This window comes from Bradyrhizobium sp. 87 (genome assembly GCF_023073015.1).
GTDB classification, from domain to species: domain Bacteria; phylum Pseudomonadota; class Alphaproteobacteria; order Rhizobiales; family Xanthobacteraceae; genus Bradyrhizobium; species Bradyrhizobium canariense_D.
Map to the genome: position 1 here is coordinate 1 of NZ_JADPIQ010000002.1, position 56280 is coordinate 56280.

51 protein-coding genes and 11 pseudogenes (1 of these 62 only partly in view) are annotated in these 56280 nt (G+C 61.3%); 46 read left to right on the forward strand and 16 right to left on the reverse strand.

What is annotated here, in order from left to right; translation table 11 throughout:
- Positions 1–612: 612 nt before the first annotated feature.
- From IVB50_RS00010 to IVB50_RS00025, 4 genes are read right to left on the reverse strand one after another with little or no spacing between them, the layout of a single operon-like run.
- On the reverse strand, positions 613–2094 hold the full coding sequence (locus IVB50_RS00010; protein ID WP_018457258.1) for a class I SAM-dependent DNA methyltransferase: 1482 nt from the start codon (positions 2092–2094) through the stop codon (positions 613–615).
- Positions 2091–2939, reverse strand: coding sequence for a hypothetical protein (locus tag IVB50_RS00015; RefSeq protein ID WP_245288461.1), 849 nt, complete (start codon positions 2937–2939; stop codon positions 2091–2093). Before IVB50_RS00015 ends, IVB50_RS00010 begins: the two co-directional genes overlap by 4 nt.
- 5 nt (positions 2940–2944) lie before the next feature.
- Positions 2945–4555, reverse strand: coding sequence for an AAA family ATPase (locus IVB50_RS00020; RefSeq protein WP_018457256.1), 1611 nt, complete (start codon positions 4553–4555; stop codon positions 2945–2947).
- Complete coding sequence (locus IVB50_RS00025; RefSeq protein WP_157643006.1) at positions 4545–6287, reverse strand: restriction endonuclease subunit S; 1743 nt, start codon at positions 6285–6287, stop codon at positions 4545–4547. The genes IVB50_RS00020 and IVB50_RS00025 overlap by 11 nt, the downstream gene beginning before the upstream one ends.
- 154 nt (positions 6288–6441) lie before the next feature.
- Between IVB50_RS00025 and IVB50_RS00030 the strand changes: the two genes are divergently transcribed.
- The 4 genes and pseudogenes from IVB50_RS00030 to IVB50_RS00045 all read left to right on the forward strand — a co-directional run bounded on the left by IVB50_RS00030 (position 6442) and on the right by IVB50_RS00045 (position 8985).
- Positions 6442–6747, forward strand: a complete 306-nt coding sequence (locus IVB50_RS00030; RefSeq protein ID WP_157643005.1) for a DUF1778 domain-containing protein — start codon at positions 6442–6444, stop codon at positions 6745–6747.
- Positions 6662–7252 (forward strand): GNAT family N-acetyltransferase, encoded by a 591-nt coding sequence (locus tag IVB50_RS42120; protein WP_083926471.1) that lies wholly within the window; start codon positions 6662–6664, stop codon positions 7250–7252. The genes IVB50_RS00030 and IVB50_RS42120 overlap by 86 nt, the downstream gene beginning before the upstream one ends.
- 17 nt (positions 7253–7269) lie before the next feature.
- A pseudogene (locus IVB50_RS00040) lies at positions 7270–7447 on the forward strand (integrase); the annotation flags it as partial.
- A gap of 459 nt (positions 7448–7906) precedes the next feature.
- Positions 7907–8985 (forward strand): annotated as a pseudogene (locus IVB50_RS00045) (IS630 family transposase).
- 225 nt (positions 8986–9210) lie between these two features.
- Here IVB50_RS00045 and IVB50_RS00050 read toward each other — a convergent pair.
- Together IVB50_RS00050 and IVB50_RS00055 are read right to left on the reverse strand one after the other, a co-directional pair.
- Positions 9211–9425: pseudogene (locus IVB50_RS00050) on the reverse strand (DNA-binding protein).
- 449 nt (positions 9426–9874) lie between these two features.
- Positions 9875–10465, reverse strand: a complete 591-nt coding sequence (locus tag IVB50_RS00055; protein ID WP_018457251.1) for a hypothetical protein — start codon at positions 10463–10465, stop codon at positions 9875–9877.
- A gap of 385 nt (positions 10466–10850) precedes the next feature.
- Here IVB50_RS00055 and IVB50_RS00060 point away from each other — a divergent pair.
- The 5 genes and pseudogenes from IVB50_RS00060 to IVB50_RS00080 form a co-directional block, all read left to right on the forward strand.
- Positions 10851–11117, forward strand: a pseudogene (locus IVB50_RS00060) (DUF932 domain-containing protein); the annotation flags it as partial.
- 20 nt (positions 11118–11137) lie between these two features.
- Positions 11138–14464 (forward strand): annotated as a pseudogene (locus IVB50_RS00065) (strawberry notch family protein); the annotation flags it as partial.
- Positions 14464–15525, forward strand: a complete 1062-nt coding sequence (locus tag IVB50_RS00070; protein WP_018457249.1) for a toprim domain-containing protein — start codon at positions 14464–14466, stop codon at positions 15523–15525. The pseudogene IVB50_RS00065 and the gene IVB50_RS00070, both read left to right, overlap by 1 nt.
- Before the next feature lie 328 nt (positions 15526–15853).
- On the forward strand, positions 15854–16798 hold the full coding sequence (locus IVB50_RS00075; protein WP_018457247.1) for a DUF2493 domain-containing protein: 945 nt from the start codon (positions 15854–15856) through the stop codon (positions 16796–16798).
- Between the two features lie 826 nt (positions 16799–17624).
- Positions 17625–17963 (forward strand): annotated as a pseudogene (locus IVB50_RS00080) (integrase core domain-containing protein); the annotation flags it as partial.
- Positions 17964–18074: 111 nt separating this feature from the next.
- Here IVB50_RS00080 and IVB50_RS00085 read toward each other — a convergent pair.
- A complete protein-coding gene (locus tag IVB50_RS00085) occupies positions 18075–19784 on the reverse strand; it encodes an outer membrane beta-barrel protein (protein WP_018457246.1) in 1710 nt (569 codons plus the stop codon).
- A 299-nt stretch (positions 19785–20083) separates the two neighbouring features.
- On the reverse strand, positions 20084–20524 hold the full coding sequence (locus IVB50_RS00090) for a hypothetical protein (protein ID WP_157643004.1): 441 nt from the start codon (positions 20522–20524) through the stop codon (positions 20084–20086).
- 821 nt (positions 20525–21345) lie between these two features.
- On the opposite strand from IVB50_RS00090, the gene IVB50_RS00095 reads away from it, so the two are divergent.
- The 3 genes from IVB50_RS00095 to IVB50_RS00105 all read left to right on the forward strand — a co-directional run bounded on the left by IVB50_RS00095 (position 21346) and on the right by IVB50_RS00105 (position 22315).
- Positions 21346–21516, forward strand: coding sequence for a transposase (locus IVB50_RS00095; RefSeq protein ID WP_245288460.1), 171 nt, complete (start codon positions 21346–21348; stop codon positions 21514–21516).
- A complete protein-coding gene (locus IVB50_RS00100) occupies positions 21488–21700 on the forward strand; it encodes a hypothetical protein (protein WP_245288459.1) in 213 nt (70 codons plus the stop codon). Before IVB50_RS00095 ends, IVB50_RS00100 begins: the two co-directional genes overlap by 29 nt.
- 330 nt (positions 21701–22030) lie before the next feature.
- Positions 22031–22315, forward strand: a complete 285-nt coding sequence (locus tag IVB50_RS00105) for a hypothetical protein (RefSeq protein WP_157643003.1) — start codon at positions 22031–22033, stop codon at positions 22313–22315.
- Positions 22316–22876: 561 nt separating this feature from the next.
- Here the strand turns inward: IVB50_RS00105 and IVB50_RS00110 are convergent.
- Positions 22877–23068, reverse strand: a complete 192-nt coding sequence (locus tag IVB50_RS00110) for a hypothetical protein (RefSeq protein WP_157643002.1) — start codon at positions 23066–23068, stop codon at positions 22877–22879.
- Between IVB50_RS00110 and IVB50_RS00115 the strand changes: the two are divergent.
- From IVB50_RS00115 to IVB50_RS00125, 3 genes and pseudogenes are all read left to right on the forward strand, one after another.
- Positions 23043–23248: pseudogene (locus IVB50_RS00115) on the forward strand (IS110 family transposase); the annotation flags it as partial. The gene IVB50_RS00110 and the pseudogene IVB50_RS00115 overlap by 26 nt on opposite strands.
- An 87-nt stretch (positions 23249–23335) precedes the next feature.
- A pseudogene (locus IVB50_RS00120) lies at positions 23336–23698 on the forward strand (HU family DNA-binding protein).
- A gap of 190 nt (positions 23699–23888) precedes the next feature.
- Positions 23889–24080: a hypothetical protein gene (locus IVB50_RS00125; protein WP_026233331.1), complete on the forward strand. Its 192-nt coding sequence runs from the start codon at positions 23889–23891 to the stop codon at positions 24078–24080.
- 164 nt (positions 24081–24244) lie between these two features.
- Here IVB50_RS00125 and IVB50_RS00130 read toward each other — a convergent pair whose 3' ends face one another.
- Positions 24245–24664, reverse strand: a complete 420-nt coding sequence (locus tag IVB50_RS00130) for a hypothetical protein (RefSeq protein ID WP_018457241.1) — start codon at positions 24662–24664, stop codon at positions 24245–24247.
- A gap of 414 nt (positions 24665–25078) precedes the next feature.
- Between IVB50_RS00130 and IVB50_RS00135 the strand changes: the two genes are divergently transcribed.
- Both IVB50_RS00135 and IVB50_RS00140 read left to right on the forward strand, forming a co-directional pair.
- The gene (locus IVB50_RS00135; RefSeq protein WP_018457240.1) at positions 25079–25498 is read left to right on the forward strand and encodes a hypothetical protein; all 420 of its coding nucleotides are present in this window, start codon (positions 25079–25081) and stop codon (positions 25496–25498) included.
- Between the two features lie 595 nt (positions 25499–26093).
- Positions 26094–26420: a DUF736 domain-containing protein gene (locus IVB50_RS00140; protein WP_018457239.1), complete on the forward strand. Its 327-nt coding sequence runs from the start codon at positions 26094–26096 to the stop codon at positions 26418–26420.
- Positions 26421–26624: 204 nt separating this feature from the next.
- Here IVB50_RS00140 and IVB50_RS00145 read toward each other — a convergent pair whose 3' ends face one another.
- Entirely contained in the window at positions 26625–26867 is a 243-nt protein-coding gene (locus IVB50_RS00145; RefSeq protein WP_247293522.1) for a helix-turn-helix transcriptional regulator, read from the reverse strand.
- 408 nt (positions 26868–27275) lie between these two features.
- Here IVB50_RS00145 and IVB50_RS00150 point away from each other — a divergent pair, with 408 nt between their 5' ends.
- The 14 genes from IVB50_RS00150 to IVB50_RS00215 all read left to right on the forward strand — a co-directional run bounded on the left by IVB50_RS00150 (position 27276) and on the right by IVB50_RS00215 (position 38117).
- Complete coding sequence (locus tag IVB50_RS00150) at positions 27276–27539, forward strand: DUF2285 domain-containing protein (protein WP_026233330.1); 264 nt, start codon at positions 27276–27278, stop codon at positions 27537–27539.
- A gap of 130 nt (positions 27540–27669) precedes the next feature.
- Entirely contained in the window at positions 27670–27879 is a 210-nt protein-coding gene (locus tag IVB50_RS00155) for a DUF6499 domain-containing protein (protein ID WP_083926468.1), read from the forward strand.
- Complete coding sequence (locus IVB50_RS00160; RefSeq protein ID WP_247293524.1) at positions 27809–28456, forward strand: DUF2285 domain-containing protein; 648 nt, start codon at positions 27809–27811, stop codon at positions 28454–28456. Before IVB50_RS00155 ends, IVB50_RS00160 begins: the two co-directional genes overlap by 71 nt.
- Positions 28457–28667: 211 nt before the next feature.
- Complete coding sequence (locus IVB50_RS00165) at positions 28668–28919, forward strand: helix-turn-helix domain-containing protein (protein WP_018457235.1); 252 nt, start codon at positions 28668–28670, stop codon at positions 28917–28919.
- 15 nt (positions 28920–28934) lie between these two features.
- The gene (locus IVB50_RS00170) at positions 28935–30050 is read left to right on the forward strand and encodes a replication initiator protein A (RefSeq protein ID WP_018457234.1); all 1116 of its coding nucleotides are present in this window, start codon (positions 28935–28937) and stop codon (positions 30048–30050) included.
- Positions 30047–30685 carry a ParA family partition ATPase gene (gene parA / locus IVB50_RS00175; RefSeq protein ID WP_018457233.1) on the forward strand — a complete coding sequence of 213 codons (639 nt, stop codon included), beginning with the start codon at positions 30047–30049 and terminating at the stop codon, positions 30683–30685. Before IVB50_RS00170 ends, parA begins: the two co-directional genes overlap by 4 nt.
- Positions 30682–30945, forward strand: a complete 264-nt coding sequence (locus IVB50_RS00180) for a hypothetical protein (RefSeq protein ID WP_018457232.1) — start codon at positions 30682–30684, stop codon at positions 30943–30945. The genes parA and IVB50_RS00180 overlap by 4 nt, the downstream gene beginning before the upstream one ends.
- A complete protein-coding gene (locus IVB50_RS00185; RefSeq protein ID WP_018457231.1) occupies positions 30932–31450 on the forward strand; it encodes a DUF2840 domain-containing protein in 519 nt (172 codons plus the stop codon). Before IVB50_RS00180 ends, IVB50_RS00185 begins: the two co-directional genes overlap by 14 nt.
- A complete protein-coding gene (locus IVB50_RS00190; protein ID WP_018457230.1) occupies positions 31447–31992 on the forward strand; it encodes a S26 family signal peptidase in 546 nt (181 codons plus the stop codon). Before IVB50_RS00185 ends, IVB50_RS00190 begins: the two co-directional genes overlap by 4 nt.
- A 35-nt stretch (positions 31993–32027) precedes the next feature.
- Positions 32028–32363 (forward strand): DUF736 domain-containing protein, encoded by a 336-nt coding sequence (locus tag IVB50_RS00195; RefSeq protein ID WP_018457229.1) that lies wholly within the window; start codon positions 32028–32030, stop codon positions 32361–32363.
- Between the two features lie 4 nt (positions 32364–32367).
- Complete coding sequence (locus IVB50_RS00200; RefSeq protein WP_018457228.1) at positions 32368–33279, forward strand: transglycosylase SLT domain-containing protein; 912 nt, start codon at positions 32368–32370, stop codon at positions 33277–33279.
- A gap of 626 nt (positions 33280–33905) precedes the next feature.
- Complete coding sequence (locus tag IVB50_RS00205) at positions 33906–35645, forward strand: VirD2 family relaxase/mobilization nuclease (protein WP_018457227.1); 1740 nt, start codon at positions 33906–33908, stop codon at positions 35643–35645.
- A 41-nt stretch (positions 35646–35686) separates the two neighbouring features.
- The gene (locus tag IVB50_RS00210; protein ID WP_018457226.1) at positions 35687–37669 is read left to right on the forward strand and encodes a conjugal transfer protein TraG; all 1983 of its coding nucleotides are present in this window, start codon (positions 35687–35689) and stop codon (positions 37667–37669) included.
- A 7-nt stretch (positions 37670–37676) separates the two neighbouring features.
- A complete protein-coding gene (locus tag IVB50_RS00215; RefSeq protein ID WP_018457225.1) occupies positions 37677–38117 on the forward strand; it encodes a CopG family transcriptional regulator in 441 nt (146 codons plus the stop codon).
- A gap of 214 nt (positions 38118–38331) precedes the next feature.
- On the opposite strand, the gene IVB50_RS00220 is transcribed toward IVB50_RS00215, so the two are convergent.
- Positions 38332–39540: an MFS transporter gene (locus IVB50_RS00220; protein WP_247293527.1), complete on the reverse strand. Its 1209-nt coding sequence runs from the start codon at positions 39538–39540 to the stop codon at positions 38332–38334.
- A 342-nt stretch (positions 39541–39882) separates the two neighbouring features.
- Between IVB50_RS00220 and IVB50_RS00225 the strand changes: the two genes are divergently transcribed.
- The 12 genes from IVB50_RS00225 (at position 39883) to IVB50_RS00280 (ending at position 50267) form a co-directional block, all read left to right on the forward strand.
- Positions 39883–40353 carry a GNAT family N-acetyltransferase gene (locus IVB50_RS00225; RefSeq protein WP_018457222.1) on the forward strand — a complete coding sequence of 157 codons (471 nt, stop codon included), beginning with the start codon at positions 39883–39885 and terminating at the stop codon, positions 40351–40353.
- A 188-nt stretch (positions 40354–40541) separates the two neighbouring features.
- On the forward strand, positions 40542–41540 hold the full coding sequence (trbB, locus tag IVB50_RS00230; protein WP_018457221.1) for a P-type conjugative transfer ATPase TrbB: 999 nt from the start codon (positions 40542–40544) through the stop codon (positions 41538–41540).
- Positions 41537–41878, forward strand: a complete 342-nt coding sequence (locus tag IVB50_RS00235) for a TrbC/VirB2 family protein (protein ID WP_018457220.1) — start codon at positions 41537–41539, stop codon at positions 41876–41878. The genes trbB and IVB50_RS00235 overlap by 4 nt, the downstream gene beginning before the upstream one ends.
- Positions 41878–42153 (forward strand): VirB3 family type IV secretion system protein, encoded by a 276-nt coding sequence (locus IVB50_RS00240; protein ID WP_247293529.1) that lies wholly within the window; start codon positions 41878–41880, stop codon positions 42151–42153. Before IVB50_RS00235 ends, IVB50_RS00240 begins: the two co-directional genes overlap by 1 nt.
- A gap of 7 nt (positions 42154–42160) precedes the next feature.
- Positions 42161–44599 carry a conjugal transfer protein TrbE gene (gene trbE / locus IVB50_RS00245; RefSeq protein WP_018457218.1) on the forward strand — a complete coding sequence of 813 codons (2439 nt, stop codon included), beginning with the start codon at positions 42161–42163 and terminating at the stop codon, positions 44597–44599.
- Complete coding sequence (gene trbJ, locus IVB50_RS00250) at positions 44596–45354, forward strand: P-type conjugative transfer protein TrbJ (RefSeq protein WP_026233328.1); 759 nt, start codon at positions 44596–44598, stop codon at positions 45352–45354. Before trbE ends, trbJ begins: the two co-directional genes overlap by 4 nt.
- Positions 45355–45366: 12 nt before the next feature.
- On the forward strand, positions 45367–45687 hold the full coding sequence (gene trbK-alt, locus IVB50_RS00255) for a putative entry exclusion protein TrbK-alt (protein WP_018457216.1): 321 nt from the start codon (positions 45367–45369) through the stop codon (positions 45685–45687).
- Entirely contained in the window at positions 45684–47045 is a 1362-nt protein-coding gene (trbL, locus tag IVB50_RS00260; RefSeq protein ID WP_247293531.1) for a P-type conjugative transfer protein TrbL, read from the forward strand. The genes trbK-alt and trbL overlap by 4 nt, the downstream gene beginning before the upstream one ends.
- A 3-nt stretch (positions 47046–47048) precedes the next feature.
- Positions 47049–47738: a conjugal transfer protein TrbF gene (gene trbF / locus IVB50_RS00265; protein WP_018457215.1), complete on the forward strand. Its 690-nt coding sequence runs from the start codon at positions 47049–47051 to the stop codon at positions 47736–47738.
- Positions 47735–48814, forward strand: coding sequence for a P-type conjugative transfer protein TrbG (gene trbG, locus IVB50_RS00270; RefSeq protein ID WP_018457214.1), 1080 nt, complete (start codon positions 47735–47737; stop codon positions 48812–48814). Before trbF ends, trbG begins: the two co-directional genes overlap by 4 nt.
- Entirely contained in the window at positions 48805–50013 is a 1209-nt protein-coding gene (locus tag IVB50_RS00275) for a TrbI/VirB10 family protein (protein WP_018457213.1), read from the forward strand. The genes trbG and IVB50_RS00275 overlap by 10 nt, the downstream gene beginning before the upstream one ends.
- Complete coding sequence (locus IVB50_RS00280; RefSeq protein ID WP_083926467.1) at positions 50010–50267, forward strand: DUF2274 domain-containing protein; 258 nt, start codon at positions 50010–50012, stop codon at positions 50265–50267. Before IVB50_RS00275 ends, IVB50_RS00280 begins: the two co-directional genes overlap by 4 nt.
- Here the strand turns inward: IVB50_RS00280 and IVB50_RS00285 are convergent.
- Positions 50231–51142, reverse strand: a complete 912-nt coding sequence (locus IVB50_RS00285) for a LysR family transcriptional regulator (protein ID WP_198293376.1) — start codon at positions 51140–51142, stop codon at positions 50231–50233. The genes IVB50_RS00280 and IVB50_RS00285 overlap by 37 nt on opposite strands.
- A gap of 626 nt (positions 51143–51768) precedes the next feature.
- Between IVB50_RS00285 and istA the strand changes: the two genes are divergently transcribed.
- Positions 51769–53079 carry an IS21 family transposase gene (istA, locus tag IVB50_RS00290; protein ID WP_051113019.1) on the forward strand — a complete coding sequence of 437 codons (1311 nt, stop codon included), beginning with the start codon at positions 51769–51771 and terminating at the stop codon, positions 53077–53079.
- Positions 53079–53929 (forward strand): annotated as a pseudogene (gene istB, locus IVB50_RS00295) (IS21-like element helper ATPase IstB). Before istA ends, istB begins: the two are co-directional and overlap by 1 nt.
- Positions 53930–54113: 184 nt before the next feature.
- On the opposite strand, the pseudogene IVB50_RS00300 reads toward istB, so the two are convergent.
- Positions 54114–54767: pseudogene (locus IVB50_RS00300) on the reverse strand (transposase); the annotation flags it as partial.
- Between the two features lie 278 nt (positions 54768–55045).
- On the opposite strand from IVB50_RS00300, the gene IVB50_RS00305 reads away from it, so the two are divergent.
- The gene (locus IVB50_RS00305; RefSeq protein WP_026233326.1) at positions 55046–55291 is read left to right on the forward strand and encodes a helix-turn-helix transcriptional regulator; all 246 of its coding nucleotides are present in this window, start codon (positions 55046–55048) and stop codon (positions 55289–55291) included.
- A 51-nt stretch (positions 55292–55342) separates the two neighbouring features.
- Here the strand turns inward: IVB50_RS00305 and IVB50_RS42335 are convergent.
- Positions 55343–55471 (reverse strand): annotated as a pseudogene (locus IVB50_RS42335) (LysR family transcriptional regulator); the annotation flags it as partial.
- Positions 55472–55753: 282 nt separating this feature from the next.
- Positions 55754–56280: the final stretch of a D-amino acid dehydrogenase gene (locus tag IVB50_RS00315; RefSeq protein ID WP_018457204.1), read on the reverse strand. Its footprint extends 724 nt past the window's final position; the window shows 527 of its 1251 coding nt (coding positions 725–1251); its start codon lies off the right edge, out of view; it ends in the stop codon at positions 55754–55756.

Sequence of the window (56280 nt, forward strand, 5' to 3'; positions counted from 1 at the left end):
CGTCAACGCATTGTCGGAAATATGGAAGCCGCGCCGGCGCACCACGCGTTCAAAATAGACGTCAAGCACCAATCAAATGGGCCTCAGAGCGACGCTTACCGCCGATTCAAAGCGCTGCTGCCCTCCGGAGAAATCAAGCCCTGCAGCTGCGGGAATCCCATTTGCCCAACCTTCATGCTTACCGAGGCAGCAACTCGCGAATGGACCAGGCACGCGATAGAGTGCTTGCAGCTTTCCGACGACCGTATCCCGCCTTCAAGGTCGTCCTAGAATGACGCCGCTCAGCGCAAAGATAGCCCGTCGCGACCAGATACCAACCTCGCGGAAGCGACCGCGGAACGGATTGCTGAGCAGCGCCAGGCCATCAGAAACAGGGCATACCGATAATCGGCCGCGTCGTGACTCACCGTGAGGCCCTCACTGTACGGAAGGCCGAACCCCATCGGTTGAAAGGTCGGTAGTTGAAGCCTTGGCGGTATTGCGCGCTCACCGCCACGAATGATTCCGGTGAGCGCACTCAGGAATTCGGTGCTGGCCCCATCGCTACTATCCCGGCAAGCAGCGTTGAGGAAGAATTGTCCGTCCCCGCGATATCGCCGTGGAAGGACTGTATCAACTGGCCGGCGGTTTAGAAATCAGAGCAAGGGCTCTCTGGAGATCATCAGCAACGAGCCGCGAAATTTCCTCCAGTCGCGCAAGGCCCGGCGTACGCTGCTGTATGGAAGGATCGTCCCATGCTAAGTCCAAACGGCAGTCCGGGGTCGATAGGATTTGGTCCATGCCGAAGCTTCGGAGGCGCGCCGCAGCCTGTGCGTCAGCTACTTGAGTGTCGGATTGGAATCCTGCCCTGAACAGTGTTACGAATTCTCGTAAATCGTCTCGTTGTAGGGGCTTCGTCTTTAAGGAGAAGCGCTTATCCGAGCGAAGGTTGTAAACCCAGATCCGTTCGACAGGACGATCCGATTTCAAGTTGCGCGGCTTGTCAAAGAATATGACGTTTGACTTGACGCCCTGAGCATAAAACAGCCCCGACGGGAGGCGAAGCAAGGCGTGAACTCGGCAGGATTCTAGAAGACGTCGCCGAACTGCAGATGCGGCTCCGGTTTCAAAGAGGACATTGTCAGGAACAACAACAGCCGCTCGACCACCCGGCTTCAGTAGTGCGAAGATGTGCTGCAAGAAATTCAGTTGCTTGTTGGCCGTCTGCACCCAAAAATCGGGACGGACAATCGTCAGTGTATCGTCATTCCGCGGTCCGCGGTGCTCTTGGGCGTAGGTTACACTCCCCTTGGTACCGAAGGGCGGATTGGTTAGGACGACATTGGCCTGGACTTTCGGCGGTTCTTTTAAACTGTCCTCGCACGCGATCGGCAGTTCGTCGTCGTCGTTGCCACCTACACCGTGAAGCAGAAGGTTCATCGTCGCGAGCCGCGCAACCTCCTCGACGAGTTCGACACCACGAATGGATTTGGTAGCTAGTTTGGTTCGCTGGTTGCGCGTCATTCGTGGATTTGTGCGATGCAGATAATCGTGCGCAGCTAGGAGGAAACCCGCGGTTCCACATGCTGGGTCGCAGACAATTTCACCGAGTTGTGGGTTGACGCATTCCACAATCGCTTCGATCAGCGGGCGTGGCGTGAAATATTGGCCCGCACCGCTTTTGGTGTCACGCGCGTTCTTCTCGAGAAGTCCCTCATAAGCATCGCCCTTCACATCGGTTGATAAGCCGGTCCACTCCGTCTGCCCGATGAGGTCCACGATTAGAAGGCGAAGCTTTGCTGGATCGCGAATTTTGTTTTTCGCGTTTCCAAAGATGAGGCCGAGCATGCCGCCATGCTTGCCTAGAGCGGCCAAAATGCGGGCGTATTGGTGATGCATCGCCTCCGCGTCGAGGCCGTCCAACGAGCGCCACCCATATTTCTTCGGAACAAGGCCACCTTCTTGCTCGTCTGCCATTTTCAGAAACAGCAGATACGTCAGTTGCTCAACGTAATCAGGGTACGAGAGGCCATCGTCTCGCAGAACGTTGCAGTACTGCCAGAGTTTTCGGATGAGAGCAGTTGCTCCCTCAGAACTTGCGCGGCTGTCTGTCATTGGGGCAATCTCAGTACAACGTCACGTACCCACCAGACATGTCTGAAGGATTCGACGTATACCCGCGCAGCAGACGAGTATTCTTCACGCTGATCCATGAAACTATGCAGGTCCCGAATGGAATCCTTAAAAGCCTCACTGGCCACAGGCATACCGTTGAAATCGGGTGGAGCCTCACGCTGGCCCCTTTCAACAGTGCGCTCGACGAGGTTGTACAGCGTCACGCGGGCATCTACGAACTTCGGCCAATTTAGATGCAGACCTAAACGGCTCGCGTCGATCTTGGCTTCGGCGATTGGATTGTTTCGATATTCTGGAGAAAGATCGATTTCACCATTCGGTTTGAACGATAGCAAGATCGGATCACCGGGATGGGTAGGATCGAGCAGCGCTGGGCATTCTAGGTTGATATTGTCTGTAGGGGCAGACGCTCGAACTCCCGCCGGAAGAAGTGGAAAGTGATCAGCTTTGCCGCCAACTATCCTCGTGCCTGGCGTACGCCGAGGTCGGTTCGCACGTTGGCAGCTGAGGCGCATGTTTCGCCAGTCGAAAGCAAGCCAATAGTAGCCGGGATGACCCCGATCCTCCTTCACCGCGAGTTTCGGCCGAAAGTGATCGATATCGTTGTCCGCACCCGGGGTCTTGCATTCGGTGTACCAACATTTGCCGAACGAGACCGTTTCGAATGCCTCCCGGAGCGCTGTCCAGCGCGCCTGATGGTTGTTGATTAGCGCGGCTCGGCGCTTCGGATCGGCCTCAGCCACGACTGCCTGCTGCGCGGCATTTAAGTCCGCCAACAGGTCACGGATATGGGGAACAATCGCCTCGAGGTTGATGAAACGCATCTCGCTCAATGCGCCCCACTCTCACGTCGAAGTTCGGCGACGATCCGCGCTGCGAGCTGCGCGCGTTGCTCACGTTGCTCCGGAGTTAATTCTACGGCTTGTCGCCACGCTGGATCTTCGTGTTCAGTCCATGCTTTCAGGAATTGGTGGTAGAGAGGATCTCTGATCGTTTGGTCAAAGCCGCGTCCCCGCAAGTCCTCCTTTAGGAGCCGCATTTCCTCCTCTTCCGCAGGCGTGAGTGCGGACTTCATCGCAAGGATACGTTGACGGTCGAGGTCTGCCTGTGTCTTTGGATCAAGCGTCGATCGCAGACGAAAGAGGTCGCTGGTCAGAATGGCCGCGACTCCCATTCCGCGCGGATCCTGATCGGGAAGCTCGGCAATGGCACGCCCGTGATCGTCTCGCCGAAATATTTGCACCTGTGCCCTCTCCAGGCCGGCGAAGACTAGCGGGTCATGTGTCGACATGACGATATGGCAGCTGTCCCGGCCGCGAATGAAGCGGTCCAAGAAAGTTAGATACTGGGTGCTCCAAGCCGGGTTGAGGTGGGTGTCGGGCTCGTCGAGTAGAAAGAGAGCTTCGTCGCGCGCGGTGAATTTCAGTAGACCGAGGACAAGGAGAAGTTGCTGCTCACCTTCGCTAAGATCGCGATAAGTAACCTCGCCACCGCCGGCGGCGGGCGTCATGCGAACGCGCGTTCGCACCTCACCTAATACCTTAGAGAGGTGTGTACTTTCAAGCGCGGTAAAAAATGCATACTGATTGCCGTAGGATTTATAGACCTCGGTCAGTGCTTCGGGTTGGGCTAGGAATAGGTACAGGTTCTCGACAGTGGGGTTTTTGGTGAGGTCAACGGCGATGCGCCGACCCATCCGGATCGGCAACATAGCCCTTTCGTAAAGACGGCTAAGAAATTCCTGAACCTCGCCGACGGCGTTCCAGAAACGTGGATCGCCGCCCTTGCGGTTCCATGGGGGGCGCTTGAGGGCGAACAGAACGCTATCGAGACCGTCAATCTGAAGCTGGTCGCGCAAAAAAGAACGGTCGTCATCCGATGCGATCGTCATTTCCATGAAGAACGCGATGAGTGCGAACTGACCGTGAAGAGTTTGCGCGTAAAATAGGCGTCGTAGACTGTTTGGATCAGCTAATTTCCTGCCTCGTTGAGCCGGGGCTTTGATAATCCAGCTATAATACCGCTCCCGGTGCTTCTCGAATATCGAGGCAAGCCTGTCACTCGGTCCGGAATAGTAGCCGAACACGAAAGCCGGCCGATAGATAGGGCGACCATCGGCATCTTCCGCCATGAAACGCTTGCGCGGTAGCTCGCTGTATTCTTGTTCTGAATGGTCCTTAGACCAGAACAGCGGATGTTGATCTGCCTGAGCGCGCACTTCGACGTCGTGATCGCGGCATCGGTATTTGATATGGTATGTGAACGGGGCTTCCTGATCCAGATCGAGATTGCGGAAGATCAGCGACAAGGCCTCGATCAAATTCGATTTACCCGCGCCGTTCTCGCCAACCAGCACGGTGTAAGAAGAGCTCTCGTCAAAATCAACCCGCAAGTCTCGGAGATTCTTGAATTCTCCGATGGTGACCTCGTCAAGGCGCATTAATCGCCTCCAACTCGGCATTTTCTATATCATGACCTATCTTGCGAATGGTCTGGCCAAGCTGCGTCCTCAGTGCGAGATAGAAGACTTCAACGTGCTCAGGCTGATCCCTATCGAAGCCTGCTTGGCTAAAAAGCTCAGGCAACGATAGAGGCCGACCGGCTTCGCGTAAGACCGCAGCCAGGTCCGAAGTTAAGGGAAGTTTCTGGCTCGGCGATGCTCGTTTGGTGGACATGGGAGTCTCTCCGCTTTCAACATCGGCTGGTCGGTATGTGGCCATGTCTCGCTGCGGTGGCCCAAGCCGCTCCAAGAGAGCTGTCGCTGGCTCGTCGGTGGGATCTTGGGGTGTAAGTTCTCCACCCACTGCTGCGGCGAGCAGCTCCTTCTCCATCTCGGGTAAGCGACTGAGCGATGTGTTGACCGCTTCAATCTGAAGCGCTGCACCGTCCAATCGGCTTCGGGCTTCATCTACAATACGCGCTTGCTCTTCGAGGGGCGGTAACGGGAACGGAAGAGCTGCGAAGCGCGAGGCTCCGAGGTGTTGAATACCGACTCCGCGAGCCGCCTGAGCGAAAATGCCAGATGCGCCGTAGTGCTGAAACACCAATAAAGCATACTCCGGCGTCACCGAGTGCGGCCTGAAGCGGATGACCGTATTTTGGAAGCAGCAGTTGTCAACTTCTCCCTTCCATAGTGCTGCCCGGCCAACCTGCGCTCCGCTTCCTGAGGCTTCGGTCAGGAGCACATCGTTGACCTGCAGCGCAAAAATTTCACGTTCCGCTGGGGTGAAATCCATTTCGAGCAGGTCGGTGAGATCTAGGCCGTGAGGCGTGATATTCGCGGCACGTACGTATTTTGTCGCGTGCCGGCCGGTGTGCTTGCCAGGCGAGCGTTGACGGCCGACCGTGACGTTGCCCACGTCGCCAACGTTCGCCCACCTCCAGTTGGACGGCAGCGGTCCCGCGGCCACTTCAATATCGTTCCCATCGCGTTCGGCATAGTTGAACAGGCTGGGTGGCTCTGCCTTCCGTCGGGGCTGCCGAGATGAAGTGCGCGATCGCTCCGGGCTCGCTTGCTCGTGGCTGCCAACCACCGATCTCTGCGGTGCGAGTTCGCCGGCAATAGCTGCCGCCATAGTCTCACGAACCTGCTCGTTGAGGTGGGCAAGAGCAGATTGCAGTCGATTTCTAGCCTCGCGGATCTCCGCGCGCCGCCGTTTAGTCACCTCTGCAATTCGGCGCTGCTCATTGAGAGGAGGCAGTGGGAACGCAAGCTCGGCGAAGCGAGAGGCACCCAAATGTTGTATTCCCACGCCACGTGCGACGCGTGCGAATACGCCTGACACACTAAAATGCTGGAATGCCACCATTGCATATTCGGGCAGAGCAAGGTGTGGTCTGAACCTAATGACCGTGTTTTGATAACAACAGTTTTCGATTTCGCCCCGCCAGAGGCCGGCTCGTCCGACCTGTGCAGCGCTTCCCGACGCCTCAGTCAGAAGAACGTCGCCGACGCGCAGCGCAAAGGTCGCACGTTCCGCAGCGGTGAAATCCATCTCTAGCAGATCTTTGAGATCGATGCCTTCGGGCGTGATGTTCGCGGCGCGCAAATATTTGGTTGCGTTCCGACCAGTGTGCTTGTCGGGTGAGCGCTGACGGCCAAGACGGACGGACCCCGCTTGATCGACGCGGACCATCAGCCATCCATTTGGCACTTCGCTGGCTTTCGGCACTAATCCTCGTCCACTCTTCCCAACGGGGTTCTATTCCGGCCTCGCTGGTGACCTCGCCGCGGGTTATAGCCAGACCCACAGGTGTCACCGGGGGAGCCTCCTTGCTACGTCCGGCTCCTAGCCGTACATTAATCGCTCTACAAGGATGAAGGCAATGGCTCGCCGGACTGCAGGAGTGAAAAGGCTGTCCCCCACACGAAGTGAGCGGCTGGAGGCCCGGATTTCTGCCGAGCAGAAGGACCTGTTCCTACGTGCGGCCGAGTTGCAAGGTCGCACGCTGACGGACTTTGTGATCGGCAGCGTCCACGATGCCGCTGTCCGTACTATTGAAGACATGCGGATGATTCGACTTACGGCGGAGGAAAGCCGCGCATTTGCCGAGGCTATCCTGCGGCCGCGAGAGCCATCGGCGCGTTTCAAAGCGGCTGCGCAACGCCACATTCGAAATCTGGATCACTAAGCTGTCCGACCGCAACCTCCGTGTCGATCCACTCAGCACCATCCATGATCGCTCGCGGTTTGATAGTCGCGTTGAATCGCTTGATCGATATCTTAAGGCTCACTCTGGTCACGGTGATCGGACACACTTAGCTTCCTGCTTCGTGCTATCCCGAGAGAGGCAGAAAGTTATTGGGTTTTATACCCTCGAGGCGACCTCTGTTTCTCTGGTGGATCTGCCCTTACCGATGGCCAAAAAGATTCCGGGCCATCCCTTGGTGCCTGCAATCTTGATGGCGCGTCTTGCCGTAGACTACAGCGTGCGTGGATGCGGCTTGGGAAGATTCATGTTGATAGATGCGCTCAGCCGAGCGCTGCTCAGCCAAAAATGCACTTATGCTTTGATAGTTGAGGCCAACAAAGATGCCTCAAGGAACTTTTACGAGGTGCATAATTTTCGGCGACTAGTGTCGTCTGGACGACAGCTTTTCCTGCCCCTGGCGGAGATCGCTAAACTGTTCACTTAGGCTGTGCAGCAGCGCCATCGTACGTGGGGGGCGGGAACGGTACGCAAACAGTCGCGTTGCTCGGCGTCATTCTCACCTACGCCGTCGAAGCCGGGATCATCGTGTCAAATCCAGCGCACTAGATTAGCAAACCGCAACCGCCGTTTGACCGAAGTCGAGTATCGCATTCTGGGTAGAATCTTACGTAAGGCCGCCTGGATGAGAGATACGGCGCCATGGCCGACGACGATTGCGATACTTGTCCACAGCACTCGGCAACGGGCCAGCTCGATTTCGCTGCGTGAGAGTGGCCATTCTCTAACCCTCTCCACCAGCTTCTGTCGGAACAGGCCCGATGGCCGGATCAACAAGAGCAGCAGCGCCACGACGTAGGCCGCCAGATCCTCAATAATCTCTTCGAACGTTCTCTCCTGAGTGGCCCAGTACGCTTTCCTCTTCCAGCGAAGCAAGATAGGCCTGCCCCTCTTCCGTTATGATCCACTCGCCGGACTCACGCGCGACCAGCTTCTGTCCGGAAATATCGAGATCTCGCGCCCCGCTTTGCCAATCGCCTCATACGAGCCGTCCACTCCGGACCGCTGGTGTAGAGCACCGCTAGTGGTCTGATTCATTCGGACGATTCCCAAATCGACCGAAGCAGTTCAAGCTCTGGGCATGAGAGCAGGAACTGTCGTAAAGGTCACCCGGGCGGACCGCCATCGGCTTGAGGCGATCGTCTCGGATCGCAGCGCACCTCAGAAGCATGTGTGGCGGGCCAACATCATTCTTGCCACTGCCGACGGCTGTGGCACCGCCGAGATCATGCGCCGCTCGGGCAAATCCAAGCCCGTGGTGTGGAGATGGCAGGCCCGGTTCATGGCGGAGGGTGTCGAAGGGCTAACGCGCGACAAGACGCGAAAGCCCGTCAAACCACCGCTGCCGACGGGCACCGTGCAGAGAGTGGTCGACCTGGCGCTCGGGCCGCCGCCGGGAGAAACAACCCACTGGACCGGCCGGATGCTGGCGAAAGCCGCAGGGGTGAGCCTGCGTTCGGTGCAGCGTATCCTCGAAGCCCACCAACTCGCGCCGCATCGCATCCGTACGTTCAAGCTGTCGAACGACCCGAAGTTCGCCGAGAAACTCAAGGACGTCGTCGGCCTCTATGTCGATCCTCCCGCCCATGCGGTCGTCCTCTCAGTCGACGAAAAGAGCCAGATTCAGACGCTCGACCGCACCCAGCCAGGGTTGCCGATGAAGCCGGGCCGTGCCGGCACGATGACCCACGACTACAAACGTCACGGCACCACCACGCTGTTCGCTGCCCTCAACATCCTCGACGGCACCGTCATCGGCCGCAAATGCAGCGTCATCGCCACCAGGAGTTCATTCGCTTCCTCAACACGATCGAGGAGCAGGTCCCGGCAGGGAAAGTAATCCACGCCATCGTCGACAACTATGCGACCCACAAGCATCCGAGGGTACGCCAATGGCTGGCTCGGCATCCCCGCTGGACGTTCCACTTCACCCCGACCTCTGCATCCTGGCTCAATGCGGTCGAAGGCTTCTTCGCCAAGCTCACGCGCCGTCGCCTCAAGCGAGGCGTGTTCCGATCCGTCGTTGACCTGCAAGTCGCCATCAACCGCTTCGTCGCCGAGACAAACGCCGATCCCAAACCCTTCGTATGGACCGCCGATCCAAAGCGCGTCCTCGCCGCTGTCAAACGCGGGAAACAAGCGTTAGAGTCGCTCCACTAGGTAATCCTTCAGGACACCGAGAGTGGCTCGACCATCCGGTTGGCCGGCGAGAATTTTAAGTATTGAGAGCTGAAAACGAAATAACATGAACGTCGCACATCGGCACAAGCCGGACCCCGCGCTCGGCTTTCAAAACAAAAAACCCGATTAATGCTATTGTGCGGATCGTCCCGCAATTCGGCGCAAGCTTATCCCGAATCGCATGCTGGGGAAGTGCCCCAAACGCTAGCTCACGTCCAGTCCTTTCGACGCACTACAAACTACAAATTTTGTTCTATCCCACGCGTCTAGTTCACCCACTGGGTATAAGACGGCTTTGCCGATCTTGACGCATGCGGTCCGATTCGCATTGCGCGTCAATTCCGCAGCGTGCCCACTGTGACCTCGCCACGGTACCGTGCAAACACTTCCTCGGGGGTAAGGGATTTGGCGTCCGACATTTGCATTCTCCATCACTCCGGCGCCGGAGACGTCACGGTCGAGATGGCTGAGATGTTGACAGCCAGAATGACGGAAGAGAACGGGATCCTCGATGGCCCCGCGTAGCTCGCGTCAAACGCGGACGAGTTAGCGCGCCGACTTTCGTTGATAGTCGCAGGATGGCGTGACGGATCGTAGTAAAAATACTTGCGCCTCTAGGCCGCAGGTACACGAGGTATCGATGGCTGCGGGCAGCCTCCATGCCGGACCTGAAAACAAAAAGAAATCCGAATGCTATCGAGCCAGCCGCTCCAAATCTGGTCGGCGTTCACGATTTTGCCCGGAGAAAAACACTCCTACTACCTACCTTAACTTCGGGTCCGTCTCATCTAGATTCAGCTTGAGCTTGTCTTGGTATGCGCCAATCCGCTTTTTTGCTCGCTTAATGACATCGCCGAAGTGAAGCAGCTCAAAATAGGTCTCGCCCAATGGCTGCCGAGTACGAGGGTCCAAAAGGGGGCTCGATTGAAACCATCCCAGGCCGACTGAAAACGGAGTCCGAGTTCCGCTCAATCGCAACGAATTGACAGTGTCGCCGATGAGATATCCGTAAAATTTCCTTAGCCGCCCCTGACTTGGCCGCAAGTAAATGCGCGTACTCTGAAAGGTCGCCGACATGTTCGTCCATCGATACTCCCGGCGCCTTGAACTCGACGATAATGGCGGAGCCCTCTTTACTGAATAGAGCAATGTCTGGCCGCTTGCCGCCATTGTCGTCTGCGCGCTTGGCAAGCAGCTTTTGAAATTCCTGATCGATGTCATTTTCGAAAACACTTTCGCTGTCATTCCAACGGATGCTCGCTAACGGAACGTCTGACGCGATGTAATCGTAGTAATGGTATTCCTCACTCAGAAGCCAAATGTCGTGATCAGCGACCTCATCCTCGTGCTTGCGGATCAGGAACGAGTCGATCGCGTTTGAGATCAGTTCCTCGAAAACAACATACGGGTTCGAGCTAATCTTCGTATTCTTGATGCTGCCCCTGATATCGAGCGTCATTCTCGTTTCAATCGCTGACGTGGTGATTTCTGAAGGATCGTTCTGACGGTGTGCGGGACATCAAGTCAAGCTGCCGTATGGAAATGGTGGTAGTACCCGCAAGCTGAGACCCAATTTTCCGTTCGCCTCGTTTGCGGTGCACTAAACTTTCCGAGCAGATCCATCGGGTTACGCGACCTGGTGCTCCGAAGACATTCTGGATGCCGGGGGGGGGAAGACCCTTGAGGGGAAAGCCTTCCCCTGCGCCCGAGCCTTTGGTCTCGGCCGACCCCTTCTGCGGGGAGACCCCGCAATGCCCCCATTAGAGTGAGAGGGCGGCCGGGCTTCGCTGTGACGGGTTGAAGAACGGAGGAGAGGCCTCCGGCGCCTGTCATGGAGATGACCCATGACCCAAGTCGAAGTTCTGAGCGCTGGCCGCGACCGCATCGGCGGCTATAAGGTGGACGTGACCCGCGGCGAGCGCGTCGGCCGAGTATCGTCGGAATGGTTCTCGCGGCCAGCGGACGAGCGCTATCTCTCCCTGTCGGACCTTTATGCCGCGGTGCGTAGACGGACCGAGCGTAGCCGGACCCGAACGGTCGAGAGCGCTGCGATACGGGTTGAGGCCGGCCGCGACGATGCCGAGCGCCTGGCTCTGCTGCTGCCCGGCTCCGTTGGATCGGCGAGCACGCTCCAGCTCGCTTGCCAGTCGCATCAACCAGCGCGCTTCCCGTTTCAGCCTCGCCGGCGCCTCGCACCGTGCGCGGCTATCTCGCCCGGCCGGCCGCCCAGCCGGCCAAGGCGTCGGTTGCCGACCCCGAAGCGGTTGATCTTGTCTACGAGACGATCGATTGGACGCCGCCCGAGGGCGCGCGCCTCAGCGATGCCATCTACGAAGAATACCGGCTCCAATCGATCTGGATCCCCGGCGCGCAGGCGCACCCGACCAAGCTGGTGCAGTCGGCCGCGATGGCCTCGGTCGCGCCGCCGAAGCCGAGCTACAGGCCCCGGCTGCCGGCCAACCTCGTCAGCGGCGGCGTCCTCTCAGATGCCCAGCTTGAGACGGTCATCTATGCCGGCGAGGCGCATGGTAACTATCTCGCCGGCGCCTGGACGGTTGACGAGACCTTCGATCTCGTCACGGCCGCCCGCGACGACGCACCGAACGCCGTCCATTTCCGTCGAGGCTTCATGCTCGGCGATGGGACCGGCGCCGGCAAGGGGCGTCAGTCCGCCGGCATCATTCTCGACAACTGGCTGCAGGGCCGGCGCAAGGCGGTCTGGATATCGAAGTCCGACAAGCTGCTCGAGGACGCGCAGCGCGACTGGTCGGCGCTCGGCATGGAGCGCCTGCTCGTCACGCCGCTCTCGCGCTTCCCTCAAGGGCGCGAGATCCGGTTGGCCGAAGGCGTCCTATTTTTAACCTACGCTACGCTGCGGTCCGACGACCGCGGCGAGAAGCTTTCGCGCGTCCGGCAGATTGTTCAATGGTTGGGCTCCGACTTCAACGGCGTCATCATTTTCGACGAGAGCCATGCCATGCAGAATGCCGGTGGCGGCAAGGGCGAGCGGGGCGATGCCGCGCCCTCGCAGCAGGGGCGTGCGGGCTTGCGCCTTCAGCATGCGTTGCCCAATGCCCGCGTCGTTTATGTCTCGGCGACCGGCGCCACCACGGTCCATAATCTCGCCTACGCCCAGCGCCTTGGGCTCTGGGGCGGCGAGGATTTTCCGTTCGCCACGCGCGCCGAGTTCGTCGAGGCGATCGAGGAGGGCGGCGTCGCGGCGATGGAGGTGCTCTCCCGCGACCTTCGCTCACTCGGCCTCTACACCGCCCGCTCGCTTTCCTACGACGGCGTCGAATACGAGCTCGTCGAGCACCAGCTCACCGACGAGCAGCGGCGCATCTACGACGCCTACGCCGGTGCCTTCAGCGTCATCCACAATCACCTCGACGCGGCGATGCAGGCCACCAACATCACCGGCGAGACTGGCACGCTCAATCGTCAGGCGAAGTCGGCCGCGCGCTCAGCCTTCGAGTCCGCCAAGCAGCGCTTCTTCGGCCATCTGCTCACCAGCATGAAGACGCCGACCCTGGTCCGCTCGATCGAGCGGGATCTGGCCGAGGGCCATGCCGCCGTCATCCAGATCGTGTCGACTGGCGAGGCGCTGATGGAGCGGCGGCTCGCCGAAATCCCGACCGAGGAATGGAACGACGTGCGCGTGGACATCACGCCGCGCGAGTACGTGCTGGACTACCTCGCCCATTCCTTCCCGGTGCAGCTCTATGAGCCCTTTACCGACGCCGACGGCAATCTCTCGTCCCGGCCCGTCTTCCGCGACGGCCAGCCGGTCGAGAGCCGCGATGCCGTCGCCCGCCGCAATGAGCTGATCGAGCGGCTCGCTTCGCTTCCGCCTGTTCCCGGCGCGCTCGACCAGATCGTGCAGCGTTTCGGCACGGACCTCGTGGCGGAAGTGACCGGCCGATCGCGGCGCGTGGTGCGCAAGGGTGGCCGCCTTGCCGTCGAGAACCGTGCCGCCTCCGCCAATCTCGCAGAGACCGCCGCCTTTATGGATGACAAAAAGCGCGTGCTTGTCTTCTCGGACGCCGGCGGCACCGGGCGCAGCTATCACGCCGAGTTGTCGGCGCGGAATCGGCGGCTGCGCGTACACTATCTGCTCGAACCCGGCTGGAAGGCCGACGCCGCCATCCAGGGTCTCGGTCGAACGAACCGCACCAACCAGGCGCAGCCACCGCTCTTCCGCCCGATCGCGACCGACGTGAAGGCCGAAAAGCGCTTCCTCTCGACCATCGCTCGCCGCCTCGACACGCTGGGGGCGATCACGCGCGGCCAGCGCCAGACCGGCGGCCAGGGTCTGTTCCGACCTGAGGACAATCTGGAAAGCCACTATGCCCGAGACGCGCTGCGCCAGCTCTATCTGCTGCTCGTGCGCGGCAAGGTCGATGGCTGCTCGCTCCAGATGTTCGAGGACGCCACGGGCTTGAAGCTCATGGACGCGAACGGCATCAGGGACGACCTGCCGCCAATCACGACGTTCCTGAACCGCCTGCTCGCGCTCACCATCGACCTGCAAGGTGTGCTGTTCACGACCTTCGAGCAGTTGCTCAACGCCAGGGTCGAGGGCGCCATCGCCAGTGGCGTCTACGATGTTGGCCTCGAGACACTGCAGGCCGAGAGCTTCGTCGTCACCGACCGCCGTTCGATCTACACGCATCCTGCGACCGGCGCGGAAACCCGGCTGCTCACGATCACCGAACGCCGGCACAATCGCCCCGTGACGCTGGATCAAGCGCTCGATTATCTCGCCGACCCGCGCGCGGTGCTGCTGGTCAACGAGCGCTCGGGCCGCGCCGCGGTGCAAATTCCGGCGCCGAGCCTTATGCTCGATCACGGCGAGATCGAACGCCGCGTGCGGCTGGTCCGGCCCATGGAACACCATCATGCTTCGCTGAAGATGATGGACGAGAGCCACTGGCAGCCGGTGGAGCGCGAGGTTTTCGCCGCAGCATGGAACGGCGAAGTCGCCGACGTGCCAGAGTTCGCCGAGAGCACCCTCAACATCGTCGCCGGCCTGCTGTTGCCGATCTGGAAGCGGCTTCCAAACGAGTCGACCCGGGTTTATCGGCTTCAGACCGACGATGGCGAACGGATCATCGGCCGCAGGGTCTCGCCGGCGTGGGCGGCGAATGCGTCGGTGACCGGGGCCACCAACTTGACTCCGGACGCGGCCTTTGCGGCGCTGATGGAGCGGCGGACCGTCCTCGATTTGGCCGAGAGCCTGCAGCTCCGTCGCGTCCGCGTGATGGGCGCCCACCGCATCGAGCTATCCGGTTTCACGGACACGATGCGTGACCGGCTGCGCGCCTACGGCTTCTTCAGCGAGATCATCTCGTGGAAGCTGCGCATGTTCGTGCCATCAGATGCGACCGGCGCCGCCGTGTTGGCGAAGGTGCTCGACCGCTATCCGATCGCGCACATCGGCGAGCGGGAGGCCGCCTGATGGGCCGTTACGACGCTGCCGAGCTGGCCCGCCGTCTCGCGCGTGACGCCGAGGCGGTGTGCCGCCACTATCTCTCCGCAGGACGACGACAAGGCGGCTACTGGCTTGTCGGCGATGTGCGCAACAGCCCCGGCCGCTCGATGTTCGTGCGGCTCAAGGAGTCTGCAAAGGGACGAGCTGGCAAGTTTACTGACGCCGCGACCGGCGAGCATGGTGATCTGCTCGACGTGATCCGAGAAAGCTGCGGCCTGGTCGACTTCAAGGACGTCGCCGACGAAGCCCGCTCCTTCCTCAGCATGCCGCGTCCCGAACCGGAGCCCGAGGTGAACCGCGCCCGGTCCCCGAAATCGACCGTACCAACGGGATCGCCCGAGGCCGCACGACGACTCGTCGCCATGTCGAATCCGATCGGGCGCACACTCGTGGAAACGTACCTCCGCAATCGCGGCATTACGGCTTTGCACGACACGGCAAGCCTGCGCTTTCACCCGCGCTGCTACTATCGACCCGACGACCATAGCCTGACCGAGACCTGGCCGGCGATGATCGCCGCCGTCACCGATCTCTCCGGCCATCTGACCGGCGCGCATCGCACCTGGCTCGACCCGGACGGCTTCAGCGAGACAACGCTTGGCAAGGCGCCGATCGACACGCCGAGACGGGCGATGGGCAATCTCCTCGGTCACGCTGTTCGATTTGGCGTAGCAGGCGAGGTTATGGCGGCCGGCGAGGGCATCGAGACGATGCTCTCGCTCAGGTGCGTCTTGCCGACCATGCCAATGCTCGCGGCGCTCTCGGCCGCGCATCTTGCCGCCATGCTCTTCCCGAACACGCTCCGCCGGCTCTACATCGCCCGCGACGACGATCCTGCCGGTGACGGCGCCATGGCGACCTTGATCGACCGTACGCAGGAGGCCGGGATCGAGGCGATCGTGATCTCGCCACGGCTTGGCGATTTCAATGAGGATCTACGACTGCTCGGGATCGATGCGCTTCGGGCTGCAAGCCGCGTGCAGATCGCGGCCCAGGATGTCGCCCGCTTCATGAAGCTGGCGGCATAGCCGGAAACGGGATGAGAGCGCGGTGCAGCCCGTCCTCACCGCGAGTCCGGTTGTTCTGGTCCCCTCAGCATCGGAGAGGGCCACACCCACGGCCCTTCAAGAGGGCGATCGGGCGGCAAACGGCCCGGACCGGCAACCTCGGGATCCGACTATTTTCCGTCGGCGGCGGAGCCGCCTTTACATCGCGAGGCAAAATAGTCGGCCTCCTTCGGTCCTCCGCTCCGCTTCGGCCCTTCGCTTCGCTGCGGGTGCAAGTCCGTTCCGCCCGCCGCCTTCGTCGCCATGAAGGCCGCGATGGGCGCGGCCAATCCGACGAAGGAAAGCCGCAATGACCACCGACCACGACGACGATTTCGAGCCGCAGCAAAACTCATCCCCAACCGACCAGGTTCTCCAGGAACTCCAACTCCATGGCTACCGGCCTTTCCAGGACGAGCCCGATCCCCGGCCGCTTCCCGAAGCACAAATCCTCGTCGGCAGCATCTCCGATATCTTCGACGCCCTCTTGCTGGCGTTGTCCGACACCCGCCTTGAACCCGACCTCGAGGACCTGCTCTGGTCGACGGTGAACGTCTTCCACCGTGCCATCGACCGGATCGAGCGCGAACTCGACGACAACGAGCTGGCGCAGCAGCGGTCGCAGCGCGAGCAGGACGGCAGCGAGATCAAATCCGTCGAGCTGGAGCGACTGACGGCAGAAGGGCAGACGCTGATCGAGCGACGAGGCGCCTTCGAGCTGATGCGCGACCAGGCCGCCGACGAGTTCGAATGCCACACCCACTCGAGCTGGCGGCCGCGCAACGGGTCGAAGGTCAACCACCGTAATCTGACATCCGCAATGATTGACAGCCGCGATTTCCTGGCTGCAAAGAAGCGCGCCGACAGCCAGGTGCTTATGCCCGCAGGGCCAAAGGTGGCACTCACCGGTGGACTGGACTTCAACGACCACCGGCTGATCTGGGCCAAGCTCGACCAAGCGCACGCCAAACATCCGGATATGGCCCTGCTGCACGGCGGATCGCCCAAGGGCGCCGAACTGATCGCCGCCAAGTGGGCCGACAACCGCAAGGTCCCGCAGATCGCCTTCAAGCCCGACTGGACGAAGCACGCCAAGGCCGCGCCGTTCAAGCGCAACGATGCAATGCTGCTTGAACTGCCGATCGGGGTCATGCACTTCCCGGGCACGGGCATTCAGGACAATCTTGCCGACAAAGCGAAGACACTTGGAATCCCGGTTTGGAAGTTCGGGCGAAGCGGGCAGGGCTCAAGTTGAGCGCCACAGGGCATTGCGCCGTTCAAACCTGCTCCTGCGACCAGAGTTCCGTGCCGTCGCATATCTGCTCTGCTCGTCACACGCCGGACGTCGCAGGACGAGGCGTTGTGTTCGTGATATCCGAGCGGCGCCTCGGCGATGGGACAGGTGGACATGGAACGGGAACTACGAGCGGCTGTCGAGCGAGCTATTTCCGCCTACGTTGCCGCCCGCGCTCGACGTCTCTCGGCCTCGTAGTGACCGTGAGGGGCTGAATTGCCTGACGGCACCAAGCGCCTTCTTGGCGCCTTCGCCCCTGCCGTCGGGCGTGAGCTGGCTACAACACCGGCCGATTGTACCGCGCCGGTGTTGCCCTGTCCCATTTGCACCGACAGACCGGGCTTACGAATCTTGCGCCGAACAGGGAGTTTCTGAGCGAGGCAAGAGACAAGGAAACACTCGCGATGATCGCCGAGAGATGCCCACGTGTTGCAGACGAAATCAGCAAATCACTGGATGCTTGGGTGCAAACGAGTCGATTGGCCCAACGGGCTTGTCATGGCGATGTCAGGCCGATGTACATGCGGATCGAGGACGAGCGTGTCACATTTTTCGATTTCGATGATTGTGGCCGCGGCCCTCAATGGCTCGACGTGGCGGCCAGCTGGTCAGGAAGACGGGAAGGACCTTGGCCTTAACCTTTTTCGAAGCTCTGATCGCGGCCGTGCCCTGCAAGATCCACACACGGTGCTCACCGACAATGGGATCCAGGTTCGCCTTCCCGCCACGCTGTGCGGACGGCCAGACGGCAAGCTATGTGACGCATAAGTTCGATATGCGATTCCAGGAAAACGCGATCGAAGATCGCCTGACCAAGGTTAAGCATCCCTGGACCAATGCCCAGGTCGAGCGCATGAACCGCACGATCAAGGGACGCGGCCGTCCAACGCTACCATTACGATGACACGTTCAGCTCGAAACTCATCTTGCCGACTTCATCACCGCCGACAACCACGATCGACGGCTGAAGACCCTGAAGGGCCTCACACCCTACGAATACATCTGCAAATGGACTTCCCAGCCACAACGATTCAAGCTCGACCCGCTCCAGCAAATGCCGGGACTAAACACCTCGGTCCAACCAAAATGGCGCAATCGTAAATTGCGCGCGCAGATTCCATGCTGAACGGGATGATCCAGGATGCCGTTGTAGGCAGCCATAGCAATTATCGGATCTTCGCACGCTCGACGTTTGATTCTAGATCAACGTCGAGCGGACGGAGCTGGAGCGAACAGTTCAGTCAAATTTGTAGGAGGCCTGGAAGAACGTGCCCCACCGCTCCATGCGATAGTCCCCGGGAAAGGAGCCGTGAGTAACAGGATAGCGGCCGGCTTCCTCGGCTATGGTTATGAGTTGCTTTCGCTGGTTAGGAGTCCACATGGCCCAATAACGACCACCGACGCCGACGCTGAAGTTCTTGGTGATGAAGTAGGATAAAACTGCCTCGACCTGCACGCCACCGCCACCACTCCCGCGTTGATCGAAGAAGGTCGTGAACGGGCGCAGCAGATGGTTGTCGCGCCCCTGGAAATCCGTCCACGGCAGGTAAGCAACATCGGCACTCATGCGCCAACGATCAAGCAACATGGTCTCAGCACTAAGGCCGATGCGCAGCGCATTCCAATCAGTGTCTTGGCTGCCCACAATCCTTTTATCGCCTCGCGCCAGACATGGAACGTAGGGCGAGGCGATCTGAACGCAGCCTATCGTGTCAGACTTCTGGCCGTAGTAGCTCCAGCCCATAAACCCACCAACCTTGTAGGTGCTGCCGCGCAGAAAATCGTAGCCGGCATCGGCGGTGTAGTACGTGAACCTTCCGTTGGCCTGACCCGATATTGTGTTTTGATAAGCGACGTCCACGCCCCAATCTTCATCGTTCACTTTTCCGTTGTTGAAGCGCCCAACTCCGATATTGCCCTTCAGAAAGATTCCCCAAGGGCTGTCCAGCCGCTCGAACAACTCACCGGAAATCCCGTCCAGCCCATGATAGGTGAGCCTTGATATAAGATCAGTACTCCCGACATCCCATTGAAACCTCCCCCGGCTCAACCACAGCCGTGTGCCGCCTTCCAGCGACCACCCGTCAGCAAGGCCACTGGGCGAGGCGCTGACGGTCGGCTTCGTTGCGTATGGCGGCGTATCTCGCCATCCTGGCGTCTGTGCGAGTGCGTCAAAATGGTAGTTCAGTCCAAGTTTTCCGATGTGATAGCTGCTGGACAGGCCGGTGGTGTTGGCGGGGACGGTTGCCGGCGGCGGATATTGCAGGGTCGGAGGAGTCGCAACACTTGATCCGTTGAACTTCAGATATTCGTACTCAAGGCTCAAGGACCATGCATTCGTGAGTGCTTGCTCGACGCCTACGCCGATGGTGCCACCGACACGACCATCGTCGAAACGGGTGGAGGTCTGTGGCGCCAGGCCAGATGGGTTAGTGCGGCTAGCGAATTCGTTGTTGTTGGCGACAACGCCGATATTGCGCTGCCAGGCCAAGCCCCCCTTGAGATAAACAAGTGTTTGGCCATGCGGGCCGAACGCATACCCAAGGCGACCCGTTCCGGTAGCAAACACACTTGGACCGGCGCTGCAGTTTGCGCTGATGATAGAGCTGGAGGCTGCAAGACAGGTGTTTGTACCGTCTGAGGCAGCGCGACTAGCATCCAGTTCAACGCCGAAAACCCAGCGTTCGCTCTGCCAGTTGTAGCCGATCTGACCTCCCGCCAGGAACACAGGGGTTTGGACAACGTCCCCATAGAGCGACTTGCCATAGGAATCGCTGAATGATGTTTGCCCGTAGCCCCCGCCGACGTGCCCACCGATATATCCTCCGGTCCACCTCCAGACGGCGGGTGGGGCCTTTACTGCCGGCTTAAGATCGGCCGAATTGACGGCACCGCCTGCAACGAGCGCAGCTGTTGTGACGCAGCAAAAAAGAAGTTGGGGTCGCATTTCACCTCACATACACAAAACGCGCGCCAAAACTTGCAACGGCAACTCAATGGCTGGCGTTGGTGGCTCGCTTCCGCGGCGATTGTGGTTTGCAGGATCTAAGCCAACTGATGCAATGCGCATTCGCTGCGGCTTTCGATCGCCATGTTGTCTCAGCAACAAGATCGGTTAGTTTTGTAACAGGCGGCGTGTCCAGGACCGGACACGAAACGCATGCTGCACGGCTTCGACCGATTGAATAGATGGATGCTCTCGAAGAGCCTTTCTCCTGCTCCACGCCCCCTGGGCTGTCGTACTTCTCAGTCGTTTCGGAGGACGCCCGCGAAGCCGATGAGGACACACGCAGGCGACGAGTTCGTAGACGGCGTCGCTCCGTCAACGAACGCAGCAGTGTTCGCAAAGCAGCTCGGCAATGAAGTGCATCTTGGGGAGCAGGGCGTCCTCCATCGGCTCATGCGCAAGCCATACAAAAAGCGGATGAGAATGCCATCGATGCTCGATCGCACCTCGCCGACATCGAGCGCCGGCTCACGGGCGAACCTCGCCTGACCGCGCGGGCGCTTCTCGGTCGCCTCCCTGAACAACGTCCTGATCAGTTCCATCCGCCGCAGCACACCATCGTGCAGCGTTTGTTGCGATCGCTCAGACGCAAAGCAGCCGAGACGATCATCCAGCGCACGGCTGGTGCGCCACTGGCCGGTGATCCCGGGACTGAAGCCGCCGCTGCGTGTGACGGGCACTTCGCGAGGGTCCCAGTCCCTTCGATCCTGCCAGTCCGAGCTACGTCTGCCAAGCGAAAGTAGGATCCTCAGGTGAGGCACTACAGGGTCAAATTTGCAAACGATGACGTTATTGCGTCAGCACTCGCGGCCACGAAAGCTCCGTTCTTGTCGAGCTCTCGTAACCAAGATTCGGAGGAGCTGTCATGAGGCAATACGGCCTGGATGTCTCGCAAAGAGAGACTTCTGTTTGCGTGTCAACGAGACTGGTCGAGTGATCTTTGAAGGAAAGGCCAAGTCTGATCCCGGCGATCTGTCCAAGCTGCTTCCCAACCTGCGCCATTGGCGGATGGTACTGGCTTCGAGACGGGCGCGATGGCAAGCTGGCTTTCTCACGAGCTTCGTAGGGTTGAAGTCCCCATCGTTTGCATCGAGCAAGGCATGCACACGCAGCACTGTCGGTCGCATGAACAAGAGCGATCGGAATGATGCTCGGGGCCTTGCCGAACTGGGGGCGGGTTGGGTGGTATCGAGAATTCAAAATCCAGAGCGAGGAGAGCCACAATGTTCGAGCGATACTTGTCGCGCAATTCGCCTTGTGTCCATGCGCCGGATATCGAGAACCAGGACCCCAGTCTGATGAAGAAATGTGGGTTGCTATTCCCTTGCGCGATTGGCCAACAGTTCTTAACCAGCTCGGGGAGTTATCGGGCGAAGATCATCGACTCCTCAACATGATCGAGCCACTCCTGTCAATTCATGAGCATATCTGCCAGCAGCAGATCAAATTCGACGAGGAGGTCCGCCGATCTGGGAAGTCTGACGAGACGACGCCTCGCCTAATGACGGTTCCTGGTGTTGGCCTGGTGACTGCCGTGACCTTCCGCCATACGATCGATGACCCGCCCCTGCGATCGGCCTCGACAGTCAGTGCCTATCTCGGCCTCACACCTCTGCGCAACCAATCTGGTGAAACTGACACTAGTGGCAAGATATCTCGATGGGGCGATTGAGTTCTCCAAATCTACCCTGTTTAAGGCAGCGACCGTCCTTCTCTATCGGACCAAGCAATGGTGTTCCCTCAAGGCCTGGGGAATCGCGAAGCGGGTCGGTATGAAAAAAGCAAAGGTCGCCATTGCGCGCAAGATCGCTGTGATCCTCCACGGCATTTGGGTCTATGGCACGCCGTTCCACTGAGGCCACGCGCCGGCCTGACATTATTTTGCAAGTTCCTGACCCGGTTCGCCGGGCCCGGCGATGTCCCGCTGGGCGGTGGTCGTGGTGACCTCGGTCAATCGGCTGTGGGGGCTCGCCCGCACGCCATTGCAAACGATGAGGCACCCGATCCGGACATCATCATGAGGCGCTTGCGACCTTCGGAAAGGACCATGACCCCAGCGGCGCGCAGCTGAGGCGAGTAGGTAATGGCTAATCGGTCCAGGACTACGAGCTGGCTATCGATCTACCAGTCGCGCTCGCCCCGTCTCCGCAACCTCAACCCGCTCCAAGGGGTCGAGCGCTATCGTCTTGCCGAATGGCTTCAAAAAGAGAATTGGCATCAATCCGCAATTAAAAGGCCGATTGACACAACCATCGCCGACATGGACGCGACTCGCGTTGCTGCTGCGCAGGGGAGCACTTGGCGGTACTGGAGGGGAGCCTGGACGGCCTGACCACGCGCCAGATTGCGGCGGCGAACGGGTGGACGACGGCAAGTCCAGCGAGCGCAAGGCCTTGGTAGCGCAGGATTTTCACTTTGAGGCGTTGGTTGGCGATGGAGCAAAAGCTCGCGGCCTGACAATGAAATCATGATCCAGCCAAATTGAGACCGAAATCGCCAATCACATCTCCCGCGCCCTCGAGCGGGAGAGATGAGAGACGTGACGAAAGAGCGCCGAAACAGGGGTATTCGCATAGCCGAGATCGTTATTGATGGTTCTCCGATGCGCTGTAAGGTGCGCCATCTCACGGCTTCCTCCGCAATCGTTCAGACCTTGGATGCGCCTTTTATGCCAGCCGCTTTCGGTCTGCGCATTCCGAGCGTTGGACGTAATTTTTATTGTTCCGTCATCTGGCGTGACGGGCGACGGTTGGGCGTGACATTTCTCAACTAACCGCCAATTTCTTTTGTAGAAAGACGTTCCTACGCTGAACTCGGACGGTATTCAATTGTAGGCAGATTTCTTTCTCGACGCGACGATGCATCACTCGCGCGGGTTCGATCCCCGCGTAATTGGCCGGACTGAGGGCCTTGCGGACCTCTGTGCGGCTCTCATTTTTACCACACCCATCGACATTGTTGATTGAGGAGAAGGATACATGACGAGGCTCGCCGACGTGCTCGAGCTATCGAGTCACTGGGCTTCGATCCTGCTAGAGCCAAACATGAGCAGATCGTCCTTCCATGTCCCATCCGAAGGCATTGATCGTCAGAACGGCAACAAGAAATGGACCTCGCTGATGAGAATGCCAAGAACGAGCGTGGGCCAGCGTCATCTTACCCAACTCCTCATCGGCGAAGCCGACCAAGTTTCCTTTAACAACGCTGCGACTGGCGCCGATCAACAAGGTCTCCGGCGGCCGAATGCTCTCGTCCCGAACGCGCCGATCAGGCGGCCGGGGGGCGGCGCTTCTCCACGCGTGCCGCCGTGACCGTCGGTCGTACAGACACCGCTCGGCGGGTTTTATGGACGGCTCTCTGGGCGCATCGGCAAGGAGAAGGCCGTGACCGCCACGGCCCGCAAAGGCAAGTGGCCATGGATCGCATCCTGCGCTGTTTCGACGAAGGTGTCGAGGAATGATCACCCGCAAATTCCGTGGACGCCATTGCCAATGATAAGGTCGGAACTCGTTGAGCGTATCGCCGGTCGAAATCCGCGCCTTTATCAGCGTGACGTCGAGAACATTGTAAATGCAATCCTGGGCGAGATCGTCGCTGCGCTCGCGCCGTGATCGGGTTGAGCTTCGAGGATTCGGAGTGTTTTCTGCCAAGCAACGGCCGGCGCGCATCAGCAGAAATCCGCGAACGGACGCGCTCGTGCAAGTCGACAAGAAGCGCTTCCGCTCTTCAAGGCCAGCAAGGAAATGCACGACCGACTAAACAGTGAAGCCAGACCGAAAGACAGCAACTTTGCCGTCCAAGGCGGTCTGAGGGCGTCCGGTAGTCTAAGTGGCCGGGCTGAGCTGGTGTGGTGAATAAGCAACGTTAATATTGCTTTCGCAACCGCAAGCGTCGTTGATGCTCCACAAATCTCAATAGAGGAGGCAATCTGGCGTCGGTACCGGGGCTGGACTACATTGGGTCTTATTAAGTTATTTCCCGGGGGAGCCGCGGATCAGATCTGCGACTCCATTTTACTCCATGAATGTCTTTGAGAAGATATCGATGGCCATCCAGGATTTAAGTGACGCAAGCGTCCATAAACTCTACGAAAATATTCGGCAGCAAGTTGCGGCCGATCTGCGCCTAGGCAGCAAACATCGTCTGTTGGGCGAGACTGCGAAACGAGAAGCGCTGCGCCTTGAGGAAGAACTGAAGCGCCGTCGAATTCCGTATACCCCCATCAGTTGGGGCTGACGCTCGATCCAAATGAAGCCGGCGCGAGCCGCCGCGACACGTGATCAATCTGATGAGGATTGAAGCCGTCCTGCCCGGTCCTCGATGGTGGGAATACCTTGGCGCTGCTAGGTATCAAACGCAGCCCAGATTCTCCGCCCATTCAGCGCTCCCGCGCCTCCGTTTCATCGCCTGCGCCGCGCAATCTCGTCAGCGACTGCGCTCGTGGCGCGCACCAGCCGCTCATGCAGAGTCTCGAACATGTCGAGAATCTCATCATTGGATTCATTCCTGCCTTCTTCGATAGCCTCGGCAACCAGTTCGTCGAGAGGCGTCTCCTTCAATTGACCTTTCTCGAGCAGGTGTTCAAATAGTCCGTCGCTGTCGGGCTGCGGCTGGATGCGGCCGTCGGAGTTGCACCAAACCCCGATTGTCTGATGCCTCATAACGGCTTGCTCAACCATCTCCGCCTCCAGTGGGATCAACGTACCCCACGCCTCATCCTCCTCATCGACGAATCCCGCCACGTACATCTGTTGCTCCTCAGCGTCCTCATCGCGAGGGCGGAAGAACGGCGTAAGGACGATTTGAGGGGATTCTGCCATAACAATCTCTCCAAGAGGTTCAAGCACTAGTTGCATTGGTACATGGCAGTATCAGGGCCTGCGCCGACACGCCAGCTCATCCAAAAACTGCAAACTGTGGGAGCGGCGGTCGGCGACCCACAAACAATTCGTTCTCTCATTCATCGCTCTGGCGGATAAACTATTCTGGCGTGCAACGTGATCGAAGTGGACGACTTCTGTCATCTCCTGTGGTCATGGTTGTGCCCACCTGCGCATAGGTAAGAATTCGACCCGTTCCAATGATGAAGGACCCGAGCATCGTGGAGGTCGGGCGGCGGAAATCCCACAGGATTTCCGCTCGCGATCACAGTCGTCTCCGCTATACTCGGGCATGCGCCGTGGTGGTGGTGGAAGGCGCGACCGTCAGACCTCTATCTCACGGAGCCCACCGCTATGATCATCTTCGGACCGCTGCTCGTCATCACCGGCATTGGCTTCTTTTGCTGGCTGCTGTTCACCCTTGCTGTCTTTGCGCTCCCGTTTTTCGTCGGCCTCACGACCGTCGTCTGGGCCTTTCATACCGGCGCCGGGGTGGTCGGCTGCATTGTCTTAGGCCTCGTCGCAGGCGGCGCGACTTTCGGCATCGGCCAGCTTGCGCTCGCCTATGTGCCGTGGACCTGGCTCCGGCTGCTGATCGTCGTCCTCTACGTCGCGCCCGCCACTGTCGCCGGTTACAGCGCCACCCACGGAATTGCGCTGATGGCGGTGCCTGCACCGATCTGGCAGGCGATCTTTCCAGTCGTGGGCGCCATTGCCGTCAGCATCACGGCGTTCATCCGGATCACTGGAATGACCGCCGGACCTGCCGGGTAATGGCAGGGGGCATTGTAGCTTCACGTCGGCGGACGGGATTGGATCAGATGTACGGAACGCTCTCGGTTTTCATCGCCGAGTCAAATGCGCGCGTCGAAGCTCGAGCAATCTCCACAAGGCCAGCTTCGTCACGCCCTCATGGCGGTATGGACCAAGCCGTCACCTCTCAAATATCGGCCGACAACGGATGTGAACGGGCCGTCCCCGCCGAGGCGCGATCTCGAACGCCAAATCCGTCCATTGCTGACAGGAGAGGGCGCCTGTCACCATCGAACTCATTCGCCGGGCTCTCGGTGCGACCGAAATCGCCACGTTCTCCTCGATATCAGCTCTGTCCGGCCGAGCGCACCGAACGGCCTCTTTGATGGATTGATCTGGCCGAAGGCCGGCTGAAGCCTCGATCGCCTAAGGCGCAACAGCGGCGTCACAACTTTCTTCCCCTGCCGGCTGCGCCGTCATTCCTCGCGCGAGACAAGAAAGGTCCTCCTTTGCTGTCGAGCCCCTTCGGGGTGCGCCGTCGATCGCCTCCGGCCCTTCGATCACCATCGAGGCCGCAAGGTGCGGGCTCGGAAAACAGAGATCAAGGAGAACTTCCATGGCGACCATCGGCACCTTCAAGAAGACCGGCAACAACGAGTTCACCGGTGAAATCGTGACCCTCTCGCTCCAGACCAAAAACGTCCGGATTGTCCCCGAGACCAATCGGTCTGGCGAGAACAGCCCCAGCCAGCGCGTCTATGCAGGCCGGGTTGAGATCGGCGCCGCCTGGGCCAAGCGCTCCAACGAGGGCCGCGATTATCTCGGCCTCAAGCTCGACGATCCGAGCTTCACCGCTCCGATCTTCGCCAACCTCTTTGACGACGAGGAGGGCGAGGGCTTCAGTCTGATCTGGTCTCGCCCCAGCCGTCGCAACGGCGACTGAGCCGATCCACAATGCCTCGCCCGGCTGGTCCGGGCGGGGCATCACCATCCGCCAGGTGTGCCGGGCGGGCTTGCAATGAACGGCAAGGGAGCAGTTGGGTACGGCGGAATAGATCCCGGTCAGCAGCGCGAGGCGGTCACGGTTTGACTGGACACGTTTCGTTGGCCTCCAATGCGCTCGACAATGTCCTGCCAGCTCAAGTCGTCAAGTGGCCCGCTTTCCGCGTAGCGTGCCGCGCGCTTTCTTCTGCAAGAGATCCGCTGCTTCGACCCCTAATTCACGGGCAAGTCGATCGAGAACGTCAATGCTGGCTGCATACCGGCAGCGTTCGAGTGAACTGATGTAACCGCGATCAATTTCGGCGCGATGGGCAAGCTCCTCCTGAGACAGGCCTGCGGCCTGCCGATGCTTTCTCAAATTGCGCGCCAGAATCTCCCGTATCTCCATGGAGATGAGAGAGGTCTATTGAAGAGTATTTCACCACGGAGTATTCTCTACAATCGGCACGGCAGTCCCCAATGAACGAAGCTGCTGATGTGCCTCAAGCCCGAACCGAATGCATGATGAAACGTTGGCGATCAGCGCGGGGGGGCAGACGGTACGGACTACGTACCGCCGAGGGCGTCAGCAGGATGCCGAATCGGGTTGCGATTTCGTGCCAGGCGCGCTCAGCGAGCGCCGGTTCACGATTTAGAGAGCGCCGGTGCCTCGCGAGCCATCGTTCGCCGCTTGCGGGCACACCGTGATGCGGCCTATGCATCACGGTGGAGGTCGCGCGACATTTCGCGACGTTGCGAAGTTCCCGCCGTCAAATGAATGTCCGGCATTGCTTTGAGGCTGACGGAGATGATTGCAATGAACGAACTGCCATTTCAGGACCGGCCGCCACAAACCGATCGCGTGAACGCCTACGATGAGAAACATCTTGCAATCTACGTCCGGTTGTTAATGGCCGAAGAAGAGGGCGCCGACTGGCGTGAGGTCGTCGAAGTGCTCTTTGGCCTTGATCCATCCCGAGAACCCGATCGCGCCAAGATCGTCCATGACAGCCATCTGGCCCGCGCGCGATGGATGACGGACGCCGGATATCAGCATTTATTGGAGCCGCGGATGCAGTGAGCTGCCCTGTCACGCAAGTTGCGATCACGCGTGATGCAACTTCGAGGTCTAGCTTGCCTGCCCCTCTTTTCTGATCCTGCCGTGGCCTTCGCTGGGGAGCGCGGAACGTGAAGAAGCAAGAGGACACACTATGCCCACGCAGTATTGGCGCTCGCCGGAGACGATTGAACGCCTGAATCGTCTCGAACGCCCGGGCTTTGCCCTCGAGTTCCTTCGCCGCAACGCTGACTATCGCCGCGACTTCGCTCGTGCACAGCGCCAGATCACGCGTGAGGGGGCTGATCCCAAGACTGTCCGTTCCGAGCTTGCACGTCGTTGGAGGTTACGGTGTCGCCCATGACCCCGCCTCTCCCGTTGGACTTGAACCCACCATTTGGCTGCCGCAGGTATCGCCGGGAACGCTGATCCTGGAGCCGGCGCCTTCCGGATTCGATATCGCCACGTCGGTCGGTCGTAACGTCCTCGGGGAGCCGCTTATCGAGCGGATCGATGCCGACGGACGTGAGCTGGTGATCACAGACGGATCAGGCGAGCTCCACTTGCTCATGCGAGACGAGCAGGCTGCGCGACGTCCTGCTGTGCTCGTGCCGCTCGACAGCATGGGCGAACTGCGGCTCGAGGTGGCGCTAAACTTCGTTCGTCGCCTTGGGGGCCAGCGCATCGCTCTTCTGCCGGCGGCTCTACGGCTGACGTCCTTTCAGAAACGGCGATTGATCCAGCTCCTTCACGCCTTCGACGTCCACGACCTGGGCGGCGGCCCGCGCGAGGTGGCCGCAAAGGTGCTAGCTTCCGATCACGCGCGGCGTCGTTCGGTCGAGTGGAAGGATTCGCACGCCCGCCGCAAAGCAAACCGCCTCATTCACGATTCGATCGCCCTGGTCGAGCGAGGTTACCTGAAACTCCTGCGCGGCTTCTGACGCGCGCGTCAATCCTCCACGCAATCGCTACAATCACCCCCGTTTGCGCCGCGCCCCGCCGGCCATGTTGCAGCTCGCGTTGTCGCGGCCGAAAGGGGGACACGCACCTGCAAGTATTTTCGTCCACCCCCAACGCCTGAACTCTCCGCCACTTTGGCCCCGACATGCCGCGACTTGGCCGCGGCGCTTTGAGGCAAGACGGAGATCTCCCATGCTCGATCTGACCGCGCAGCTTACCACGCGCTACGTGCGCACCCCCGAGGCCGCGCGCCTCCTTGGCCTGTCGCCGCGCACGCTTGAGAAGTACCGCTGCCATGGCAACGGCCCGACCTTCCGCAAGCTGGGCGGCCGCGTCGTCTACGCCATCGGCGATCTCGAAGCATGGGCCGATCAGGCCGCCTGCACCTCAACGTCGGACCCTCGCTACGTCGAGGCCCGCGCCGCGAGCAATGCGCATCGCTGAAGGCAGCGTTCACCCATGTCGTCGCGCCGCCTCCTTGTGCCGAGCGAGCGAAGCAAGCTCGATCCGTTCGTTATCGCCACGGGCGATGCCAGCCCGCGCGATCAGCGTGACTTGATGGAGCGGCCATTCTTCTCGCTCGCGAAGGCCAAGCGCACGAGGCCGATCCTCTACCAGGCCGGCGACGTCAGCGTCGAAGTCTATGCGGTTCCCGAGCACGGCATGGCAACGATCTGGGACGCCGACGTTCTGATTTGGGCCGCCAGCCAAATTGTCGAGGCTGAGAACCTCGGTCTGAAGACCTCGCGTTTCCTGCGCTTCACGCCCTATCAGCTTCTGATCGCAGTCGGCCGGCAGACCGGGGCGCGCGACTACAAGCTCCTGAAGGGGGCACTGGCCCGCCTCCAGGCGACCGTTATCCGTACCACCATCCGGCAGGGCGAACATTGGCGGCGCCACCAATTCTCGTGGATCAACGAATGGGAGGAGTGCGCGAGGGCCGACGGTCGCGTTGAAGGCATGGAGTTCGTCCTCCCCGACTGGTTCTATCGCGGCGTCATCGATCGCTCCCTCGTTCTCACCATCGATCCGGCATACTTCAGCCTGACCGGCGGGATCGAGCGTTGGCTGTACCGCGTCGCGCGCAAGCATGCCGGCCGCCAGCCGAGAGGCTGGCTGTTCGAGGTCGCGCATCTTCACGAGAAATCCGGCAGTCTCGCCAAGCTCGCTGACTTCGCCTTTGATCTCCGCCGGATCGCTGCGCGTCAACCGTTGCCAGGCTACTGCCTGAGCATCGAGCGCAAGGATCGGCGCGAGCTATTGCGTATCCTGCCGAGCAAGCCATCCACAGCTCCTGTGGATGGCGCTGTGAATCAGCTCGGGACTTCGGGCGTTCGCACGATCGGGACTTCGGGCGTGCCCGTATCGGGATTCCGGGAGTGCAAACCACAGCTAACGCTTTGGCAAGACGCGACGATCCCGGAACGTAACTTAGAGTCTAACTTAGAATCTAACTGTTGTAGTGGGCCGGTGCGTGTTGCGGATAACGCCGCCGCGAGCGCTGAGCCGCGAACCAAGCATTCAAGAGAACAATCTCCACCGCTTTCCGGCCGTAAGACGGGAGGCCAGCGATGATTGTCGCGTTGCTCAACCAGAAGGGCGGTGTCGGCAAGACCACGCTCGCCCTGCACCTCGCCGGCGAATGGGCGCTGCACGGAAAGCGCGTGACGCTAATCGATGCCGACCCGCAGGGCTCGGCATTGGACTGGTCGCAGCAACGGGCGCGGGAGAACGTCGTGCGGCTGTTCGGGGTCGTTGGCCTTGCTCGTGACACGCTCCATCGCGAGGCGCCGGAGATCGCGCGCGCCGCCGATCACGTCGTCATTGACGGACCTCCGCGCGTCGCCGGACTGATGCGCTCGGCGCTATTGGCGGCCGACCTCGTGCTGATCCCCGTGCAGCCATCGCCGTTCGACGGTTGGGCATCCGCCGAGATGCTGGACCTGCTGCGGGAGGCCCGCATCTATCGTCCGCAACTCGCCGCCCGCTTTGTGCTCAACCGCTGCGGCGCACGCACGATCATTGCCCGTGAGACAGCTGAAACACTCGCCGATCACGATCCGCCGGTGCTTACCAGCACCATCGGTCAGCGCGTCGTCTTCGCGGATGCCGCGCAGTCCGGCCGGCTCGTCTTCGAATTTGCCGACGAGAGCGCAGCTGCCCGCGAGATCGCCGCGCTCGCCTCTGAAGTTGCGAGGTTCTCACCATGAGCGAGCGCTCCATCAAGCGCGGCTTCGCCTCACGTCCCGGCGATGCCGAAAGCTGGATCAAAGCCAACGACGCGTTGCCGCGCCGCATGGAAGACGCGCCGGCATTCACCGCGCGTCTGACCATCGACGTCACGCTAGCGCTGCGCGGCCGCATCAAGGTCGCCGCGTTCCAGCGCGGCATCACCGTCGCCGACATGCTCCGCGAGTTGCTAGCGCGCGAGTTCCCACCGACACCGGAGAGCCGTCATGAACGACAATGAGGCCTTGCCGCCGCGTGCCGTGCCATCCTCCCATCGGCGCGGCGTCGCGCTCACACATGTCGAACTGACCTGGATCGAGAAGAGGATCGAGCACTGGCTGCGGTTCGGCCACCGCGCCGAAGAAAGGATCCTCGACCGCCGCCGCAGCGTTTCAAGTTTTGCACCCGGCAGCATCTTCGGCTTCGTCCGCTGGGCGTCGAACGACTATGGCACGGTGGTCTCGCGCATGGACATCGTTCGTGCCGTGGAGAGTGGCCAGCGCTATCAGACGCTGCCTTTCGTGCGTCCCGGCGGCGAGATCCTGCTGCGCGTCGATAGCTGGCCGAAGGTCGAGCGCGTGTTGCAGGCGGTCGATGCCATTGAGGCACTCGCCATCGATCCGGCCGACGCCGCGCCCGAATACTGGCGCCATCTCCACAACCGCCTCGCCGCCGGCAACGTGCCACGCGCCTACACGCGCGAGCAGCACGTTGCCTGGCTCAAGCGCCGGAGCGTCACGCCATGACTCGCTTCGGTTACGTCGTGATGACCTACATTGCGGTGCTCGCCGGCTGTGGTTTGGCGTTCGTTGATCCCGCGCCGCGGCTGATCTGGAACGCCACCGCAAGCACGCCGACAGGATTTTACACGCTGCATCCCGTTGGAGAGCTGCGCGATTTGGAACTGGTCGTGGTGCGGCTCCCAGAACCGATCGCGAACTTCCTCGCCGATGGCGACTTCCTGCCAAAGAGTGTGCCGCTTCTGAAGCATGTGATGGCGCTGGCCGGGCAGACCGTGTGCCGGTCCGGCGACGCCATCACCGTGGATGCTGTCGATGTCGGCGCAGCTCACGATCGCGACCATCTCGGCCGTCCGCTGCCGCGTTGGAGCGGATGCACAACCCTTCAGCCGGGTGAGGTCTTCCTCATGAACCCGACTGTCCCGGACAGCCTGGACGGCCGCTATTTCGGCTCACTGCCTGCAAGCTCGATCGTCGCGCGCGCGGTCCCGCTTTGGACTGATGAAGCCGGCGACGGTCGTTTCGTCTGGCGTGCCGTCACCCATTGACCCGCATCCCAACCCAGCAAGCAAGGAGATTTCCCATGGCGCAAATCGGTCAGTTCACTCGCGAGAAGTCCGGTTTCACCGGACGCATTGAAACGCTGTTCTTCGAACGGATTCTCACCCTCGTCCCGGCCGAATCCTCGGATGCCGAGAACGCGCCCGACTACCGCATTCGGCTCGGCGATGGCGAAGGCCCGGAGATCGGCGCGGGCTGGAAGCGTACCGGCGAAAGGGCGGGCGACTATGTTTCGCTCATCATCGACGATCCCACGCTGCCGCGGCCGATCCGGGCCAATCTCTTCCAGTCGAGTGAGGACAAATCGGTCTGGACGCTGAGCTGGAATCGTCAGCCCCAGCGCGCCGAGCGGGACTGATCGCATGCAGGAATCCGTCACGCGTGCTGGCTGCAAGGCGCATCAAGGCTCCATCTCTTTGTTCGTGTCGTCTCCTCGCCTGATCCCCCTCAAGCACCAGTCGGCGGTCGCGCGCGGCCGTCAATGGCGACCGCAGGTTGGCGCACGGAGCACGCTTTCGACGGGCACGAGCTCTGCGGCTTGCTCACGTCACGGCGGAGACCGAGCAGGCTTTGCCGTCATCCTGCTTGCCGGCCTGCTGGTGATGGGTGGGCCAACGGCGGCGGCGCAGGAAGCACCAATCCAACGTCAACAGGTGAGCGAGCGCTATGCCACTCATGTCGCGGAAGCCGCGCAGCGCTTCGGCATTCCGGTGGACTGGATCCGCGCCGTTATGCGGATCGAAAGCGGTGGCGATCGGCGCGCAGTGTCACCCAAAGGCGCGCTTGGCTTGATGCAACTCATGCCGAAGACCTGGACGGAGATGCGCGTGCGCTACGGCCTCGGACATGATCCCTTCGATCCGCATGACAACATCTTTGCGGGCACAGCTTTCCTTCGCGAGCTGCACGACCGCTACGGCTCGCCGGGATTCCTCGCGGCCTATAATGCTGGTCCCGGCCGCTATGAAGACTACCGCGACCGACATCGTCCGCTGCCCACCGAGAGCGTCGCCTACGTTGCTGCCGTCGTCCCTTTTGTCGATGTGGAGAGCACGCCAGGAGCTCTCCTCGTCGCGGCCTCTTCTCGTTCATCCTGGACGCGGGCTCCGCTGTTTTTCACCCGCGCTGACGGACTGTCTTCCGCGACACGGGCGGCATCTGATCGACCGACGACCGACAAGCCGGCTGCGGTTCCCGTGCACGATCTCTCGGCCATCGCACCGCAGTCGAATGGCCTATTCGTCGCACTCTCGACAACAGGAGGATCGCGATGACTGCACGTTGTCATCAGCATAAGGAACGACGCTCGCCCGTCGACGTCCTTGCTGCGGAGGTCCGGCTATTGGTCGGGCGATGGCACCTTGCCACCGCCATCGGCCGCGAAGTGGAGGAGTGCGATAATAACGTGCTGACGGCATATGGGCGATGCCTTCGGCCCGCGCTCTACTCGTCGCTTCGCTCCTCACCGAGCCACCCTACGGGTGTCTCGGCCCTTCGGGTAACGATCGCTATCGCAAGCGCACGCAAACAATGGGGGCTTGCGAGTCAACTGCCAGGTCGCGGCACCCCTTTCGCAATGAATCGGCCGCCAGAAGACATGTTCGGGCAGGCGCTATTGGAGAAATTAGTGCAATGACCCGAACTGCATTTTGTCGCAAATCGCCGCGACTGCCGAGAGTCTGTTGGCTTGGAGGTTGGGCCTTGGGAGCCAGCGACCGGGAGAACACGGCGACGACCGAACGATGGCGAGATAAAAGGCCGCAATGTGCGGCTCGGTCGGTCGGTTGTTGTTGCTTTCCTTTTTTGCTGATCTGGCAATGTGCGGCTCTCGTGCGCAATGTGCGCCTCACGGTCAACGCATTGCAGGCATTTGACGTTTCGCACATTGCCGAGGCTGGCCATGACTGAGGAGAAGGAATTTCAGCCTCGGCCAGGCCGCATCCGCTCTTCGCGGAGCCAGCGGGCCAAGCCCTTCATCGCCCAGGCGCTTGCGGCTGCTCAGCGTGCCGGCGGCGGTCTTTCGCGAGCCGGCCAGCTCGCCAACCATCGTCATTCGCGCTTCGGCCGCGGACGGGTCGCCAGCGCGCGGGCAAACCGTCTGCTCACCGGCCGCTCGCGTCTGGTGACGATCAAGACACGTGTTGTCAGGCATAAAGCGAGATCGGCGCCGCTCGCCGCGCATCTCGGCTATCTCCGGCGGGAGGGCGTGACCCGGGACGGGGAGAAGGCCCGGCTGTTCGGCCCGGACACGGAGCATGCCGATCCCAAGGCCTTTGCCGAGCGTTGTCAGGATGACCGCCACCATTTCCGCTTCATTGTCTCGCCGGAAGACGCAGCCGATATGGCCGACCTCAAAGGTTTCGCCCGCGAGCTGGTCGGCCAGATGGAAGTGGATCTCGGCACCAAGCTCGATTGGGTGGGTGTCGATCACTGGAACACCCAGCACCCCCACGTCCACGTCATCGTGCGCGGTGTCGCCGAAGATGGCCAGGACCTCGTCATCTCCCGCGTCTACATCAAGGAGGGGATGCGCGCCCGTGCCCAGGACCTGGCCACACAGGAACTCGGACTGCGCTCCGATCCGGACATCCGTCGCTCGCTCGAGCGCCAGGTCGAAGCCGAACGCTGGACACAGCTCGACCGCCAGCTTGTTCGCGATGCAGACCGGCATGGGGTCATCGACCTTGCACCCGATCTGGCGCAGCAGCCTGATCAGTTCCATGCCCTGAAGGTCGGCCGGCTGCGGCGCTTGGAGAGTCTCGGACTTGCGCATCAACTCGGGCCAGGCCAATGGGTCATGGACGAGGCCGCCGAGACGACCTTGCGCGAGCTCGACGAGCGCGGCGACATCATCAAGCGCATCCACCGCAGCCTGACCGAACGTGGCATCGAGCGCGGGACCGCGAGCTACGTGCTATCGGGCGAAAGCCTCGACGTGCCCATCATCGGACGCCTCGTCGATCGCGGTCTCGACGACGAACTCAAAGGGACCGCCTATGCCGTGATCGACGGCGTCGACGGACGCACCCACCACATCAGGCTGCCCGATCTCGACGCTTCCGGCGACAGCGCACCGGGCTCCATTGTGGAGCTACGCAAATTCAACGACGCGAGAGGGCAGCGTCGCGCGGCGCTCGCCGTCCGCTCCGATCTCTCGATCGAAGCGCAGATAACGGCGAGAGGCGCGACGTGGCTCGACCGGCAGGCGGTTGCGCGCGATCCGGTGGCATTGGGCCAGGCGGGCTTCGGCGACGAAGTCCGCGACGCCATGCAACGGCGGGCCGGGCAGCTCATCGAACAGGGTCTCGCCGAACGCCAGGCGCATGGACTGGTGTTTGCGAAGAACCTCATCGGCACACTGCGCCAGCGGGAGTTAGCGAATCTCGGCAAGCAGCTCGCTGCCGAGACCGGCCGGCCGTTCAACCCGTCGGCTGCCGGCGAATATGTCGCCGGCACCTATCGGCAGCGCTTCGCGCTCGCCTCCGGCCGCTTCGCCATGCTCGACGACGGTCTCGGCTTTCAGCTCGTGCCCTGGACGCCCTCACTCGAAAATCAGCTCGGCCGACATGTCTCCGGCGTGGCCCGCACCGACGGCGGCATCGATTGGAGTTTTGGACGCAGTCGGGGGCTCGGCCTGTGAGCGATCCCTCCAATCACCGACATCAAGAGAGGACGGCCGCCATGTCCGCGACCAAAATTCTCTGGGGCCAGGTCATCACAGTCCTCGCGATCGTTCTGCTGACTATCTGGACCGCGACGGAATGGACGGCTTGGCGGCTCGGCTTCCAGCCGCAGCTCGGGCAGCCCTGGTTCGAGCTGCTCCATTTTCCGTTCTATCTCCCGCCCGCCTTTTTCTGCTGGTGGTATGCCTACGATGCCTATGCACCCTCAATCTTCATCGAGGGTGGCTACATCGCCGCATCCGGCGGCATCATCGCCGCAGCCGTTGCGATCGGGATGTCGGTTTGGCGCGCCCGTGAAGCAAACAATGCTGAGACCTATGGCTCCGCGCGCTGGGCCGAGGCAAAGGAGATCGAGCAGGCTGGCCTGCTTGGGGCCGACGGCGTGGTGCTCGGCCGGTTCGAGCGCGCCTATCTTCGCCATGATGGACCGGAGCATGTGCTGTGTTTCGCTCCCACGAGATCCGGCAAGGGCGTGGGCCTTGTCATCCCTTCGCTCCTGACTTGGCCGGGCTCCGCAATCGTCCATGACATCAAGGGCGAGAACTGGCAGCTCACCGCCGGGTTCCGCGCGCGGCATGGCCGCGTGCTTCTGTTCGATCCGACGAACGCGAACTCGTCGGCCTATAACCCCTTGCTGGAAGTCCGGCGCGGGGAGTGGGAGGTGCGCGACGTCCAGAACATCGCCGACATCCTGGTCGACCCCGAGGGCAGCCTCGAGAAGCGAAACCACTGGGAGAAGACCAGTCATGCGCTGCTGGTCGGCGCGATTCTCCACGTCCTCTACGCCGAGAAGGACAAGACGCTCGCCGGCGTCGCCGCCTTCCTGTCCGATCCCAAGCGGCCGATAGAATCGACGCTTGCCGCGATGATGCGGACGCCGCATCTGGGCGAAGCCGGCGTCCATCCCGTCGTCGCCTCCGCCGCGCGCGAGCTCTTGAACAAGTCCGGCAACGAACGCTCCGGCGTCCTGAGCACCGCGATGTCGTTCCTGGGCCTCTACCGGGATCCCGTGGTGGCAGAGGTAACTCGGCGCTGCGACTGGCGGATTACTGATATCGTTAGCGGGGACCGGCCCACCACGCTCTATCTCGTGGTGCCGCCATCGGACATCAATCGCACCAAGCCGCTGATCCGTCTGATCCTCAATCAGATCGGCCGGCGCTTGACCGAGGATCTCCAAGCCAAGGCCGGCCGGCGCCGGCTCCTGCTAATGCTCGACGAATTCCCGGCGCTCGGCCGGCTCGACTTTTTCGAGTCCGCGCTGGCCTTCATGGCGGGTTACGGCATCAAGAGCTTTCTGATCGCCCAGTCGCTGAACCAGATCGAGAAAGCCTATGGGCCCAACAACTCCATCCTCGACAATTGTCACGTCCGGGTCAGCTTCGCGACCAACGACGAGCGGACCGCGAAACGGGTGAGCGATGCACTCGGAACCGCAACCGAGATGAAGGCGATGAAGAACTATGCCGGCAGCCGGCTGGCACCTTGGCTCGGTCACCTGATGGTGTCCCGGTCCGAGACCGCTCGCCCGCTGTTGACGCCCGGCGAGATGATGCAGCTCCCGCCATCAGATGAGATCGTCATGATGTCGGGTCTCCATCCGATTCGAGCAAAGAAGGCGCGCTACTACGAGGACGGACGCTTCCAGGAGCGCATCATGGCGCCGCCGACCCTGACTAAATCCAACGACGGCCGGCCGGACGACTGGAGTTCACGGCCGCTGCCGCCGCACCCAACTCCATTGGCGTCGTTGACCGACGGCCAGACGGATGACGAAGATCCAAAGTCCGCGGATCGGCGGCGGCATCCGGAACTGGATCGAGACATCGTGGAAAAGAAGGAACCGCTCGACAATGAGTTTGCATCTGACCTCGCCGATGAACTCGATGAAGATGTCCCGCGGATCAGGCGTATGAACGACATGATGCAGGGCGTGGCGCGCCAAGCCTCGCTCGATCCTGGCGATGAGCTTGGATTGTGAGGCTGGCATGACCGCAGCGAAGAAGAAGGCCCAGATGTCGGTCTATCTCGAACCTGATGTCATGAAGGCGCTGTCGGCCTATGCCGCCCGGCGCGAGCAGTCGCTGTCGCTGATCGCCGAAGCCGCCATTGCGTCCTTTCTGTCGCCGGATGCCGATGAGCGGCGTGAGGCCGCTACTGCCAAGAGACTCGACCAGATCGACCGCCGGATCGCTCGCCTTGAGCGGGATGTTGGAATTTCAGTCGAGACCATCGCTCTCTTCATCCGCTTCTGGCTCACGACGACACCGCCACTTCCCGAACCGGCCGCCAAGGCAGCGAGGGCACAGGCCGGAGCGCGCTATGATAACTTTGTCGCCGCTCTGGGCCGCCGACTCAATCAGGGACCAAAGCTGCGGCAGGAAATCCCGGAGGATGCTCAGCAGACTGGCTCGTTTCAAGGCGACTAGGGACGACGCGACACTGAAATCAAGCCAGTGAAGTGGATGGCGGTCTCGAACCCTGCAATGGGCTAGGGCTACGGCCTATCAGTCAGGTAGCTAACCGCTTCGAGCCCGAATTTGTTGGCGAAGATCTCGCAAACGTCGGTCGCGAAATACCAACTGTGCAAGTGATGTTTGCGGCCTCTGTTGAAGTTCAACGCAACGAAACTGGCCACGAAGATCAAGATTTCCGCGATCGTTCCTGACCTGCGGTCCAAAGGGATAGCCCGCCGACGCAGGCCACAATGGCCGCGCCACATGCCATGTAGAGTGTTGCCTCCGAGGCTCCTGGCGCAATTGTCGGGATGAGATATATCGCAAGCCCGAAGCCACCTGTAAGCAGGGCTGTGAACGCTTGCACACGGCCAATCATGCCGGCATCCACAACGGTCAAAAGGTGGCCGTTGGCCGCTGCTCGCGACACCTTCCAGAGCATGCCGGCCACACAGTAGAGAACAATAGCGATGGCCCGATTCGGCGCGAGGGAGAACAAGAACAGGGATACGCCAGCAATAGCCAGGATTGCGGGTGTGAGACCTTGCAGACGTTTCGCTATGGACGGAAAGCCCACTACCGCCAATGCGACCATTCCAGTGATCGCGGCAGCCATTTCGAGCAACCCAAAAAGGCCACTATCACCGTCGAGCGATCGAATCACAAAACCCGGTAAGAGAAGGTTGGTTATCTGGATCACGGCAAATGCCAGTCCGACCGTCACCGCTGCGGAGAGTGCTTGAGGACTGGCGAGCAAATAGCTGAGAGCCTGCCGTGAAGCAGAAAGTAGACTAAGCCGTCGAGACGATCGGACGTCGCGGGCCTGCGCTGTGATCGGCTTCAGCAAAGGAAGACATGCTAGAGCTGCCGCCGCAAACATCAGTGCGGTCGTGAGACTGCCAAGCCTGTCAATGGCAAGCCCGGTAGCACCCGTCCCGATCGCTATGCCCAACTGATTGAAAAGGGAAAGTCGAAGGGCGAACCCCATGCGCTGTGCTTCGGGGACGATTGCCTGCAAAATGCCGCTCAGTGATCCCGACAGCAGCGCGAAGCCAAAGGCTCCCAATACGCCGGAAGCGATGAGAAGGACGGGCGACAAAGATTCTGTGAGAAATCCAACGGGAGCGAGAACGGCCAGCCCCAAGGCGCGGATCGTCTGCCCCGCCACCGTGACCTGTGCCCGATCATGACGATCGGCCAGGTGGCCGGCAACCGGCGCGAGCAGTAAGCCGGCGACGCTGGTTGAAAGTAACACCAGTCCAACCAGTCCAGAACCACCCTCGTGGAAGCTACCCAGGCTGGCAGAACAATGCCGACACCAACGATGAAGAAAGAAGCCGACGAAAACGCTATAAACAGAGGTCTTTCCGAATCTTTCACGCTGAATCTGCCTCAAGGGAGATCGTGGTTGGCGTCTCCTAATGATCTGACATATTTTCCGATTCAAGCGACAGTTTTGCATCTCACATTTGCGATGTCCTAGGGTCCACTGGGAGTGATCGCGCATCTTCGCCGAAATCTGCAGGAAACCTGCGTGGTACCGAACAAAAAATGCGCTAATAGCCTAAGTCGAAGAGGGAATATGCCGTGGTTCATTTTCACGGTCATACGAGTTTGCTGGGTTTCTCCATTGGCACGGTATTCGCCGAAGAGTACCGCAATCAGCCGACCACGGTTGATCAAAACTCCGGCGAACTCGCAAACCGAACTAGGCAGAAACATCTGGAGTTCACTTCTTATGACGTTCGACGATGTTTCCTTTAGGGCCGCTCGCCGCGAGGACGCGGAGGCGGTTTTCAACGTTACCAAGGCGTCGATCGACGGCCTTGCTCGCGCATCCTACTCTCACAACCAAATCCAGAATTGGATGGGCCACCGTACGCCGGCATTTTACGAAGAGCTCATCGCCAAGGGGCGAATGACCGTGTGTCTCCGCGGCCGTATCGTGGTCGGATTTGTCGATGCGGAACCCGGCGAAGTAACACGCCTATTTATCTTGCCAGAAGCCGCTGGCGCCGGACTGGGTCGGCAACTGCTCGAGATCGGGATTGAACAGGCACGGTTAGGCCATAACGGTCCAGTGAGGCTCGAAGCGACGATCAATGCCGAAGGCTTCTACCAAAAGCATGGCTTTAAAAGCATAGGTAGGGGCTATTTCTCTCACGGTCTCGGCGGCGAGCCTGTCGAAATCGTGCATATGGAATTGTGAACTTCGACACCCTTGCTGCTATGTGATTCTCAGCGAGTCGCATTCGCGACCTAGCAAGTATTTTTTCTCTGCTCTGCGCCGGGTCCCTACGACGGCTGAATACTTGTTGAACTGCGCCAGTTCCTGCCTTTTCTATCCATCCCCGTTGCTGATCGCTTGCCGTGATTGGCGCTCGACGGGGGACGATCATGGCGGACACTTCACTCCATTCGGAAGCGTTCTCGCGTGGCGCGCGCATGTTGCGCACCGCGCTCGGCCCCGCGATCGCCACTTTCCTCGAAGACCCCTCGATCGTCGAGGTGATGCTCAACCCTGATGGCCGGCTCTGGATCGACCGGCTGTCCGGCGGCCTGGAGGATAGCGGACGAACGATGTCCGCCGCCGATGGCGAGCGGATCGTGCGTCTGGTCGCGCACCATGTTGGCGCCGAGGTGCATGGCGAGAAGCCGCGCGTCTCGGCCGAGCTTCCCGAGACGGGGGAGAGGTTCGAGGGGCTCCTTCCGCCCGTCGTTGCGGCGCCGGCCTTTGCGATCCGCAAGCCCGCCGTTGCTGTTTTTACCCTCGACGACTACGCCGCGGCCGGCATCATGACGGCAGGGCAGGCGGGCGTGCTCCGCGAAGCCGTCGCCGCCCGCAAGAACATCCTGGTCGCCGGTGGCACCTCGACCGGCAAGACCACCCTGACAAACGCACTGCTGGCCGAGATCGCGGGCACCACCGATCGCGTGGTCTTGATCGAGGATACGCGTGAGCTGCAATGCCGCGCTCCGAATCTGGTCGCGCTGCGCACCAAGGACGGCGTCGCATCCCTGTCCGATCTGGTTCGGTCCTCCTTACGTCTACGCCCCGACCGGATTCCGATCGGCGAGGTACGCGGCAGCGAAGCCTTGGAGCTCCTCAAAGCCTGGGGAACGGGCCACCCCGGCGGGATCGGAACGATTCACGCAGGCTCCGCGCTGGGCGCGCTTCGTCGTCTAGAACAGCTCATCCAGGAGGCCGTCCTCACCGTTCCCAAGGCGCTGATTGCCGAGACGATCGATCTCGTCGCGGTGCTGCGCGGCCGCGGCAGCGAACGCCGCCTTGCCGAACTCGCTCTCATTGCCGGCCTCGATCCCGCCACCGGCGATTACCGCGTCCAGTCCGCCGAGGCGGGCGGCCAATCCTCGCTTACCGGAGACCGATCATGACCCAATTGCCTGCCGCGATCCGTCGCGTTCGCCGCCGCTTCACGGAGCTTGCGGCGATTGCCGTCATCTCCATCGTTGTCGCGCCCGCGGCCCACGCCTCCGGCTCCTCGATGCCGTGGGAGACGCCGCTCAACCAGATCCTGGAGTCAGTGCAAGGTCCGGTCGCCAAGATCATGTCGGTCATCATCATTACCGTGACCGGTTTGACGCTCGCGTTCGGCGATACTTCCGGCGGCTTCCGCCGGCTGATCCAGATCGTCTTCGGACTGTCGATCGCCTTCGCCGCGTCGAGCTTTTTCCTGACCTTCTTCAGCTTCTCCGGCGGAGCGTTGGTCTGATGGCCGGCATCGTCGATCCGGAAGTTCCGGGCTTCTTCGCGCCGGTCCATCGCGCGCTCACCGATCCGATCCTTATGGGCGGCGCGCCCCGCACGGTTGCGATCGCCAACGGCACGTTGGCGGCCGCCATCGCGCTCGGCCTCCACCTCTGGATCCCCGGAGCGCTGATTTGGGCGGTGGGCCATGCGGCGGCGGTCTGGGCGGCCAAGCGCGACCCGCAGTTCGTGGACGTCGTTCGACGTCACCTCCGCTATCCATCCTATCTCGGCCAGTGAGCCTTTCATGCTGAACCTCGCCGAATATCGCACCCGGCCCCATAGTCTCGCCGACTTCCTGCCTTGGGCCGCTTTGGTCGAGAAGGGCATCGTCCTCAACAAGGACGGCGCGTTCCAGCGCACGGCTCGCTTCCGCGGCCCTGATCTCGACAGCGCGACGCCAGCCGAGCTCGTCGGCGTGACGTCCCGCCTGAACAACGCGCTGCGCCGTCTCGGCTCAGGCTGGGCGATCTTCGTCGAGGCCCAGCGTATCACCGCCCAGACGTATCCGCACAACACCTTTCCCGACGCCGCATCAGCGCTGGTCGATCTGGAACGACGGGACGCTTTCGAGGAGGCCGGCGCGCATTTTGAGAGCCGTTATTTTATGACTCTCGTCTGGCTCCCGCCGGCCGAGGATGCCTCGCGCATCGAGGGGTGGCTCTATGAGGGCCGAGCGCAGAGCGGTGTCGATCCTCACGAGCTGCTGCGTGGCTTCGTCGACCGGACCAACCGCGTCCTGCAATTGGTCGAAGGGTTCATGCCCGAAGTGGCATGGCTCGATGACGGCGAGACGCTAACTTACCTGCATTCGACCATCTCGACCCGGCAACAGCGCGTACGCGTTCCCGAGACGCCCATGCATCTCGACGCGTTGCTTGCGGATGAGCCGCTCGCCGGCGGCCTCGAGCCGCGTCTCGGCAGCCACCACCTTCGCACACTCACCGTGGTCGGTTTCCCGACCGCAACCCATCCTGGAATCCTCGACGAGCTGAACCGGCTTGCCTTCCCCTACCGCTGGTCGACGCGTGCGATCCTGCTCGACAAGACCGAGGCGGTGAAACTGCTGACCAAGATCCGCCGCCAGTGGTTCGCCAAGCGAAAGTCCGTCGCTGCCATCGTCAAGGAGGTGATGACCAACGAAGCCTCAACACTGGTGGATAGCGATGCGGCGAACAAGGCCACTGACGCCGATCTCGCCTTGCTGGAACTGGGCACCGACGATGTCGGCCAGGCCTACGTCACCGCGACTGTCACCGTCTGGGACGAGGACGCCGGTCTCGCCGCCGAGAAGCTTCGGCTCGTCGAGAAGGTGATCCAGGGGCGCGACTTCACCTGCATGCCGGAAGGGGTGAACGCGCTCGAAGCCTGGCTCGGCTCTCTGCCAGGGCACGCCTATGCTAACGTCCGCCAGCCGCCGCTCTCGACACTGAACCTGGCTCACCTGATTCCTCTTTCGGCGGTCTGGGCCGGGCCAGACCGCGATGAGCATTTCCGCAGCTCTCCGCTCTTCTTCGGCAAGACGGAAGGCTCGACGCCGTTCCGCTTCTCGCTGCATGTCGGCGACGTCGGTCACACCCTGATCGTCGGCCCGACCGGTGCCGGCAAGTCCGTGCTGCTCGCGCTGATGGCGATCCAGTTCCGCCGCTACCGGAAGAGCCAGATCTTCGCCTTCGATTTCGGCGGTTCGATCCGCACAGCTGCGCTTGCCATGGGCGGCGACTGGCACGACCTCGGCGGAAGTCTGTCGAACAGCGCGGAGGACTCCGTGTCTCTTCAACCGCTCGCACGTATCGGCGATGCGGCAGAGCGCGCCTGGGCTGCCGAATGGGTGACCGCGATCCTTGCCAAGGAGGGCGTCACCATCGATCCGACCGCGAAGGAGCATGTCTGGTCGGCGTTGACCTCGCTGGCATCCTCGCCGGTCGAGGAACGCACGATCACCGGCCTCACTGCTCTGTTGCAATCGACCGCGCTCAAGCAGGCGCTGCAACCTTATTGTGTTGGTGGCTCCTCCGGCCGCCTGCTCGACGCGGAGGCCGAGCAGCTCGGCTTCGCGTCGGTGCAGGCGTTCGAGACCGAGGGCTTGATCGGCGCGGGTGCTGCGCCCGCCGTCCTCACCTACCTCTTCCATCGCATCGAGGGACGGCTCGACGGTCGGCCGACGCTGCTCATCATCGACGAGGGCTGGCTCGTCCTCGACGATCCGGCCTTCGCCCAGCAGCTTCGCGAATGGCTGAAGACGTTGAGGAAGAAGAACGCCTCTGTCGTCTTTGCAACCCAATCGCTCTCCGACATCGACGCCAGCAACATCGCACCCGCAATCGTCGAGAGCTGCCCGACGCGCATCTTCCTGCCGAATGAGCGCGCGATCGAACCGCAGATCACCGCCATCTACCAGCGGTTTGGGTTGAACGACCGCCAGATCGAGATCATCGCGCGGGCGACACCGAAGCGGGACTATTATTGCCAATCTCGTCGGGGCAATCGGCTCTTCGAGCTCGGCCTCGGGCCGGTCGCGCTCGCCTTCTGCGCCGCGTCCTCCAAGGCCGACCATGCCGCAATTGAACGGCTGCTCGCCGAGCACCGCCGCGACGACTTCACGCCCGCCTGGCTCGCGGATCACGAGCTGCTCTGGGCCGCCGATCTCATCCCCGACCTGACAAACCTGGAGGTGCAATCATGACCACTCTTAAGACGCGACGCGCAAGCTTGGTCGCCGCGGCCGCTCTCTCGCTCGCACTATCGATCTTGCCGCCTTCGACGACGCCAACCTCCGCGCAGTGGATCGTCTACGATCCCACCAACTTCAGCCAGAACGTGCTGACCGCGGCGCGTGAGTTGCAGCAGATCAACAATCAGATCCAGATGCTGACCAATCAGGCTCAGAGCCTGGTGAACCAAGGAAAAAACCTCGCCAATCTGCCGTTGTCGACGCTGACCCAGCTTCAGTCACAGGTCGCACGGACTCAGTCACTGCTGAGCCAGGCCCAGAACATCGCCTTCAACGTCGAGCGCATCCAGACGACATATTCCAGCACCTACGGCACGGCGGCGGCCACGGGCTCCAATTCGACAATGTTTGCCGCGGCCCAAAGTCGTTGGCAGAACTCGGTAGGCGCGTTCGAAGACTCGCTCAAGGTGCAGGCCGGGGTCGTCGGCAATATCTCGACCAACTCCAGCGCAATGAGCTCGCTGGTCACCGCCAGCCAGTCGGCGAGTGGCGCCCTGCAGGCCGCTCAGGCCGGCAATCAGCTCCTGGCCCTGCATTCCCAGCAGCTATCCGATCTAGTCGCGGTGCTCGCCGCAAAGGGACGGGCGGACGCGCTGGAGCAGGCGCGCGTGACCGCGACCGAATCGCAGGGCCAGCAACAATACAAGATCTTCTCGACACGCAGCGGCTATCAGCCCGGCAATGTCACCATGTTCAGCGGCAACTAAGGCACACCGATCATGGAGCGCTCGGATATCCTTCGCGTAGGCGCGATGATCATTGTGTTCGCGATTTTTCTTGCCACGCTGCACGTCATTCATCGGCGTCCGGCGAAGCGGCCTGTATCCGATGCACCCTCTGTCTCCGCTCCCGATAATCTCTCGGCCGAGCTGCGCCGCTGCCGCGCGCTTGGCCCCCAGGATGCCGAAGATCCGCACTGCCAGGCGGTCTGGGAGGAGAACCGCGCGCGCTTCTTCGGCGGGCCGGCGCGGCCACTTCTGCCGCAGGCCGCGCCGGCCACACAGCCGACGACGAGTGCTCCACAGGGAGAGAAGCCGTGAACAACGTCGGCGTCATCGACACCTTTCTCAATACCTTCACGACCTACATCGATTCAGGTTTCGGCCTGATCAAAGGCGAGGTCACGTATGTGTCGTCGACGTTGATCGTCATCGACATCACGCTCGCCGGCCTGTTCTGGGCCTGGGGCGCAGACGAAGACATTCTCCAACGGCTGGTGAAGAAGACCCTCTACATCGGCTTCTTTGCCTTCATCATCACCAACTTCACCAAGCTCTCAGGCATCATCTTCAATAGCTTCGCTAGCCTCGGACTGAAGGCCGGCGGCTCATCAATCTCGACCGCGGACTTCCTGCGGCCCGGCCGACTTGCGCAGGTCGGACTCGATGCCGGGCAACCGTTGCTCGACTCCGCAAGCCAAATGATGGGCTTCACCAGCTTCTTTGCGAACTTCGTCCAGATTGCCGTGCTGATGGTGTCCTGGCTACTCGTGCTGATCGCCTTCTTCATTCTGGCGGTGCAACTGTTCGTAACGCTGCTCGAGTTCAAGCTGACGACGCTTGCCGGTTTCATCCTTATTCCCTTCGCGCTTTTCAACAAGACCGCCTTCCTCGCGGAAAAGGTGCTGGGCAACGTCGTTGCCTCCGGCGTGAAGGTCATGGTGCTTGCTGTCATCGTCGGCATCGGCACCGGGCTCTTCTCCCAATTCACAACTGCCTATGCCGGCGGGGAGCCGACCATCGAGCAAGCGCTCTCTGTCGTGCTGGCGGCACTCGCCATGCTCGGCCTCGGCATTTTCGGTCCGGGCATCGCCACCGGGCTTGTGTCGGGCGCGCCGCAGCTTGGCGTCGGCGCTGCCGTCGGCACGGGCCTCGCCGTCGCCGGCACGGCTATGGCGGGTGGAGCTGCGCTTGGGCTCGCCGGAAGGGGGGCGATGGCGGCTAGTTCCGGTGCTGCGGCCGCCGCGCGTGGTGGTGCGGCGATGGCGGGCGGTGTGTCCTCCGCCTACAGCCTCGCATCGGCCGGTCGGTCCGGCGTTGGCAGCGTCGCGTCCGGTCTCGGTGGCGCAGGCCGCGCGGCGGCAAGTCACGCGGCAGCTCCCGTCAGACGCGCCGCTTCCCAAGCGGCGGGGGCAATGAGAGAGAGCTTCACCTCCGGTGCCCGTGCCGGCGTCGCCAACACCGGTGGCTCCTCGACGATGGGGACCATCGGGAGTGGCGAGGCTGCACCCGATGGAGCCGAATCTCAAGCAGCGAGCGAAAGCGGTCCGCCCGCCTGGGCCCAGCGCGTCAAGCGCAATCAGACCGTCATTCACGGCGCTCAGACAGCCGCGCAAGCCCTCAAATCCGGCGACAGCCATGGTGGCGGCCACTCCGTCGAGCTATCAGGGGGAGAATAAGAAATGTCAGTCTTCCGGCGATCGTCGGTCCGCTATGGCCGCACGCCCGAACCCGAAACCCCCTACCAGCGTGCGGCGCGGGTTTGGGATGAACGCATCGGCTCCGCCCGCGTGCAGGCCAGGAACTGGCGGCTGATGGCCTTCGGTTCGCTGATCCTTTCTTGCGGCCTCGCTGGTGGGCTCGTCTGGGAATCCGCGCACGGCACCGTCGTTCCCTGGGTGGTGCAGGTCGACAAGCTCGGGGAGGCGCAGGCCGTGGCGCCAGCCACCGCGGACTACAGGCCGAACGACCCGCAGATTGCCTGGTATCTCGCCCACTTCATCCAGATCGTTCGCTCGCTTCCGGCCGATCCAATCATCGTGCGGCACAACTGGCTGCAGGCTTATGATTTCACGACCACGGCGGGCTCGGTGGCGCTGAACGACTACGCCCGCGCCAATGACCCCTTCGCCAATCTCGGCAAGCAGCAGGTCGCGATCGACGTCTCCAGCGTCATCCGCGCCTCGCCCGACAGTTTTCGCGTCGCTTGGGTCGAGCACCGCTATCAGGACGGAGCGCTCGCCGGCACCACACGTTGGACCGCGATCCTCACCATCGCAATTGCGCCGCCCACGGACGCCGATCGGCTGCGCAAGAATCCACTCGGCATCTACGTCAACGCTATCAACTGGTCGAAGGAGCTGGGACAATGACCCCGCCGAATTTCTCGAAAGCCGGCGGTCCGGCTTGGCGCTTTTCCATCGTTCACCAAAATTGGAAAGACGGCGATACGTCTTTCCGTAAACCCGCCTTTGCGGCTTTGCTGATGGTCGCCTCGGTGCTTGGCGGCTGCGCGCACAATTTCATCCCGCCCGACATCAACTATGACACTGCGGAGCCGGCAGCGCTCACCACTGATCCGCCGCCGCCCGTCAAGATCGTGGAATTGCCAAAGCCCCTGCCGCTGCCCGGGCAGTTGAAGCCGCTCACTGCTAGTAAACGGATCCCCGAAGCCGCCGACCCAAAAGTCCGCGTCAAACAGGCGAACGCCGCGGCACGCGTGCAGCCGGTCCGCAACGGCTTCATCAATGCCGTCCAGGTCTATCCGTTCTCCGGCGGCGCCCTCTATCAGGTCTATACGGCGCCCGGCCAGATCACCGATGTCGCCCTCCAGGAGGGCGAGCGGCTCACAGGCTCAGGTCCGGTCGCCGCAGGCGACACCGTGCGCTGGATCATCGGCGACACCGAGAGCGGCGCGGGAGCGACCAAGAAGATCCACATCCTGGTTAAGCCGACGCGGCCGGAGTTGGTCACCAATCTCGTCATCAACACCGACCGGCGGACCTATCTCCTCGAGCTGCGCTCGACGGAAAAGACCTATATGGCCTCGGTCTCCTGGCAATATCCCGAGGACCAGCTCATCGCACTTCGGCAGCAGAACGCGACGGCTGAAGCAGCCGCGCCAATTGCAGCCGGTGTCGATCTCGGCTCGATCAACTTCCGCTACGCGATCGAGGGCGATGATCCGGCCTGGCGTCCGCTGCGCGCCTTCGACGACGGCAATAAGGTCTACATCGAATTCCCCAGCGGAATCGCCCAGGGCGAGATGCCGCCGCTGTTCGTCATTGGTCCGGCCGGCGGCTCCGAGCTAGTAAATTACCGGGCGAACCGCAACTACTACATCGTCGACCGCCTGTTCGCCGCCGCCGAATTGCGTCTTGGCGACAAGGACAGTGAGCGGCGCGTGCGCGTCGTCCGCACCGATGGGAGGCCGCGAGCATGGCGATAGGCGGCGAAGACGAACGTCAAAACGACATTCCACCCGTGGCGCCGCCGGATTTGCGGCTCCGGGGCGAGTGGCCACCTGTCACGCGCCTCTCGCGCAAGATGCTGATCGGCCTCGGCGCGGTGTCTGCCCTCGCAATCGCGGGTGCACTCGGCTACGCGCTCCAGACCCGCAACAAGCAGCAAGCCGGCCAGGAGTTGCTCAGCACCCAGAACCGTCCATCACCTGAGGGCCTCGCCGCCTTGCCGAAGGATTATACCGGACTGCCGCGTCAGGCACCGCCGCTCGGGCCGCCGCTGCCCGGCGATCTCGGCAAGCCGATCCTCAACGCAGGCGCGGCACCCAACACCGTGGTCCCGGGAACGGCGCCCGATCCGGAGGCACAGCACAGATCCCAGGAGGTTGAGGCGGCCCGTGTCAGTCGTCTCTTTGCCCAGACCAATCAGCAACCACACAGCGTCGGCCAGCTCATTCCGAATAGTTCGACCGCAACCGCGACGACCCCGGCCGCGACACCCCCCGTCGATGCCGGGTCCGCCCAGAACATGCAGGATCGCAAGACGGCCTTTCTCAACGGTTCGACGGACAAGCGCACGGTCAGTCCCGACCGGCTCGAGGCCAAAGTTTCTCCTTATGTCGTGCAGGCGGGCACCGTGATTCCGGCGGCGCTCAACACGGGCATCAGGTCCGATCTGCCCGGCCAAATCACCGCCCAGGTGACCGAGGCGGTGTATGATAGTCCGTCCGGCAGGTATCTTCTGATCCCTCAGGGCGCAAAACTGATCGGTCAGTACGACAGCTCCGTCGCGTTCGGCCAAAGCCGCATCCTCCTGGTCTGGACCCGCATCATCATGCCGGAAGGCACCTCCATCGTGCTGGAGCGCCAGCCCGGCGCCGACACCGGCGGTTATGCCGGGCTTGAGGACGAGGTCGACAACCATTGGGGCATGCTGTTCAAGGCCGCTGTTCTCTCGACCATGCTCAGCGTCGGAGCCGAGGCGGGCACGAGCCAGAACGAGAACAATCTTGTTCAAGCGATCCGCAGCGGTGCGTCCAACAGCATCAGCCAGACCGGCCAGCAGATCGTGCAGCGTCAGCTCAACATCCAACCGACGCTGACCATTCGGCCAGGTTTCCCGGTCCGGGTCATCGTTACTCGCGACCTGGTGCTGGCTCCCTACGGACAAAAAGGTGCGCGATGACGAAGCTCAAGCTTGGACCACTCGAAGACGACAAACCAGTCAAGCTCAGCGTCGAGCTGCCGGCGACGGTCTTCAGGGATCTCAAAAGCTACGCTGAGATTTTGTCTCGTAGCGGAAGGGCGACCACGCCGATCGAGCCCGCCAAACTGATCGCGCCGATGATAGAGCGATTCATGGCAACCGACCGCGCCTTTGCGAAGGCCCGACGAAATGCTGCTCAATCCGTACCTGGCGCAGCCGAGAGGTCCGGATAACGCTCGCGAAGCAGGTCGAGAAACGGACGCAGCGATGGATTGCAATTGTCCTGCCGCCAATACGCGCGGAAGCTCAGCCGCGTCGGACCTTCGGTACCATGCACCTCGCGGAAGGTAACTCCCGGATAGGTGGCGCCCGTCGCACCTTCGAGTGCCAGGAGGATACCCCAGCCGGCTCCGACCGAGGTGAGAAGCCGGTCGAGCGACGCTTCATGGTGGAGCAATTGACAAGTATCAAGACTTCCCATTTTGCTGATGAGAAGCTTGACGAGTTCGGGACCGGGGCCGTGTTCTGTCACCAAAAGGGCTTCGTGCCTCAGTTCGCCCCAGTGAACCACATCACGGCCTGCTAACGGATGACCCGCGGGGAGAGCAACCACGGCACGTTCGCTCCAGAGCAACAAGGATCTGTCGCTCCAGCTCGCATTGGGCTCGACCAGGAAGGCGACGTCAATGGCGGAGCTGGCGAGATCGGACATCAAATCGTCGCTCGATCCGTCGACGAAATGCGGTTTGACATCAGGGAAGCGCCGCTGGTGCTCGAGAAGGGTGCCCCGTAGATTGCCGGCGGAGAATGAGGCGTGGATCCCGATGTTCAATAGACCGCTCTCGCCGCGCCAGCGGCTCTTGAGGCGGCCGGTCATCGCCTCAGTATCATTCACGATGCGCCGGGCAGCATCGAGGAATTCCTGACCTTCGATGGTCGGTCGCGTACCGGCTTTAGTGCGCTCGAAGATGGCACCGCCCAACTTATGTTCGAGATTGCGCAGACGGCGACTCAGCGTTGACTGCTTAACCCTGAGGGTCTCTGCCGCTTGGCGGAGGCTTCGGTGCTGGGATGCGACGATAGCCCAGCGTAGATCTCGAAATTCCATTGGCACGGTCGAAGCGCAACCCCCTCTAGCTCGTATGATTCGGTGCTACCATGCCAAACCGCAGTTGGGATCGATCAAAAAAACAACTGGTAGTAGAATTTTCTTCCAAATCAATGGGAAGCAAAATTTCAATCTAAATGGGTAAAACCGGGAATATCCGCAGTGTGGCCCGATCCTGCGCGATCCTGCCCAGGGCATTCGCTTGCCGAACTGCTGTCCATCGGGCCGGGAGCTTGCTTGCTTTGCCCTGCAATCATTCGGAGATCTTGTCGAGGGAACAGCGAACTGTGCATCGGTCGAGTGACATACAATCGGACGATCCACAGACTGCAGAAGCCGGTTGTGATAAATAAATCCCGAGTTTGCATGGACGAGGTTTTCCGGTTTCGAGCCTGTCGCGCCGATTGCGTTATATGATGAGCCGAACTTGCGCGCAGGTTTGACCGTGATTCACCATTTCGGGTCGATTTCCCGGGCGTATCGCCTGGCCGGATTGGCGCGACTCGACGTCCGATAGCGCGCGCCTGCCGCCGCCGTCAGTTCCTTCCGTGTCGCGCGCCATGGAAAACTGCCCCCTCAGCGTCACGAGGAATTGCCCCCTCCTCGGATAGCTGGGGAGAGAGTGAATGAAGCGGGAACGAATCACTGAAGGCTCGTCGTGGATTGATCCACGGGGGCAGGTGATGAAGACGCCGGATGACGTGGCGGAGATGTTGCGCCTGAGGGCGTGCGGGTGGGGTCTGAAGCGGATTGCGCGACAGCTGGGCTGCAGCCATCACACGGTGAAGGGCTACGTGGTGGCGGGCGGGGTGAAGGCGTTCAAGTCGCCTGAGCGGCCGAAGCGTCTCGACGGCCTTGAGGGTTGGCTGCGCGAGAGGCTCGTTCGGCATCGCGGCAATGCCGACGTGGTGCGCCAGGACCTGTTGGCCGAGAGAGGCGTAACAGTCAGCCGGCGGACGCTGCAACGCGCCGTGCAGCCCTATCGCCAGGCGCTGAAGGCGGAGGCTCTGGCGACGACGCGGTTTGAGACGCCGCCGGGCCGACAGCTGCAGATCGACTTTGGGGAGCGCCTGGTCGAGATCGGAGGAGCGAAAGTCAAGGCATTCGTGTTCGTGGCAACGCTCGGCCACTCGCGACGGCTTCATGTGCGTGCGTTCCGGGCCGAGAGACAGGAGCATTGGTTTGCCGGGCTCGAGAGCACATTCACGACCCTCGGCGGTGTGCCCGAGGGAGTGCTGATGGACAATCCACGGGCGCTTGTGGTGCGCCACGACGCGGTGAGCCGATCGGTTCAGTTCAATGACAAGCTGATCGCCTTCGCAAAACATCGGGGCTTCCGTCCTCGCGCCTGCGCACCATATCGGGCGCGCACGAAAGGCAAGACCGAGAACGGCGTCGGCTACGTGAAGAAGAACGCAATCGCCGGTCATTCCTTCCCAAGCTGGGAAGCATTCGAGGCGCATCTCGACAGGTGGGAGCGTGAGGTTGCAAACGTTCGTATCCATGGCACGACCGGAGAGGCGCCGATCATCCGCTTCGCGCGCGACGAGATACATCGGTTGAAGCCGCTCGGCGGGCAGCCTTCGTTCGGATCCTTGCGTGAACTGACCCGCGTCGTCGGCAATGATTGCGCCGTCCAGATCGACACGAACAGCTACTCGGTACCGTGGCGCCTGATTGGCGAGCGCGTGGCGGTAACGATCGCGGCCGGCGAAGTGCGGATCCGCCATGGATTGCACCAGGTAGCAGTGCACAAGCTATCGGAGGGTCGCCGGCTGCGGATCATCGACTTTGCCCATCTCGATGGTGTTGCTGGTCGCAACGGCGCGGTCCGCCGGCCGGAGATTGCTGCGGCCACGGTACCGGGATCGTCTCCACCGCCCTCGTTGTTGCGTCCTCTTGCCGAATACGAAGCCGTGATTGGAGGAAGCTTCTGATGGCACGGGCAAAGAATGTAATTGAAGCAACAACCGATCCGCTAGACGCCATGCTGGCGCGATTGCAGCTCTCCGGCATTCGCGACCAGCTCGACAGCCTGCTCGACGAGGCGGCGCGCGCGAACCTGTCGGCGCGTGAGACGCTGATCCTGCTGTGCGAGCGCGAGATCGCGCGCAAGGATCATCGCCGCATCGAGATGGCGCTGAAGCTCGCACACTTCCCGGCCGTGAAGGAGCTTGCGGGCTTCGACTTCGAAGCGCAGCCATCGATCGACCCAAAGCAAATCCGCGACCTGGCCGCATCACGTTGGATAGCCAACGGAGAGAACGTGCTGCTGCTCGGCCCGATAAGACGCACTTGTCGATCGCTCTCGGGCGAGAGGCGATCCTGGCCGGATACACCGTGCAGTTCACCACTGCGACGACGCTGGTCGCAGGCCTTGCCAAGGCGCACGGCGAGCGACGCCTGGACGAGAAACTGCTCGCGCTGTCGAAGCCAAAGCTGCTCATCGTCGACGAACTCGGCTACTTGCCGCTTGAACCTGACGCGGCGCATCTGTTCTTCCAACTGGTCAGCCGGCGCTACGAAACCGGCGCCATGCTGATCACGTCGAGCCGCAGCGTTGCCGAATGGGGCACAGTGTTCGCCGATCCCGTGGTCGCCACCGCGATCCTCGACCGGCTCCTGCACCACAGCCACGTGCTGACGATCCGAGGCGACAGCTATCGGCTCCGCGCCAAGCGCAAGAGCGGCCTCATCAAGACGCCCACCGCCGGTGACGGCCCTCCGGTCGGCTCGGCCTCCCTCCGGCCCGCCACCGGCGGAAACAACCTTCAACCGAGATCGTAATCGCGATGGTGGGGGCAGTTCTTCATGACGCAAAGGGGGCAGTTCCGGATGGCGTTTGACACTTCCGCGTCACCATGGTTAGCCGCCCCACCTTCGCCCCCGCTCGTTCCCGATCCAAGGGAGCAATTTACGTGAGGCAACGGCTTAGCATCCGGTAACAATTAAGGTGAGGCAATGCGACCTTGTCATCGACGGCAGTGTGCTGCTTGTAAGCGGGCTCCAGCCGCCGGTTTCGGGCATTGGTGGCCATTGTCGCATCGGGGATCAGTCGTGCAGACCTTTTGTACTTCCCGCTTTGCCGGACCTTCTCTCATCCTCACTTTCATCTTCGCCTTGATTTTCGCTCAGCATATCCATCACAAGCTGCTCGGTGAGGCTGTTCCAACTCACGTTGGCGCGGATCAGCGACGCATCGACGTGAACCACTTCGGCTGTTGCGATCTTGGCCTTCAGGCAGGCCTCGACCGTGCGTTTCAAGATCCTACGGAATCGCTCTTCGCCCCAGCGCTGGCGGATGCGCGTCAGGCTTGAATGGTGCGGTAGCTGCTCGTGGAGGCCATAACCAGCAATCCATCGAATGCGATGTTGACCTGAGCCTCACGGATCAGCTTGCGATCGTGTACGATCCCGGTGAGCAGACCCGCGAGCATCAGCCGTACCGCGGCTTCCGGATCGATGCCTGGCCGACCGTCGTTCGCGCAGTCGGAGACCTCTTCCCTTAGCCAAGACGGGTCGAGCACACGATCGACCGCGCCAGCACGTGCTCATCTGGGGCGAGCTGTTTCAGCGAGCGCGTGATGAAGAGCTCCAACTGATCCCGCTCCTTGCGCCCCAGCATCTCGTTTGCTCCGCCGATCGCGAATCGCCGACGAGAACGGAATCAGCCAATTGGAGCTTTTTCAACGACCCCCATGTGCGTGAGTTGCTAGATGTTCCAGAACCCAATCTTCGAACCGACGTAGGCGCACGGCGCGATGGGGCTAATAAGTAGGCGGAAAATCTGACCGCCATTTCGGGCGAGGCCACATTCTATCTGTTGGCAGTTCCGAACGATCAAATCTAATAGGCGGGTTATAGCCAGTGATTTGACGCCCGAGCTCATGGCATGCTTTGCACATGGAAAGTCGTGCACTTGTGGCTTGGAATGTGCGTCGGATTCGGATTAGCCGCGGCATTTCGCAAGAGAAATTGGCTTATCAGGCCGGCGTTGACCGCTCCTATTTGGCCAGTCTTGAGCGGCAATCGAAAAACCCGACAATTGATCTGCTCGAGCGCATCGCCGAGGCGCTGGACGTTCATTTGTCCGAATTCTTCGTTCGGCCTGTGACGCCCAAGACCTTTCCTAAAGATCGCAACCGGTGAGTTTACGTCGTCGTTGGGCGGGTTAGCCATTATATGCGATTGGGCAGAGCGCTCGAAGATAGCACCGCCCAACTTATGTTCGAAATTGCGCAGGTAACGCCTCAGCGCTGACTGCTTAACTCCGAGGGTCTCTGCCGCTTGGCGGAGGCTTCGGTGCTGGGATACGACGATCGCCCAGCGTAGATCTCGAAATTACACTGGCACGTCGAAACCTATGACAGCTTGCTCGTGACCAAGATTTCTCTTGAAGGGAGCTTGCACTGCTTCGCGCCGCCTCGTCCGCCCGTTCACTGTTCCTATGCCCCGATGGGGACAGTCACTTTCGCAATCCTGCTAGCGCTTGCGATCCTTCCTGCCTGGCATATTGGTCCGTACGAGCATGATGCCTTTGTGGAAGCCACACACCCTTCGCGTGCGAGTCTCATCGTCCAAGTTCAGCCGACTCGTTCCTTAGGCCTAGAACTATTCGTAACGCTCTAGTCCGAAATCCGCAGCTTCAATGTCAGGCCTTCGACCAGAGACAAGGTCCGCTATGACCCGTGCGGAGCCGCAACTCATCGTCCAACCGAGAGTGCCATGTCCTGTGTTCAAGAATAGATTACTAATTCTGGTCCCGCCGATAATTGGCGTTCCATCCGGGGTCATCGGTCGTAGCCCTGACCAGAAGGACGCCTTTTTGGGATCTCCACCGGGAAACAGATCCATCACGGAATACTCCAGCGTTAGCCGGCGTGCCTCGACGAGGTCATTGGTGTAACCCGAGATTTCGGCCATTCCGCCGACACGAATGCGATCCCCGAGGCGGGTAATCGCAATCTTGTATGTCTCGTCCATGACCGTCGATTCGGGAGCGCGCGAAGTGTCGGTAATGGGAATCGTCAGCGAGTATCCCTTGACAGGATAGACTGGCAACTTGATTCCTATTTTCTTGAGGAGAAGCGGCGAATAACTTCCCAGTGCGACAACGACCGCGTCCGAACGAATAGCCC

Excerpts from the sequence above, each read along its gene's own strand:
- IVB50_RS00010 (WP_018457258.1), bottom strand. The coding sequence starts at position 2,094 with ATGACAGACAGCCGCGCAAGTTCTGAGGGAGCAACTGCTCTCATCCGA.
- IVB50_RS00015 (WP_245288461.1), bottom strand. The coding sequence starts at position 2,939 with ATGCGTTTCATCAACCTCGAGGCGATTGTTCCCCATATCCGTGACCTG.
- IVB50_RS00020 (WP_018457256.1), bottom strand. The coding sequence starts at position 4,555 with ATGCGCCTTGACGAGGTCACCATCGGAGAATTCAAGAATCTCCGAGAC.
- IVB50_RS00030 (WP_157643005.1), top strand. The coding sequence starts at position 6,442 with ATGGCTCGCCGGACTGCAGGAGTGAAAAGGCTGTCCCCCACACGAAGT.
- IVB50_RS00055 (WP_018457251.1), bottom strand. The coding sequence starts at position 10,465 with ATGACGCTCGATATCAGGGGCAGCATCAAGAATACGAAGATTAGCTCG.
- IVB50_RS00070 (WP_018457249.1), top strand. The coding sequence starts at position 14,464 with ATGGGCCGTTACGACGCTGCCGAGCTGGCCCGCCGTCTCGCGCGTGAC.
- IVB50_RS00075 (WP_018457247.1), top strand. The coding sequence starts at position 15,854 with ATGACCACCGACCACGACGACGATTTCGAGCCGCAGCAAAACTCATCC.
- IVB50_RS00085 (WP_018457246.1), bottom strand. The coding sequence starts at position 19,784 with ATGCGACCCCAACTTCTTTTTTGCTGCGTCACAACAGCTGCGCTCGTT.
- IVB50_RS00095 (WP_245288460.1), top strand. The coding sequence starts at position 21,346 with ATGACGGTTCCTGGTGTTGGCCTGGTGACTGCCGTGACCTTCCGCCAT.
- IVB50_RS00125 (WP_026233331.1), top strand. The coding sequence starts at position 23,889 with ATGGCCATCCAGGATTTAAGTGACGCAAGCGTCCATAAACTCTACGAA.
- IVB50_RS00130 (WP_018457241.1), bottom strand. The coding sequence starts at position 24,664 with ATGGCAGAATCCCCTCAAATCGTCCTTACGCCGTTCTTCCGCCCTCGC.
- IVB50_RS00135 (WP_018457240.1), top strand. The coding sequence starts at position 25,079 with ATGATCATCTTCGGACCGCTGCTCGTCATCACCGGCATTGGCTTCTTT.
- IVB50_RS00140 (WP_018457239.1), top strand. The coding sequence starts at position 26,094 with ATGGCGACCATCGGCACCTTCAAGAAGACCGGCAACAACGAGTTCACC.
- IVB50_RS00145 (WP_247293522.1), bottom strand. The coding sequence starts at position 26,867 with ATGGAGATACGGGAGATTCTGGCGCGCAATTTGAGAAAGCATCGGCAG.
- IVB50_RS00150 (WP_026233330.1), top strand. The coding sequence starts at position 27,276 with ATGAACGAACTGCCATTTCAGGACCGGCCGCCACAAACCGATCGCGTG.
- IVB50_RS00155 (WP_083926468.1), top strand. The coding sequence starts at position 27,670 with ATGCCCACGCAGTATTGGCGCTCGCCGGAGACGATTGAACGCCTGAAT.
- IVB50_RS00165 (WP_018457235.1), top strand. The coding sequence starts at position 28,668 with ATGCTCGATCTGACCGCGCAGCTTACCACGCGCTACGTGCGCACCCCC.
- IVB50_RS00170 (WP_018457234.1), top strand. The coding sequence starts at position 28,935 with ATGTCGTCGCGCCGCCTCCTTGTGCCGAGCGAGCGAAGCAAGCTCGAT.
- parA (WP_018457233.1), top strand. The coding sequence starts at position 30,047 with ATGATTGTCGCGTTGCTCAACCAGAAGGGCGGTGTCGGCAAGACCACG.
- IVB50_RS00180 (WP_018457232.1), top strand. The coding sequence starts at position 30,682 with ATGAGCGAGCGCTCCATCAAGCGCGGCTTCGCCTCACGTCCCGGCGAT.
- IVB50_RS00185 (WP_018457231.1), top strand. The coding sequence starts at position 30,932 with ATGAACGACAATGAGGCCTTGCCGCCGCGTGCCGTGCCATCCTCCCAT.
- IVB50_RS00190 (WP_018457230.1), top strand. The coding sequence starts at position 31,447 with ATGACTCGCTTCGGTTACGTCGTGATGACCTACATTGCGGTGCTCGCC.
- IVB50_RS00195 (WP_018457229.1), top strand. The coding sequence starts at position 32,028 with ATGGCGCAAATCGGTCAGTTCACTCGCGAGAAGTCCGGTTTCACCGGA.
- IVB50_RS00200 (WP_018457228.1), top strand. The coding sequence starts at position 32,368 with ATGCAGGAATCCGTCACGCGTGCTGGCTGCAAGGCGCATCAAGGCTCC.
- IVB50_RS00205 (WP_018457227.1), top strand. The coding sequence starts at position 33,906 with ATGACTGAGGAGAAGGAATTTCAGCCTCGGCCAGGCCGCATCCGCTCT.
- IVB50_RS00210 (WP_018457226.1), top strand. The coding sequence starts at position 35,687 with ATGTCCGCGACCAAAATTCTCTGGGGCCAGGTCATCACAGTCCTCGCG.
- IVB50_RS00215 (WP_018457225.1), top strand. The coding sequence starts at position 37,677 with ATGACCGCAGCGAAGAAGAAGGCCCAGATGTCGGTCTATCTCGAACCT.
- IVB50_RS00225 (WP_018457222.1), top strand. The coding sequence starts at position 39,883 with ATGACGTTCGACGATGTTTCCTTTAGGGCCGCTCGCCGCGAGGACGCG.
- trbB (WP_018457221.1), top strand. The coding sequence starts at position 40,542 with ATGGCGGACACTTCACTCCATTCGGAAGCGTTCTCGCGTGGCGCGCGC.
- IVB50_RS00235 (WP_018457220.1), top strand. The coding sequence starts at position 41,537 with ATGACCCAATTGCCTGCCGCGATCCGTCGCGTTCGCCGCCGCTTCACG.
- IVB50_RS00240 (WP_247293529.1), top strand. The coding sequence starts at position 41,878 with ATGGCCGGCATCGTCGATCCGGAAGTTCCGGGCTTCTTCGCGCCGGTC.
- trbE (WP_018457218.1), top strand. The coding sequence starts at position 42,161 with ATGCTGAACCTCGCCGAATATCGCACCCGGCCCCATAGTCTCGCCGAC.
- trbJ (WP_026233328.1), top strand. The coding sequence starts at position 44,596 with ATGACCACTCTTAAGACGCGACGCGCAAGCTTGGTCGCCGCGGCCGCT.
- trbK-alt (WP_018457216.1), top strand. The coding sequence starts at position 45,367 with ATGGAGCGCTCGGATATCCTTCGCGTAGGCGCGATGATCATTGTGTTC.
- trbF (WP_018457215.1), top strand. The coding sequence starts at position 47,049 with ATGTCAGTCTTCCGGCGATCGTCGGTCCGCTATGGCCGCACGCCCGAA.
- trbG (WP_018457214.1), top strand. The coding sequence starts at position 47,735 with ATGACCCCGCCGAATTTCTCGAAAGCCGGCGGTCCGGCTTGGCGCTTT.
- IVB50_RS00275 (WP_018457213.1), top strand. The coding sequence starts at position 48,805 with ATGGCGATAGGCGGCGAAGACGAACGTCAAAACGACATTCCACCCGTG.
- IVB50_RS00280 (WP_083926467.1), top strand. The coding sequence starts at position 50,010 with ATGACGAAGCTCAAGCTTGGACCACTCGAAGACGACAAACCAGTCAAG.
- IVB50_RS00285 (WP_198293376.1), bottom strand. The coding sequence starts at position 51,142 with ATGGAATTTCGAGATCTACGCTGGGCTATCGTCGCATCCCAGCACCGA.
- istA (WP_051113019.1), top strand. The coding sequence starts at position 51,769 with ATGAAGCGGGAACGAATCACTGAAGGCTCGTCGTGGATTGATCCACGG.
- IVB50_RS00305 (WP_026233326.1), top strand. The coding sequence starts at position 55,046 with ATGGAAAGTCGTGCACTTGTGGCTTGGAATGTGCGTCGGATTCGGATT.